This is a genomic window from Pseudoduganella sp. SL102 (assembly GCF_027856995.1).
Classification (GTDB): Bacteria; Pseudomonadota; Gammaproteobacteria; order Burkholderiales; family Burkholderiaceae_D; genus Rugamonas; species Rugamonas albidiflava.
On the sequence record NZ_CP115554.1, the window covers coordinates 798984 to 855479 of the forward strand.

The window sequence follows — 56496 nt, forward strand, 5'->3', positions numbered from 1 at the left end:
TGATCACGCTGGATGCCGACACGCAGCTGGCGCGCGACTCCGCGCGCCAGTTCATCGCCACCATGCGCCATCCGCTGAACCAGCCTGTCGTGAAGGAGATGGGCAGGGGAGCGGGCGGGCAGCGCTGCAACCGCGTGGTGTCCGGCTACGGCATCCTGCAGCCGCGCGTGGCTGTCAGCCTGCCCAGCCCGGACGCCTCGCTGTACGAGCGGCTGTGCGGCGGCGAACCGGGCATCGATCCCTACACGCGCACCGTGTCCGACGTGTACCAGGACGTGTTCGCGGAAGGGTCGTTCATCGGCAAGGGCATCTACGACGTGGACGTGTTCGAGAGGGTGCTGGGCGAACGCTTCCCGGACAACCGCATCCTGTCGCACGACCTGCTGGAAGGCTGCTACCTGCGCGCCGGCCTGCTGTCCGACGCCCAGCTGTACGAGCAGTATCCGCAGCGCTACCTCGACGACGTGAGCCGCCGCCACCGGTGGATCCGCGGCGACTGGCAACTGGCCGGCTGGCTGGCCGGCCGGGTGCCCACGGCAAGCGGCGCGCGCGGCAAGAACCCGCTGTCGGCGCTGTCGCGCTGGAAGCTGTTCGACAACCTGCGCCGCAGCCTGGTGGCGCCGGCGCTCACCTTGTCGCTGCTGTTCGCCTTCGCCGTGCTGCCGCATCCCTGGTTCTATACCAGCATGGTGCTGGCCATCATCTTCGTGCCCGCCATCGCCGCCGCGCTGTACGACCTGTCGCACAAGTCGCCGGACACGCTGTGGCGGCAGCACCTGCCGAACTCCCTGCGCCGCAGCGGCCTGCAGTTCGCCCATGGCGCGCTGTCGCTGGTGTTCCTGCCCTACGAGGCCTGCATCAGCCTCGACGCGATCGCCCGCACGGCCTGGCGCCTGCTGGTGTCGAAGCGGCACCTGCTGCAGTGGCGCCCCTCGGCACTGTCGCGCGCGAACGGCGGCCTGGTGGCCAGCTGGCGCACCATGTGGATGTCGCCGGTGCTGGCGCTGGCCGTGGGCATCGCGCTGGCCCTGTGGCGCATGAAGGCGTTCGAGGCGGCCGCCATCTTCCTCGTCGCCTGGCTGGTGGCGCCGGCGGTGGCGTGGTGGATCAGCCGCCCGGTCGAGCGCCTGCAGGCGCAGCTGGGCAACGGCCAGCGCCAGTTCCTGCACACGGTGGCGCGCAAGACATGGGCATGGTTCGACACCTTCGTCGGGCCGGACGACAACTGGCTGCCGCCCGATAACGTGCAGGAACACCCGGGCATGGTGATCGCGCACCGCACGTCGCCCACCAATATCGGCATGGCGCTGCTGGCCAACGTCAGCGCCTACGATTTCGGCTACCTGACCCTGGCGCAGCTGCTGCAACGCACGCGGCACACGCTCGACACGATGGGCGAACTGGAACGCTACCAGGGGCATTTCTACAACTGGTACGACACCCAGTCGAAAAAGCCGCTGCACCCGGTCTACGTGTCGACCGTGGACAGCGGCAACCTGGCCGGCCACCTGCTGGTGCTGCAGGCGGCGCTGCTGAACGCGGCGGACGAACCGGTCGTCGGGCCGCAGGTCGTCACCGGACTGGAAACCACGCTGGCCGTGCTGCAGGAAGCGCTCGCCGGCGCGGAAGGCACCGCCACTGCCGATCCGGGGGCGATCACGGCACTGCGCGAGGCGCTGGTGCCGCAGCAGCCGTCGTATCCTTCCAGCCTGCCTGAATTGCGGGCGTACCTGGAACGCGCCACCGCCGCCGCCGACGCGTTCGCGGCCCAGCCGGCGCTGGCCGATAACGCCACGGCGCGCACGTGGGCCGGCGCGCTGGCCGCGCAATGCCGCGCCGCCTTCGACGACCTGGTCCTGCTGGCGCCGTGGATCGGCGCAGGCACCGGTCCGGAAGCGGCCGGCGCGGGCGTGGTCGACACCGTCCTGCTGAAGATCCCGACCCTGCGCGAACTGGCGTCGTATCCGCCAGCCGGGGCGCCGCTGTCGGAACTGGCGCCGGGCGAGCGGGAGCGCCGCGAACAGCTGGGCGTGCTGGTGGAGCAGGGCGCCGCCGTGGCGCGCGAGCGCATGGCGCACCTGCACGAACTGGCCGGGCAAGCGTGCAGCTTCGCCCAGCTGGACTATGGTTTCCTGTACAACCGCACCACCAGGCTGCTGGCGATCGGCTACAACGTCACCGAGCGGCGGCTCGACGCCAGCTATTACGACCTGCTCGCCTCCGAGGTGCGGCTGGCCAGCTACGTGGCCGTGGCCCAGGGCCAGCTGCCGCAGGAGCACTGGTTCGCCCTGGGCCGGCAGCTCGCCATCGTCCATGGCCAGCCGGTGCTGATGTCGTGGAGCGGCTCGATGTTCGAGTACCTGATGCCGCTGCTGGTGATGCCGACCTATCCGAGCACCCTGCTGGACCAGACCTACCGCTCGGTGGTGGCGGCACAGATCGAATACGCGCGCCAGCGCAACGTTCCATGGGGTATCTCCGAATCCGGCTACACCACCGTGGACGCGGCGATGAACTACCAGTACCGCGCGTTCGGCGTGCCCGGCCTGGGCATGAAGCGCGGCCTGGCGGACGACCTGGTGATCGCGCCCTATGCGTCGATGATGGCGCTGATGGTGGATCCGGAAGCGGCCTGCCAGAACCTGGAAAAGATGGCCGGCCTCGGCTTCATGGGCCGCTACGGCTTCTACGAGGCGATCGACTACACGCCGGCGCGGCTGCCGCGCGGCCAGCCGTTCGCGGTGGTGAAATCGTTCATGGTGCACCACCAGGGCATGGGTTTCCTGGCGCTGTCGTACCTGCTGCACGACCGGCCGATGCAGCGCCGCTTCGAATCCGACCCGATGCTGCAATCGGCGCTGCTGATGCTGCAGGAGCGCAGCCCGCGCATCGGCGCGTTCTTCTCCACCAGTTCCGAGCAGGCCGCCGCCGTGCGCTCCACCTCGCACGACCAGGCCGCGCCGGTGCGCGTGCTGGCGCAGCCGAACACGCCGGTACCCGAAGTGCAGTTGCTGTCGAATGGCCGCTACCACGTGATGGTGACGGCGGCGGGCGGCAGCAGCAGCCGCTGGCGCGACCTGGCCGTGACACGCTGGCGCGAGGATACGACGCGCGACAACTGGGGCCAGTTCTGCTACGTGCGCGACGAGGATGGCCACTTCTGGTCGAACACCTACCAGCCCACGCTGGCCGAGCCGGAACACTACGAGGTGATCTTCTCCGAGGGCCGCGCCGAATACCGGCGCACCGACCGGGGCATCGACCTGCACACCGACATCGTCGTCTCCCCGGAGGACGATATCGAGATGCGCCGGCTGCGCGTGACGAACAATTCGAACCGGCCGCGCACGCTCGAACTGACCAGCTTTGCCGAAGTCGTGATGGCGCCGGCCGCGGCCGACATGGCGCACCCGGCCTTCTCGAAGCTGTTCGTGCAGACCGAGATCCTGGGCGAGGAGAGCGCCATCCTCTGCACGCGGCGCCCGCGCGGCAAGGGCGAACAGTCGCCGTGCATGCTGCACGTGATGACGGTGCACGATGCCGAGGTGCTGGAAGTCTCGTATGAGACCGACCGGGCCCACTTCATCGGGCGCGGCAACAGCGCGCGGGCACCCAGGGCGCTGGTCGAGCCGGGCCCGCTGGCCGGAGGCTACGGGTCGGTGCTGGACCCGGCGGTGGCGATCCGCTACCGCATCACGCTGCCGCCGGACAGCACGGCGACGATCGATATCGCCACCGGCATGACCGAGACCCGCGAGGCGGCCCGGCACCTGATCGACAAGTACCAGGACCGCCACATGGCCGACCGGGTCTTCGAGCTGGCCTGGACGCACAGCCAGGTGGTGCTGCGCCAGCTGAACGCCAGCGAAGCCGACGGCCAGCTGTACAGCCGCCTGGCGAACCACGTGATCTATCCGAACGCCGCGCTGCGCGCCGATCCGTCGGTGCTGATCAAGAATCACCGCGGCCAGTCGAACCTGTGGCCGTATGCGATCTCCGGCGACCTGCCGATCGTGCTGCTGCAGGTGAAGGATTCCGCCAACATCGAGGTGGCGCGGCAGATGGTGCAGGCGCACGCCTACTGGCGCCTCAAGGGCCTGACGGTGGACCTTGTGATCTGGTTCGAGGACACTTCCGGCTACCGCCAGGCGCTGTACGACCAGATCATCGGCATGATCGCTTCCGGCATCGATGCGCAGGCGATCGACCGGCCGGGCGGCATCTTCGTGCGGCCGCTCGAGCAGATCTCGAGCGAAGACAGGATCCTCTTGCAGACCGTGGCGCGGATGATCGTCAACGATGCCCGCGGCCCGCTGGCCGAGCAGGTCAAGCGCTCGGCCCCGCCGGTGCTGCGCGTGCCGCCGCTGCTGGCCGATCCGCGCGGCGAATATGACGACGCCGGCCCGGCCACGCACGTGCCGCACGACCTGATCCTGTGGAACGGCTTCGGCGGCTTCACGCCGGACGGGCGCGAATACGTGATCGTCACCGGCCATGGGCGCGTCACGCCGGCGCCGTGGTCGAACGTGCTGGCCAACGCGCAGTTCGGCAGCGTGATCTCGGAAAGCGGGCAAGCCTACACCTGGCATGAGAACGCCCATGAATTCCGCCTCACGCCCTGGCACAACGACCCAGTCACCGATGCCGGCGGCGAAGCGTTCTACCTGCGCGACGAAGCCAGCGGCCACTTCTGGTCGCCCACGCCGTTGCCGGCGCGCGGCAGCGGCGATTACGTTACGCGCCATGGCTTCGGCTACAGCACCTTCGAGCATACCGAGGCGGGCATCGGTTCGGTCATGACCACGTATGTATCGAACGACGCACCGGTGCGCTACACGGTGCTGAAGGTGCGCAACGGTTCACCGGTGGCGCGCAAGCTGTCGGTCACCGGCTATGTCGAATGGGTGCTGGGCGAGATGCGCTCGAAGTCCGCCATGCACGTCGTGACCGAGCTCGATGCGGTGAGCGGCGCGCTGTTCGCACGCAACCCGTACAACATGGAATTCTCGGGCCGCGTGGCGTTCTTCAGCGTCGACGCGGCGACGCGCACCGTGACCTCGGACCGTACCGAATTCCTCGGCCGCAACGGCACGCTGGCCAGCCCGGCCGCGTTGCGCCGCCAGCGGCTGTCCGGCAAGGTCGGCACCGGCCTCGATGCCTGCGCCGCGCTGCAGGTGCCGTTCGAGCTGCTGCCGGGCGAGGAGCGCGAGCTGGTCTTCGTGCTGGGCATGGGCGGACGCCGCAATGCCGACGCCAGCACGATGGCGCAGAAGCATGGCGGTGCCGCCGCCGCGCGCGATGCGCTGGCCGCCGTGCATGCGCACTGGCAGGCCACGCTGGGCGCGGTGCGCATCGCCACGCCCGAACCGGCGCTGGACGTGATCGCCAACGGCTGGCTGATGTACCAGACCATCGCCTGCCGGCTGTGGGCGCGCAGCGGCTATTACCAGTCCGGCGGCGCGTTCGGCTACCGCGACCAGCTGCAGGATGCGATGGCGATGGTGCATACCGAACCGCAGCTGCTGCGCGAGCACCTGGTGCTGTGCGCGGCGCACCAGTTCGCCGAGGGCGACGTGCAGCACTGGTGGCACCCGCCCTCCGACCGCGGCGTGCGCACCCACTGTTCGGACGATTACCTGTGGCTGCCGCTGGCCACCGCCCGCTATGTCAAGGTGACCGGCGACCTGTCGGTGCTCGACGAGGAAGCGCAGTACCTGGAAGGCCGGCCGGTGAAGGCCGACGAGGATTCCTACTACGACATGCCCGGCCGCTCGCCGCTGGCGGAAAACCTGTACCAGCACTGCGTGCGCGCGATCCGCCACGGCCTGCGTTTCGGCGTGCACGGCCTGCCGCTGATCGGCTCCTGCGACTGGAACGACGGCATGGACAAGGTGGGCGCGGAAGGCAGGGGCGAAAGCGTGTGGCTGGCGTGGTTCCTGGTCGACGTGCTGCGGCAGTTTGCCGAGGTGGCGGAGCGGCGCGGCGATACCGGTTTCGCCGCGGAGTGCCGGTCCGAGGCGGTCAGGCTGGCGGAAAATGTCGAGAAGAACGCGTGGGATGGCCAGTGGTACCGCCGCGCCTACTTCGACGACGGCACGCCGCTCGGCTCGCACGAAAGCGAAGAGTGCCAGATCGACTCGATCTCGCAGAGCTGGGGCGTGCTGTCCGGCGCGGCCGATCCCGAGCGGGCACGCGGCGCGATGGCGCAGGTCGACGCGCGGCTGGTGCGCCGCGACGCCGGCTTCATCCAGCTGCTCGACCCGCCGTTCGACAAGGCCGACCCGAACCCCGGCTATATCCAGGGCTATGTGCCGGGCGTGCGGGAAAACGGCGGCCAGTACACGCATGCCGCGGTCTGGACCGTGATGGCGTTCGCCGCGCTGGGCGATACTGCGAAGGCCTGGGAGCTGATGCGGCTGATCAACCCGGTGCAGCACGCGTCCAGCGCGGAAAACGTCGCCATCTACAAGGTCGAACCCTACGTGGTCACGGCCGACATCTACGCGGTCGAACCGCACGTGGGGCGCGGCGGCTGGAGCTGGTACACCGGCTCGTCCGGCTGGATGTACCGGCTGATCCTGGAGTCGCTGCTGGGCGTCACCCGCAACGGCGACCGGTTGTCGCTGGCGCCGAAGATGCCGGACGAGTGGGATGGCTTCGAGCTGTCGTATCGCTACGGTTCGTCGACCTATGCGATCCGCATTTCGCGCGGCGCGCCCGGCCTCACGGTCGATGGCGTGGCGGTGGCGGGCAACGAGATCGCGCTGGCCGACGACCGGCGCGAGCACGCCGTCGAACTGCGCGTGCCGCCAGCCTCGTCAACCCCAACGGCGTAACCCTGGGGTCAGACCCCCGCCAGCGTTGACGACAGGGTTCGCTGCCAACATCGACGGGGGTCTGACCCCTGCACCTGCCTCCGGGGCAAGCATGCGGACGTCAAAGCCCCACCGCGGTACCGGCGCCCATCAGCGTGGCCACGCCCAGCACCACGAAGATCACGGCGGCGATGCCGTGCACCACCTTCAGGTTGACGGCGGTGGCGGCGCGCTTGCCCAGGTACACGGCGGGCACGTTTGCCAGCATCATGCCCAGCGTAGTGCCGACGACGACGGGAATCAGCGCGTCGAAGCGGGCGGCCAGCGCCACGGTGGCGATCTGCGTCTTGTCGCCCATCTCGGCCAGGAAGAAGGCGACCAGCGTGGCGGTGAACACGCCGTAGCGACTGGCCGGCGCGTCGTCCTCGTCGATCTCGTCCGGCACCATGATCCACGCGGCCATGGCGATGAAGCCCAGGCCCAGGATCCAGCGCAGCGCACCGGGCCCCAGCAGCTCGGTCAGCCAGGTGCCGACGGCCGCGGCGCAGAAATGGTTGACGATGGTGGCGACGAAGATGCCGCCGACGATCGGCAGCGGGCGGCGGAACTGGGTGGCGAGCACGAAGGCGAGCAACTGGGTCTTGTCGCCGATTTCGGCGAGGGCGACGATGCCCGTGGAGACGAGGAAGGCTTCCATATAGGTGGCTGGGGGCCGGATGTTAACCAAGGATCCATGGGCGGTCCCGGCCCCGTGGTCAATGCGGCCGCCCGTGGATCATTGGTCTCGCCAGGCCGGGCGCTGCCGACATCGTGTCAACATCCGCCGGCCACCTGCGCCACGGCCTGCGGGCCGATCGTGTTGACGCAGGTTCTGCCGGCAAGGCCGGCAGGAGGCTACTCCCCAAAGAACGGGCGCCATGATAGCAGAACCGGCCAGGCAGGCGGTGGAAATGCCGTGCAAATAAAATGCAATGCAGTCAGAAAAGCCCATATGCTATTCTGCACCGCGCCCGCACCGGCGATCCCGGTGCCAGCCCGACTCTTTCAAAGGAAGCACATGCGAAAACCCTCTCTGCGCCTGGCGATATCCGCCGCGCTGGCACTGCTCGCAACGGCGGCCCATGCCCAGGATCCACTCAGCTACGCCCGCTACAACGAGGTCCGCACTACCGACCTGTACCTCGACCTCAAGGCCGATTTTTCCCGCAAGACGCTGGCCGGGTACGCCGAGCTGACCCTGAACTGGCTGGACAAGAACGTGCGCACGCTGGTGCTCGATACCCGCCAGCTGAAGATCGCCCGCGTGCAGGTGCAGAACGACGACGGCCGCTGGGTGCCCGTCTCGTACCTGCTGGACCGCCCCGATCCGAAGAAGGGCCAGGCGCTGCGCATCTCGCTGCGCAGCCAGCCGAAGAAGGTGCGCGTGTACTACAACACCGCGCCCACCGCCGGCGCGCTGCAATGGCTGACGCCGATGCAGACACTGTCCGGCAAGCGACCGTTCATGTTCAGCCAGTCGCAGGCGATCGAGGCCCGCTCGTGGGCGCCGGTGCAGGACACGCCGGCCGTGCGCTTCACCTACGGCGCCCGCATCGAGGCGCCGGCCGGCATGCGCGTGGTGATGAGCGCCGAGAACGACCCGCAGGCCACCGGCGCCGGCGGCTGGAAATTCCGCATGCCGCAGCCGGTGCCGTCGTACCTGCTGGCGATCGCGATCGGCGAGATCGATGTGCGCAATGTCGGCCCGCGCTCGGCCGTGTACGCGGAACCGGGGCGCATCGAGGCCGCCGCCTTCGAGCTGGCCGATACGGAAAAGATGATCGCCGCCGCCGAGTCGCTGTACGGCCCCTACCGGTGGGGGCGCTACGACATGATCGTGCTGCCGCCGTCGTTCCCGATCGGCGGCATGGAAAACCCGCGCATGACGTTCCTGACGCCGACCATGATCGCCGGCGACCGCAGCCTGAACGACCTGATCGCGCACGAGCTGGCGCATTCCTGGTCCGGCAACCTCGTCACCAACGCCTCGTGGAAGCACTGGTGGCTGAACGAAGGCTTCACCACCTACGTGACGACCCGCATCCTCGAGATCCTGTACGGCGTGGAAGTGGCCGACATGAACCTGCAGGTCGAACAGGAAGAAGCGCTGGCTTCGCTGAAGGAGATTCCGGCGGCGAAGCAGGCCTTGCTGACGCGCGACCCGGACGTCAACCCGGAGACCTACACGGATGAAGGCCTGGCCTACCCGAAGGGTGCCTGGTTCCTGCGCACGCTCGAGCAGCGCGCCGGCCGCGAAGTGTTCGACCCGTTCCTGCGCGGCTGGTTCGACCAGCACGCGTTCCAGTCGGCCACCACCGAACAGTTCCTCGTCTACCTGCGCGCCAACCTGCTGGACAAGCATCCCAACGTGATGAGCCAGGCGGAGCTCGACGAGTGGCTGTACGGCGCGGGCATTCCGGCCAGCGCGCAGCGCGTGGTCTCGCAGCGCTTCAAGGCCGTCGATGCCCAGCGCGACGCCTGGCTGAAGGGCGAACAGGCGACCGCCGACCTGACCGCGCGCAGCTGGAGCGCGCCCGAGTGGATGCACTTCCTGAACGACATCGACAACAAGGCCAGCGCGCAGCAATTGCGCGAGCTGGACCAGACCTTCGCGCTGAAGACCAGCAAGAACAACGAGATCGCCTACCGCTTCTACCTGGCGTCGGTGCATGCCGGTTATGACGTGCGCGAGCAGCTCGACGCCTTCCTGATGAGCGTGGGGCGCCAGAAGTTCGTGGTGCCCCTGTACACCGCGCTGCTGAAGAACCCCAGGGATGCGGCCTGGGCGAAGAGCGTGTTTGCCAAGGCGCGCCCCCGGTATCACCCGGAAACGCAGAAGTCGGTCGACCGGCTGCTGAAGAAGTAACCGAGCAAAGCAAGGAGCAAGGATGCTGCTGAAGAAAACCACTGCCGCGCTGGTGCTGTGCGCCTGCGCGTCGTTTGCCACCGTCAGCGCGCCGGCGCTGGCTTTCGATACCGCCGCCGCGCCTTCCGCGGCCGCGGCACCGGCCTTCGACCTGGCGCGCGACGTCAACCGCGCATTGAAGACCTTCGACGTGCCGGGCATCGCGATCGCCATCGTCAAGGACGGCAAGGTCATCGCCACCCAGGGCTTCGGCGTGCGCAGGCTGGGCGACCCGGCGCCGGTCACCTCGAAGACGCTGTTCGAGATCGCCTCGAACTCGAAGGCGTTCACCGCGGTGGCGCTGGCCCGGCTGGTCGACGAGGGCAAGCTCGATTGGGACGATCCGGTCATCCGGCACCTGCCGGACTTCCGCATGCACGACCCTTACGTAACGCAGGAAATGACGGTGCGCGACCTGCTGACGCATCGCAGCGGCCTGGGCCTGGGCGCCGGCGACCTGCTGTGGTGGCCGACGACGACGTTCTCCACCGACGAGATCATCCACAACCTGCGCCACGTGAAGCCGGCCACCAGCTTCCGCGCCAACTACGCGTACGACAACCTGCTGTACATCGTGGCCGGCCGCATCATCGCGCAGAAATCCGGCAAGAGCTGGGGCGATACGGTGAAGGCGCAGATCCTCGATCCGCTGGGCATGGCGGATACCACCACCAGCGTGGCGGCGATGCTGAAGGCGCCCGACTACTCGGCGCCGCACAGCAAGATCAATGGCCGGCAATCGGTCGTCAAGCCGATGCCGGTCGATAACGCGGTGGGCGCGGTGGGCGTCAACACCAGCGCCGAGGACATCGCGAAATGGATGAACGTGCTGCTGGCCGGCGGCGAAATGCCGGGCGGCCAGCGGTTGCTCTCCGCCGCGCAGTCGAAGGAAATCTGGACACCGGTGACGCCGATGAAGATCGCCGAACCGCAGGGAGCGCTGGCCGCCACGCGCGCCAACTTCAATGCCTATGGCCTGGGCTTCAACATCCGCGACTACCGCGGCAAGAAGCTGGTGCTGCACGGCGGCGCGCTGCAGGGCTTCTATTCGCGCGTGCTGATGGTGCCGGAAGAGCGGCTGGGCATCGCGATCTTCACGAACGCGGAAAACAGCGGTTCGATGACGTCGCTGCAGTGGCGCATCCTCGACCATTACCTGGGCGCCGCACCGACCGACTGGATCGGCGTCATCGCCGCAGAGGAACAGGAGCGCCTGCGCAAGGACCAGGAAAAGATCGGCAAGGCCACGGCCGCCCGCGCCGCCGGCTCGAAGCCTTCGCTGCCGCGCGCCTCGTACGATGGCGAGTACAGCGATCCGTGGTACGGCAAGGTCGTCATCCGCCACGAAGGGAAGAAGCAGCTGATGCAGTTCACGCGCACGCCGGACCTGGTCGGCGAGATGGAGCACTTCCAGCACGACACGTTCATCGTGCGCTGGAAGGAACGCAACTTCAACGCCGATGCCTACCTGACCTTCGCGCTGAACCCGGATGGCTCGATCGAACGCGCGAAGATGTCGGCCATCTCCGACGAAACCGACTTCAGCTACGACTTCCACGACCTGGCGCTGACACCGGTGAAGGGCGGCAAGCCGAAGTAACGGTCTGGCAATTTCATCCAGCAAAGTTGCCCAACACCGGGGCTGAGCCTCATGGCGCTTTGATAATCCTACCCCAAGTGCAAATTCCGGGGTCAGAAAGGAGTACTGGCCTTCAGGCCAGTACCGCTACGCCGGCAAGGAGCGATGCTCCTTGAAACCCCGGCTACGCCCCGACGGGGTGAAGCAGGGGTTTCGCGAAGCATGCTTCGCGCCTGCGGAACGGTGCTGGCATGCAGGCCAGCATTCCTTCCTGACCCCAGCCCTTCGCTGTTGGGGTGAAAGCAGGCGCTTTCAATGTGCTGGCAACACGTCCCCGGTCAGCCGGCCGCTTTGCTGCGCCGCCGCGCAAACGCGCTCACCACGACCAGTCCACCGAACAGCATCGCGTACGTCGACGGCTCCGGTACCGGCGCGGCCACGTAGCGCACGTTCGTGAAGAACATGCCATTGTTTTCCCACTCGCCCGATACCGTGATCGACGTCACCGGCTTGTCGAACAGGATGCCCGCGAAGACGGGCACGGAGATGTTGTAGTTGTGGACGTGGTTTTCAAAGAAGACATGCGAACCGTCGTCGAAGGTCACCATCATCGGCGTCGGCTGCAATGAACCGCCGGGCGAATACAGCCCGCCGCCGATGCCGTACACATCGACGCCGAAGGCGATGATGGGATCGGCGAAAGTGAAGGTAGCGCTATCTGGTGGCGCATAGTAAACGAAGTTGCCTTCAACAAAATTGAAGCGGTCGCTGTAGCCGCCGAATTCGAAGCTTTCGTTATTGCACCACTGGACCGCGTTGCATGTGAAGGTCACGTCGCCCCAGCTCCAGGAGTAACCGTCGCGCACATAGGGCCCGGAAAAGTCCTGGTGCTGGGCATTGCTGCCGATGAGCGTATCGAACGGGATGGCATCTTCGGTAAAGTAACCGCTGGCGTGCGAGGTGAGTGCTGTCGCCGCGAGCATCAGCCCGGTTAGTGCTTTGCGCATGTGGGACTCCTGGTAAGAGAGAGGATCATCGGTACCGCGATAGCGGTAACTGATGATAGCGCTAGCACCGTTGGGAATGGATGAGCGGGAAAAATTATTTTAAACTATATAAAAATTTACAACAGTTGCCATTGTCGCGCCCCCTGCCGCAAGGGTAAGCTAGCACACTGCCGGGTAATCATTCCGGAATTGCCACAAAAGAGAATTGCCATACGTTCAAACATTGTTGTTGTAACAGTGAGTTTCAGTGAGACTGTTTCATGTGCAAATGCAGCATAATCACGCGGTTGTCATAAAGTGAAAGTTTCCTCGCATGAATGAGCTGATGTTGTCGGTTGCCGCCGTGTGCGGTTCCATGGTGGTAGGCTTCGTGGTGTTTTGCAGCTTCATGAGCCGCCTCCAGCGCAGGTGAAATGCGGCAGCCGCCGGCCTGCGTCGCCTGGCGGCTGTGGGTGTCAGGCAGCGATCTGCCGACCCGCCAGCATCATTGCTTCACGAACTTCAGTGTCATCCGGTCGCTTTCGCCGATCGCCGCATACTTCTCGCGATCCGCATCCTTGTTCCCGTAAGTGGGCGGCAATGCCCACACGCCGCCCTTGTGGTCGGCCGTATCCTTCGGGTTCGCGTTCACATCGGATTTCGCCATCAGCTTGAAGCCGGCCGCCTCGGCGAGCCGGATAACGTACGCTTCGTGCACGTAGCCGCTCGACGCCGTCGCATCCTGCGGCTTCGATGCCGGCAGGCGGTGGTCGACGACACCGAACACGCCGCCCGGCTTCAGCGCGTCGTGAACGCTCTTGAACACTTCCTTCAGCCGCGCGTCGCCTTCGTTCGTCCAGTTATGCACATTGCGGAAGGTGAGCACCATGTCGGCGCTGCCTTTCGGCGCGTAGCTGAATACGCCGTTGCCCGGTTCGAACGCGCCCAGCTGCACCTTGCCGAAGGCGGCCGGATTGGCGTCGAGCTTTTGCTTGAAGCGCTCGCCGGCGCGCGCCACATTGGGCGCCTTCGAATCCGGCGTCGCGCCGGCAGCGACCAGCTTGCCCCGTTCGCGCAGGTAGGGCGCCAGGATTTCCGTGTACCAGCCGCCACCGGGCGACAGTTCCACCACCGTCATGTCCGGCCGGATGCCGAAGAACGTCAGCGTCTCGTAGGGGTGGCGGTAGGTATCCCGTTTCACGTTGTCCGGGCTGCGCTGGCTGCCGTTGATGGCAGCCTTCAGCGCATCGTCGGCCAGCGCCGGCGTGCTGCAGGTCGCTGCCAGGATGGCGGCGGCGAGGATTCGTTTCATGCGATCTCCTTATGAACATATGCGCGGCGCGAAATTGGCCGCGACCGGGCGATGATGTGCAATAAAGACAAGCCGGTCAAGCCAAATGAGGCGAGGCGCGACGGGAGATCGCCGAGAGGTGCCGCCTACTCCTGCCAGTGCCGCACGTAACAGGGCGCCGCGATGGTGCAGGCGGCATCGGGCACCGGTGCGCCGCGTACCTCGCGCAGCGGCAGCACGCCGGCCCAGGCGCGCACGTCCATGTCTTCCGGGTCGTCTTCCGGCGGTCCGCTGCGAACCTTGCATGCCGCCTCGGCCAGCGCGATGCGCAGCACCGTGGTGGCGGCGTATTCGTTGTCGTTGCCGGGCCGGATCTCGGCCTGCCGGCCAGGCGCCAGGTGTTCCATGAATGCCTCCAGCGCATCGCGCTTGTCCACTTCGCCGCTTTCATCGACCTTTTCGAAGCGGCCGTAGATCACGGCGCTGCGGTAGTTCATCGAGTGGTTGAACGCGGAGCGCGCCATCACGAGGCCATCGACATGCGTGATCGTCACGCAGCATTCGTCGTCCAGCAGGCGTTTCACCATGCGGCTGCCATTCGAGCCGTGGATGTACAGGTGCTCGCCGATGCGCCAGCATGCCGTGGGGATGCAGTGAACGCCATGGTCGTCGCGGAATGCCACGTGGCAGATCCAGGCGGCGTCGATGATCGCATGCAGCACCACCGGATCGTGGCTGGCGCGGTTGGCGGAACGCTTGACCTGCGTGCGGGCCGACGGGGCCGACGGGGCAGTGGGTTGGGCTGCAGGTTCTGCTGCAGATTCGGCGGCGGAAGGGGAAGTATTCATGGTCTCCATTCGGTGGGTTGAGGGCGCACTATAATGGCGCTGCTGGCTCCCGGAACAGGTCCAGGGGCGGCCAATCGAATGGAACCACGATGGACTACGCACTGCTGTTGTCGAATTTTGCGCGCGACCATGGGCACCACAGCTGGCCGCGCCAGCGGCTGCTGCATGAATGCCTGCGCCATGCGATCCGTGCCGGCACGCTGGCGGCCGGCACGCGGCTGGTGGCCACGCGTGCCCTGGCGGCCGAGCTGGGCGTGGCCCGCAACACCGTGCTGTACGCCTATGAACAGCTGGCCAGCGAAGGCTTCGTGGTGCCGGACCGCCGCGGCACCGTGGTGGCCCGCTTCGTGCCCGAACCGGCAGCCGATGCGGCAACGCAGGGGCGTGGCCGGCTGCCGGCGGCGCAGGCCGGCCTGTCGCGCCGCGCCTTGAACCTGCGCCCGCTGTCGAATGGCGCCAGCGACGCCCAGGCCTTCGTGCCGGGCGTGCCGGACCTGCAGGCGTTTCCGCTGGCGCTGTGGCGCCGGCTGCTCGACCGGGCCTGGCGCGGACTCGATCCGGCGCAGCTGAACTACGGCGACCCGGCCGGCGCATGGCCATTGCGGACCGCGATCGCGGATTACCTGCGGGCGTCGCGCGGCGTGGTGTGCGAGGCGGAGCAGGTATTCATCACCGATGGCAGCCAGAGCACGCTGGACCTGTGCGCCCGTGCCTGCGCCGACGAAGGCGACACGGTATGGCATGAAAACCCCGGCTACGGCGGCGCGCTGGCGGCATTCCGCCACGCCGGCCTGGCGGTGGAAGGCATCCCGGTGGACGAGGAGGGCATGGCGCCCTCGGCGCATGACTGGCAGGCGCGCCGGCCAAGGCTGGTCTACACCACGCCGTCGGACCAGTACCCGGTAGGCACCGTGCTGTCGCTGGCCCGGCGGCTGGCGCTGATCGACGGCGCCCGCCGGAGCGGCGCGCTGATCATCGAGGACGACTACGACAGCGAGTTCCGCCACGACGGCCCGCCGCTGGCGGCAATGCAGGGGCTGGCGCCGGATGCGCCGGTGCTGTACTGCGGCACGTTCAGCAAGACCATGTTCCCCGGCCTGCGCATCGGCTACCTGGTGGTGCCGCCCGGCCTGGCGCCGCAGCTGGCGCTGCTGCGCGCCCAGTCGTCGGCGGCGGGGCGGGTGGCCGAGCAGCTGGCGCTGGCGGAATTCGTCACCAGCGGGCAGTTCCTGCTGCATTTGCGGCGCATGCGGCGGCTGTACCGCGAACGGCGCGATGCGCTGGTCGCCGCCCTGGAAAAACACCTCGGCCGCATCGCCACCGTGCATGGCGCCTCGGCCGGCATGCACCTGTCGCTGCGCTTGCCGGACTGGCTGCCGGATGAAGCGATCCGCGCCAGGGCCCGCGACGAGGGCATCGTCGTGAATGCGCTGTCGGCCCACGCGGTGCGGGAAGCCGCGGCTGGCCAGGTCCCCTGGAATGGACTGATGCTGGGCTATGCCCAGGTACCCGCGGAAGCGATGGAAGGATTGGTGAAGCGGCTGGCGGCCGTGATCCACCTGGCCGCCTATGAGGCGGAGCGCTTCCGGCCGGCGCAGGGCCGGCCGGAAGTGCGCCCGAAATTACACCGGGACGCGCGTCAGAACGCGTAGTCGGCGCGCACGTACATGCTGCGGCCGTTGATGCCGAACGGGCAGGTTTCCCAGCAGTGCGTGAAGCCCAGTTGCGGGAACGGTGCGGCGCGCGTCTTGTCCCACTCGGTCGGGTAGGTGTCGAACACGTTGCTCACGCCCAGTTGCAGGCCGAGCTTCTTCGTGAAGTTGTAGCGCAGCGTCATGTCGGCGATCCACTTGCCTTCCCAGGTCTGGATGAAGCCCGGCGTGAAGCCCTGGCCCTGCACCTCGCCGTAGTAGTTGGCGCGCACGTTGCCGTTCCACTTGCCCATCGTGTAGTCGGCCGACAGAACGTGGTGCTTGCGCGGCTGGCCATGCTCGATCAGCGTGACCTGCGACGCGTCGAACAGCTGTTCGCCGGTCAGGATCGACGAGGTGGAGTGGCGGCCGGTGACTTCGGTCTTGTTGAAGCCCAGCTGGCCGGACAGCACCAGCGTGGAGCCCGGCCAGCGCGACGTATGTTCGGCCACGATGTCGATGCCGCGGGTCTTGGTGTCGACGGCATTGGTGAAGAACTGCGCCTGGCCCACCTTCAGCGGCACCAGCACGTTGGCGATCGGGCCGCCGCCCGCTTCCGGCGAGATCGTGCTGGAGAACACGATGCGGTCCTTGATCTTGATCTGGTACACGTCGGTCGTCAGCGAGAAGTTCGGCAGCGGACGCAGCACGATGCCCATGCTGGCGTTGCGCGAGGTTTCCTCCTTCAGCGGCGCAATCCCCAGTGCCCGCGTGACAGGGCTGTCCTGGCGCGCGGTCAGCGTCTCGGTCAGCACGCCGGCGGCGTTCAGGTTGGTCGACACGGAGCTGTAGAACGCTTGCTGCACGCCCGGGGCGCGGAAGCCGGACGAGAAGCTGCCGCGCACGCCCACCTGTTTCGAGGGATCCCAGCGCGCGGTGACCTTGCCGGTGGTCGTGCTGCCGAAGTCAGAGTATTTCTCGTAGCGCACCGCGCCCGTCAGCATCAGCGTGTCGAGCGCGCGCCATTCCACGTCGCCATACAGCGCGATGTTGTGGCGGCCTTCGTCCACCTCGGTCGACGGCGTGTAGCCCGGGAAGCCCTGGGTGCCCGATGCGGCCACGGTGCCGGCCGGCGTGAGGATCTGGATCGCCGGGTTGTTGGTGCGGCCATACTGGTACGACACCGGATCGCCGGCCACGATCTCGTAGCCGTCGCGCCGCCATTCGAAGCCGGTGGCGAAGAACACGCCCTTGGCGACCGGGCCTTTCAGGTCGGCGTTGAACGTGGTCTGGTTGAACTTCAGCTTGCCGGTATCGGCTTCCAGCGGCGATTCGCCATAGATGCCGCCGCCGTTGGGGCGCGGCTCGTACCAGTAGCTGACATTGATCGTGTTCTTTTCATGGAACGCCAGTTCGCTGCGGCCATGGTTGACGGAGACGTCGGCCTTCCATTCATTGGGCAGGTCGAGCCGGTAGCCGACGGCCAGCGAGGCATCCTTGACGGTGGTGCGGATGTTCGGCAGGTAGCCTTCCGGGTACACGGCCGCGACGGTGCGGTCGTCGCCCGCCGAGCGGAAGAAGCCGGACGAATCGCCCTTGCGCTTCGAGGCGCCGCCGAATGCATAGAACTCGCCGCCGCGGCCGGCCGGCAGGGCCGCGTTGGCCCACAGGTAAGCGTCCTTCGCGTCGCTGTCGCCGATGCGCTGCGTGACGCGGGGCGGATCGGTGCGCGCGGTATCGAGGCCGGCGCGGTTGGTTTCGTTGCGGCGGCGGCCTTCCACGGAAACGTTGATGTAGCCGCCATCGCTGCCCAGCGCCCAGCCGCGGTTCACGCTGCCGGAAATCATGTCGCCGTCGCCTTCGGACGTGGTGCCCACCTGGCCGGACACCTGGGTTTCGTTCACGTTCGACTTCAGCACGATGTTGATCACGCCGGCGATCGCGTCGGAACCGTATTGCGCGGCGGCGCCGTCGCGCAGCACTTCGATGTGGTGGATGGCCGACAGCGGGATCGCGTTGATGTCGGTACCGGCCGAGCCGCGGCCCACGGTCTGCTGCACGTTGACCAGCGCCTGCTGGTGGCGGCGCTTGCCGTTCACCAGCACCAGCAGCTGGTCCGGGCCCAGCGAGCGGAGCGTGGCGGGGCGGATGATGTCGGTGCCGTCGCTGATGAAGGTGGACGAGAAGTTGAACGACGGGTCGAGCGATTGCAGCAGCTTGCCCAGTTCCAGCGGGCCGGCGGTCTGCATGTCCTTCACGTTGATCAGGCCCACCGGCGCGGCGGTGTCGAGCGCGGTGCGGGCGGCGGAACGCGAACCCAGCACGACCACGGTTGCCTGTTCGGTCGGCTGTTCGGCTTGTTGCACCGCTGCGGTGCCGGATGGCTGGGCATCGGCGGCGGTCTGCGCGGAAGCGTGCGCGGCCAGCAACAGGGCGGCGCTGGCGAGCACGGTACGGCGGAAAGTGTTCTGCTTCATGTGTCTTTTATCGTCTCTTGGTTGGATGGGGGCGAAGCATGCGTGGGGGTGTCCCGCGCTGAGTCTACCCGGGCCGGTAATAAAGTAGTAACGCCCTGTTGCGCCGAATGAACGTGCTGAAAATATTGCGTGATTTATATGACGAAGTCGCTTACCCTGTTGCCCCTCCATCTGCCGGACCCGGCAATTTCCCGAGCGGGCGCGACATTTTTACGACAGTCCAGCGTGAGGGGGGCAAGCGTGAAGCGGTGAAGTGGCCGCCCCCGGTGGCCGTGCAGGGCACCGCCACGCCACTGTGGAATGGGAAGTACACGCGGGCCGCCGCGCTGACGATCACGCTGTCCGGCCCCGGCTGGAAGCCGCACCTGGCTGCCGGCGCCAGCACCGGATCGATCGGTTTCCGCGCTACCCGCCATGAAAGCGGGGCGGTGCCGGACCGGAGGGCTAGCCCTGGTCCAGCATCCATTCCTTCAGTCCATCGACCCACTTCCTGGCGGGCAAGTTGAAGGTCTTCCGGATGGCTGCCGCGCGTTCGTACAGCACGGAAAAGTCCAGCACCGGGGCGGTCTTGAACGCGATCGCGACGATGTTCGCATCGTGCACCTCGGGCAGCCACACCACGGCGTCGAAAGCCAGTTCCATGTGCTGCAGGTTGCGCTCGTAGTTGTCGAATTCACCGAACACGTTGGCCGTCATGATGCCGTGTTCCGTCAGGCAGTCGCTGCACGCCTGGTAGAACTCGGGCGAGTCCAGCACCGGGCCGCGCGCTTCCTCGTCGTACAGGTCGACCTGCAGCACGTCGATGGCGCCGCGGTTGGCCGGGTCGTGGACGAAATCGAGGGCATCCATCTGGCGTACGTTCAACCGGTCATCGTTGGGCGGCAGGCCGAACATTGCCTGGCACACCGCGATCACATTGGGATTGAGTTCGGCGACCGATACGCGGGCGCCGGGGAAGCGCCCGTGGCAGAACTTCGTCAGCGCGGCGCTGCCCAGGCCGAGCTGGGCTATGTGGCGGGGCTGCTGCAGGAACAGCATCCACATCATCATCATCTGCACGTACTCGAGCTCGATGGCGTCGGGCTTCGACAGCCGCATCGCGCCCTGCACCCACGAAGTGCCGAGGTGGAGCGAGCGTACGCCTTCGAATTCAGTGATGGTGGCAGGAGGGTGGCCGGGCTGGTCGAAACGGGTCTTTTGCATCCCGGAAGTTTACCAGCCATGAAAAAAAGGCGCCGAAGCGCCTTTTTGGGAGCTTACCGCTCGAGTTGATTACTGCTGCTTGCGACGACGTGCTGCGAAGGCCAGCACGCCCAGGCCGCCGGCCAGCATGCCGTAGGTTGCAGGTTCCGGAACTGCGGTCACGGTGAAGTTGCCGCCGTAGCTGGCCACGTCGCCGGTGACGGTGCCGTTCACGACCAGCGTCAGCGGGCCGGAGACATCCTGACCCAGGATGGCAGCGATCGACAGGGAGCCCAGGTCGGCCGTTGCAACGTCCACGCCGTTCAGCGTCACGTCGGTGAACGTCACGTCGCTCCAGGCGCTGGCGTTGTTGATCAGGCCAGCGAAGACCGTGCCCACACCGTCGAAGCCGGTGAAGGTGAACGTGTCGCTGAACGCGCCTTCGGTGTGGGTGTTGCCCACGAGTGCCGAGTAGACGTTCGGGCCGCCGATCAGGTCGATGCTGATGTCATCGGCGAATGCGGAGCCGAAGGCGGGCAGCAGTGCGGCTGCCAGTACGAGAGATTTCAATTTCATGCTTTACCTCGTCGAAGAGTTATTAACTATAAGGAGTCGACAAGTTAAGCCAGCTTTAAGGTGTTGTCAATAATTTATTGAAGCCGTTACAAATAGGTACAAAAAAAAGACGCCGCGGCGTCTTTTGGTAAATTAATGTAAGTTGCTGATTTAAAACAAGTTTTAAGTTAAAAAGATTTAAAGAAGAAATATATAATTCCTAAAAATAATATTAATTCTCGGAAAAACACTTGATGATTATCAAGTTTTGATATTGCATGGAAATAATATTTCAACAAGAATCTTATTAATAAGAAACTTTTAATTCTTGTTGGACATTTTAATGTCGACTGATGGTTTTCTTCGGCTCAGCCAGGCCAGCATCCCCAAGCCACCAAACAGCATTGCGTAGGTATCCGGTTCCGGAACCGGGCTGATATTGATCGTCCCCGCATAGCTGGCCGAAGCGCCCCCCATCGCGCCTTCCACGGTGCCGTACACGGTCAGCACCAGCGGGCCCATGATCGGCGTATTGATCAGCCAGCCATATTCGAAGACGCCGTCGTCCGTCAGCGTCATGTCATTGCCGTTGATCTCCGCCCTGTCGAAGTTGATGTTTGAAAACGGCTGGAAGCCGATCGTGACCACGCTCGAGTCGACGAACCAGCTGCCGTCCGAGGGCGAGAAGTTGAACGTGTCGACGAAGGCGCCGGTCTCATAGTGGATGGCGCCGAAATGTGCCGACCGCGTGGCACCGCCTTCGCCACCCAGGTTGATGTTGGTAACGGAATTGTCGGCCTGCGCCGCCCCCGCGAAGGCCAGCGCGGCTGCCAGCGCCGCGCCCGGTAAAAACGACGGTAAGAAAGATGAACATTTCATGATGGATCCCCGGTTGAAGTGCGGCCCGACGCGGGCCGCGTAGGGACACATTAGAACTGCCGGGTTCAGTTGCGAGGCCTTTCTTGTTGACTTTTGCGCAAGTTCAATGCGTCAAATTGCGCGACATCATGCCTGGCGGACACGATTCCCGGGTGACACCTTCGGTGTCCCCTCAGTGACTCCCTCAGTGACTCCCTCAGTGACTCCCTCAATGACTCCCGCAGTGACTCCCTCCGTGACCCTCAGCTACCGCCTGCCTCAGGCGGCGTCCGGGAGGCTGGCCGGCAACAGCAGTGTCACAGCCAGGCCGCCACCGTCGCGGTTCGCCAGCGTGATCCGGCCGCCATGTGCCTCGGCGATCTCGCGCGCCAGCGCCAGGCCCAGGCCGGTGCCGCTGCGCTTGGTGGAATAGAAGGGCACCAGTGCGTTCGCCAGCACCGTATCGCTCATGCCCGGGCCCCGATCCCGCACTTCGATGCGCACGGTGTCCTGCACGTGGCGGATGTCCAGTGCGATGGCCTCGGGCGGCGAGCCCGATTCATGGGCATTCTTCAGCAGGTTCAGCAGTGCCTGCTCCAGCTGGGCGGCATCGAAGGCCGCCGCTTCGGCCGGCAGCGTGCCCACCACGCGGAACGGTACCTGTTCGGCCAGGCGGGCCACGAAACCGGACCATGGATGCGGCTGGCGCCGCGGTGCCGGCAGCTTGGCGAAGCGTGCATAGCCGAGGATGAAGCCCTCCAGGTGGCGGGTGCGTTCCTCGATCGTGGCGAGGATCTGCGGCAGGCGTTCGGTCTGGCCACGGCGCACCAGCTCGGCGCCGGAATGGGCGAGCGACGCCAGCGGGGCCAGCGAATTGTTCAGCTCATGGCTGATCACGCGGATCACTTTCTTCCATGTCTGCACTTCCTGGCGCCGCAACTCCAGCGTGAGCTGGCGCAGCAGCAGCAACTCGTGGCGCCGGCCGTTCAGGTTGAAGCGGCGGCGCGCCAGGTGGAACACTTCCTCGCTGTCGCCCTCGCCGGTCGTGAACAGGCCATCGCCGCCACGGGCGACCGCTTCGCGCAGCGGCACGGCGGAACGTTCCAGCAGCGCGTCCAGCCGGTGTCCTTCGAGCTTGCGCCCGCCGTGCAGCATGTGCCGCGCCGCCACGTTGGCGTACACGATCGCGCCCGCATCGGCCACCAGCAGCATCGCCACCGGCGTGTTCTGCACCATGGTGTCCAGCAGCAGTTCGCGCTGCACGAGGTTGAGGCGCTGTTCGCGCAACACTTCGCCCAGCGCGTTATGGGCGTCCACCAGTTCGCGCAGCTCGTCGTCCTGGGGCCAGTGCAGGCTGAAGGAGAAGTCGCCGTCGCGGTAGCTCGTGACGGTGCCGGCCAGTGCCCGGTACAGCGAGATGATCGGCTTGAGCTGCGAGCGGATCGTGATCACCGACAGCGGCACCACGCACAGCAGGCACACCGCCAGGACGAGCCAGGGCCGGTCGGGAAAATAATGGTCGAGCGCCAGCGCGATCAGGATGCCGACGGTGAGCAGGGTGCCGACCAGCGCCGACCAGCGCGTGAGCAGCGAAAGCCGGATGGCTTTCGGGCGAGTTCCGGTATCGATGGCTTCGCGGCCATCCTTGCCGGCAGGGCTGCCGCCCGGCGGATGCGCCATCAGGGCCGCGCGATGCCGAGCCGCTCCATGCGGCGGTACAGCGCCTGGCGCGACAGGCCCAGTTCCGCGGCCGCCTGCGCCACGATGCCGTTGGCGCGCGCCAGCGCGGAACTGATCGCGTCGCGGTCCGGTTCCATGTCCGGTCCACCGGCGGGAGCGGCCGCCGCGGGCAGCCCCAGGTCGGCGGCGCCCACCTCCGGCCCGGCGGACAGCAGCCGGGCACGCGCCATCACGTTCTTCAGCTCGCGCACATTGCCGGGCCAGGCATGCGCCAGCAGCGCCGCTTCGGCATCCGGGCGCAGCGCCTTGCCGGTGCCGAGGAAGTGGCGCGCCAGCGGCAGGATGTCGCCCGGACGGGCGGCCAGCGCCGGCAGCCTCAGTTCGATCACATTCAGGCGGTAATACAGGTCTTCGCGAAAGGTGCCGGCGCGGATCATGGCCGGCAGGTCGGCATTCGTGGCGCTGACGACGCGCACCGCCACCTTCCGCTCGCGGTTCGAGCCCAGGCGCTCGAAGCGGCCCGTCTCCAGCACCCGCAGCAGTTTCATCTGGCCGGCCAGCGGCAGGTTGCCGATTTCGTCGAGGAACAGCGTGCCGCCGTCGGCGGCCTCGAACTTGCCTTCGCGGGCTTTCGACGCGCCGGTGTAGGCACCGGCATCGGCGCCGAACAGTTCCGCCTCGATCAGTTCCGCCGGCAGCGCGCCGCAATTGAGCACCACGAACGGGCCGTCCGCCACCGGCGAGTTGGCCTGGATGATTTCGGCGATGCGTTCCTTGCCGGTGCCGTTCGGACCGCTGACCAGCACCGGCACGTCGGCCCGCGCCACCTGGCAGGCCAGGTGCAGCACGCGTTCGGTGGCCGGGTCTTGCCAGACGATGCCGCGCAGGTCGTATTGCTCCAGTTCGCGCCGCTGGCGCAGTTCGCCCTGCAGCCGCTGGCGCAGCGCGCGGTTGGCCTGGCCCAGCTCCAGCAGGTTCTTGACGGTGGCCACCAGCCGCCCGTCGTTCCAGGGCTTGGCCAGATAATCGGCGGCGCCGGCCTTGATCAGGTCCACCGCCGCATCGAGGTGCGTCCATGCCGTGAGCAGGATGACCGGCAGGTCCGGGTGGCGCTTGCGGATCGCCCGGAACAGCGCCACGCCTTCCTCGCCGGACGTGGTGTCGGCGCTGAAGTTCATGTCCTGGATGACCAGGTCGACCGTGGCGGCGTTGCGCTCGAGCAGGGCCAGGCCCTCGTCGGGTGAAGCCGCGCGCAGGGCGGCGATATCGTGCAGTGAAAACAGCACTTCCAGCGCCATCGTGATGGCGGCATTGTCGTCGATGATCAGTACGGTCGGCATGGTGGCGTCAGCATAACATTGCTGTACTTCATTGCGGCACTTCCTCAAACCACCCCGCGGGTGGCGGTGGCCGGCGAAATGCTGGCCGCGCGCCAGGCCGGGCCATACACGGCGGCGATGCCCAGGGCCAGGAAGGCCGCCGCGCCGGCCAGCAGGTAGCTGGCCGGCAGCCGTGCCAGTTCCAGGTTCGTCACCAGCAGGTGGTTCAGGCCCAGCGCGCCGAGCAGCCCGGCGGCCACGCCGGCGCTGGTGATCATCACGTTCTCGGTGATGAAGTAGCGCAGGATGTCCACCCGGCGCGCCCCCAGCGCACGGCGCACGCCGATCTGCTTGCGCCGCTGCGTGACCCACAGGCTGGCCATGCCGACGATGCCGCTGGCGGTCACCAGCATCAGCAGCACGCTGACGGCGACCAGCATCCAGGCCAGGCCGCGGTCCGCGCGATAGCGGTTCCTGCGATCCTCATCGAACGTTTTCGGACGCACCACGATCTGGTTGTTGGCATCCTTGCGCAAGACCGCCTCCGTTTCCTTCATCACGCGATCGCGCTGGCCCGGTTCGGCGCGCACCGTGTACATGGCGCGCGGCGACGTGATGCGGCGAATCGGCTGGATGATCGACATCTCGCCCCGTTCGCCCACCTCGGCGCCGGTCGATTGCAGGCGCTCGACCACGCCGACGACGCGGGCCGCCGTGGCATCGCTGCCGGTGCCGAAGTACACCTGCTTGCCGACATAACTGGTCGAGTCGGGCCACACTTTTTTCGCCAGCGCCTGGGTGATGATGATCACGCTGGTTTCATAGGCGTCCTTCGTCATGTCCAGGTTCACCACCTCCGTGGGCTGGAAGTCGCGGCCTTCCACCAGTTTCAGGCCCCATGTCTTGACCACCGAATCGGGCGACACGTAATACGCGGTTCCCGTCGACACCTTCACCTGGTCGCGGCTCGCGGCCATGCCCGTATTGTTGCCCGAATTGGACAGCGGCACCTGGTTGGTCTGCGCCACCGACTCCACGCCCGGCACGGCGCGCAGGAGCGCGGCCTGGCGAACCTGTTGCGCCACCATGTCGTTGAAGGTGCTTGCGGAATTGAGTTCGCTGACCTGCAAGTGGAAGATGTCGGCCTCGCGCTCCACGCCGGACGGCCGGTCCATGACGGCCTGGCGCACATTGACGATATGCAGCGCGTTGGCCAGGATCGCGAGGCTCAGTGCGACCTGCACGGCCACGAGGACAGGGCCGGTCTTGTTGCGCATCAGCGCGGCCAGGATGGGACGAAATTCCGGGTTGAATGCCATCTCGGTCTCCTATTGGGATTTCAGTTGCAGGGCGGGGGTCACCTGGCAGGCCCGCCAGGTGGGCAGCAGGCCGGCCAGGATCGCCGCGGCCACGGCCATTGCGAACGTCACGCACAGCATTGCCCAGTCCATCCGGGCCACGAGCGCCAGCTCTTTCGACTGCAGCGAAATCAGGCCCAGTGCGCCCAGTGCCAGCAGCAGGCCCAGGACGCCACCGGCCAGGCCGATGACGGCCGTCTCGACCAGGAATTGATGGAAGATCTCCTTGCGCGAGGCGCCCAGGGCGCGGCGCACGCCAACTTCCGGCGCCCGCACGGAAAACTTCGCCAGCAACAGGCCCACGGTGTTCACCAGGCACAGCAGCAGGAAGCCGAATGCGAGCCAGGCCGACAGCTTGTTGTCGTTGCCCACCACCTTCAGGTGTTCCAGCCATTCGGTGAGGTTGTACAGGTGGTTCGGTGCATTGCGCGGCATGCGGCCCAGCTTGCGCTGCTCGGCCGCATAGCCGTCGATCCAGTCCTGCAATGCGGCGCGGTCTGCCGCGGAGTGGAGCTCGAACCAGAACTGGATCCAGGTGCACTCGGAGCGGATGAAGGCCTGGTAGCCGGCACCGGCGTTGCTGGTGCAATTGGTGCTGCCGCTGTTGTTCCATTCGTGCCGCACGGCCGTTGCCATGGGCAGGAAGAATTCATCCTCCTCGTCGAACGCGCCCATGCCCACGATGCGGTGGAAGCGCGGGATTGGATCCCACTTGTCGATAACGCCCGTGATCAGGAAATCGAAACCGTTGTAGCGCAGCCGCCGGCCCACCGGGTTGTCGTTTCCATACAGCTTTTCCGACAGCGCGCGGGTCAGGACCATCACGTCGGCGCCCGCCTTGTCGTCCGCCTCGGTCCACGCCTGGCCATGCAGGAAGGGAATCTCGAACATGGTGAAGAAATCGCGATAGGGGCCGCCGCCGGTGACGACGAACGGCGCGATATCCTTGCGATCCGGCTGGATCGTGCCGCCCAGCCCCATCATCGCCGTGCGCCGCGCACCCTGGCCGCTGGCCTGGAGATTCATCGCATCGGTGTAGCTGACCTGGTCGTCGTTGGGTTTGTCGCCCGGCGAATAGCCTTCCAGCGGGCCGTTGTTGAACACGACCGAGACCATCCGCTCGCTCTTGTGCGGCATCGGGTTGCCGGACATGACATGCAGGATCGTCAGCGTCGACACGCTGGCGGCCACGCCGATGGCCAGCGTGAGCACCATCAGCGCTGTCAGCGCCGGGTTGCGGCGCAGGTTGCGCAGGCCCAGCTTGAAGTAATAACCGAACATATGGGACGAGAACATGCCGTCTCCTTAGGCCGCCAGCGTGGGCGACTTGCGCACCAGGTCCGATACCTGGCCATCGATGATGTGCACGTTGCGCTGCGAGCGCGTGGCCAGCTCGGGGTCATGCGTGACCATCAGGATCGTGGTGCCCTGCGCATTGATCTCCTCCAGCAGTTCCATCACGCCGCGCGCCATCTGCGTGTCGAGGTTGCCGGTCGGTTCGTCCGCCAGCAGCAGCTTCGGGGTGCCGGCCAGCGCCCGGGCAATCGCCACGCGCTGCTGCTGGCCGCCCGACAGCTCGGCCGGGTAGTGCTTCATGCGCGATGCCAGGCCCACCTTGGCCAGCGCATCCTCGATGCGTTCCTTCCGTTCGGCCGCGTTGAAGCCGCGATAGCGCAGCGGCACGTCGACGTTATCGAACAGCGACAGGTCGGGAATCAGGTTGAAGCCCTGGAAGATGAAGCCCAGCTTTTCGTTGCGCAGCTTCGAGCGGGCGTTGTCGTCCATCCCTTTCACGTTGATGCCATCGAGGATGTATTCGCCGGCGGTGAATTCCTCCAGCAGGCCGGCGATGTTCAGGAAACTCGTCTTGCCCGAGCCGGACGGCCCGGTCACGGTGACGAATTCGCCCTGTTTCACATGGATCTCGAAGCCGCGCAGCGCGTGCGTTTCGATCATGTGGGTACGGTAGACTTTGCTCAGGTTTTGCATGCGCAGCATGGTGGCCTCTTGTCGGAAGTGAGTGATGACTGCTTACTTGACTGCTTACTTGTTGATGGCGACGCGCTTGGCGTTCTCGAATGTTTCGGTGCCGGCGACGACGACCCTGTCGCCCTGTTTCAGGCCGGACAGGATTTCCACCGCGTTGATGCTGGTGGCGCCCATGCGGATCGGCGTGCGCACGGCCACGCCGTCCTGAACGAGGTAGGCGTAGCGGCCGCCTTCGGATTCCACGAACGGCCCGCGCGGCAGCAGCAGCACGTTGGCTTTCTCGTCGATCAGCAGGCGTGCCTGCACGCGCTGGCTCTGGCGCAGGCCATCGGGCTGCCGTCCTTCGAAGCGCACGCGCGCCAGCACCTGGTTCTTCACTACCTCCGGGGACAGGGCCGACAGCTTGCCGGCCGTGGTGGCGCCGTTCACCGTGATCTCGGCGCGCATGCCCAGGCCCAGGTCGTTGACATAGGATTCCGGCACTTCGAGTTCGACTTCCAGCGCGGACAGGTCGACCAGCGTCATCAGCGGCGTGTTGGCCTGCACCACGCTGCGGTTGGCCACGCTCAAGGTCCCGATGAAGCCGTCCACGGGGGCGCGCACGGTCAGCTCGTCGACGCGGCGCCGGGCATTGGCCAGCACCAGCTTCTGGCGCTCCAGCTGCGCCGTTTTCGTGCGCAGCGCCAGGTCGACGTCGTCCTTCTCCAGCGTGGATGCCTGGATGGCATGGCGTGCCCGGATCTCGGCGGCGCGCAGCGCATCCCTGGCTTTCTGGTAATCGATCTTGGCGACCACGCCTTCGTTGGCCACGCCGTCGTAGCGCTCCAGCGTGCGCTGCGCGGACAGGCGTTCGATCTCGGCCGTGTCGGCATCGCGCTGCGCCAGCAGCTTCTGCTTGCGTGCCAGGATCTGCTGCCGCGCCACTTCGGCGGCCAGTTCCTGGTAGCTCGACTGCTCTTTCTTCAGCTCGTCGGTCAGGTCGGGCGATTCCAGCACGGCCAGCACGTCGCCCTGTTTCACGGTATCGCCGGCGCGCACCTTCAGCGTGACGGTGGAGGAGGGCGCCGTCGAGTACAGCGTGGGGCTGACGGCGGCCACGATGCGGCCATTGACGGCGGCGTCGCGGACCAGCGTGCCGCGCGTGACTTCGGCGACGCGCAGGCGCGCCGCGCTGACCGAATGCTCGCTGGCGGACCAGTTGCGCACTGCCAGGAAGGCGGCGGCGGCGAGCAGGGCCACGCCACCGGCCAGCAGCGCGCGGCGCTGCCATTGCCGGCCGGGGGGTGTGGCGAGGACGGTGTCCTGATGGGAGGTGTCGCGGATCATGATCGGGCCTGCAAGGTCAATGTTGCCTTGTACATTGCAGGAACCGTGCCAGATGCTAAGTGGTTGTTTTTAATGGACTCTGGCGTGGCGTGTCCGCCGTCCGGCCTTGTCCGGCGCTGTCCGGTAGCGTCCGGGCTCGGCAATTGCTACCGGCGCTTTTTCGGCTTTTTCGCGATGACTTCGCGGCAATCGCCCTTCAGCGTGGCGTTGTCGTAGTCCGTCCAGCCGTAGCTGTCCACCCAGCGGGTGTGGCGCTTGAAGGTAGGGGACAGGAAGCTCCATTCCAGGCGGTCGGCGGGGTAGCGGATGTCGGCCATGTCCAGCAGCGTGTGGAACATGTTTTCGGTGGCCAGTTTCGCCTTGCGGTGCCGGTGCAGCTGGCGCACCTTGTCCGGGTAGCGGTCGCCATATTGTTCCGAGTACCACATGAATGCCGGCACGCGGAATTCATATTGCGTGTTGTGGCCATGGAAGGCGATGCGGCAGGCGCCGTCGTACAGCGTCTGGCCATGGTCGGCCACGTACAGCAGGGCCGCCGGCTGCCTGGCCGATTCCAGGCGATCGAGCACCTGCGCCAGGAACCAGTCGGTATACAGGATGGTGTTGTCGTAGCTGTTGTTCAGCCGCGGCTTGATGGCGATGTCGGTATAGACCGGCTTGTCGATGCCGAACAGCGATGGCTGCCAGCGGTCGAACGACTGCGGGTGGCGCTGGCTGTAGTTCCAGTGGCTGCCCAGCGTGTGCAGCACGATCAGCTTTTTCGGTGTGCGGTCGGCCATCGCCACGCGCAGCGGTTCGAACAAGACCTCGTCGAGCGTGGACTTGTCCGAGAAGCCGCCCAGGTTGGTGAACTGCACCACGTCCGCTTCGCGGGCGAACACGGACACCGGCGTGTCGAACTTGCCGAACGAGATCTGGTTCGACAGCCACCAGGTACGGAAGCCCGCTTCCTTGTAGGCCGTGATGAAGGATTTTTCGCTGAAGCCATCTTTCAGGCTTTGCCGCGCCGGCTTGCGGGAAATGATCACGGGGACCGACAGCCGCGTGGCCGAGACCGCCGTGATCACGTCCGGCAGCGGCACCAGGTTGGCTTCGCGGGCCAGCAGCGGGTTGGTCTCGCGCCCGTAGCCGAACAGGCTCCAGCGGTCCTGGCGCGACGATTCGCCGATCACGAGCACGATCGTTTCCGGTACGTCGTCGGCCCCGGGCTGGTCGGCGCCGAACCTGAAATGGCGGCTGGTTTCGTTCAGCTGGGCGAGGTAGCGCCGCTCGCGGTAGAAATCGATGCCGCGCGCGGCCAGGCCGAACGGCCAGGAATCGATGAAGGACTTGAAGTGCACGGGCGGGCGGGCCCATTGCGGCAGCGGCGGCAAGGGCCAGCCGGTGGCGTGGGCGCCGCGGCTGCCGTCGCCGGCCTGCGCCGGGGCGGAGGCCGAAGCGGAGGAGGAGGGGATTTTGCCGGCACCGAATTCCCACGCATAGGCCGCCAGCAGCGCGAAGCCGCCCAGCAGCGCGAGGGCCACCCAGCGCGACGCACCCTGCCAGTCCAGGCCGCGGGTCTGGCGCGCGGCGCGGAACGTCATCACCCACCAGGCGGCGACGCCGGCCATCACGGCCAGCATCGTCCATACCGTGCCGCCGAGGAATTCGAGTGCCTCGACGGGGCTGGTTTCTGCCAGGATGCCGAGGTGGTGCGTGGAGATGCCCTGGCCATAGAACGCCAGCAGGTAGATTTCCGTGGGCAGCGCCATGAACGCGGGGATCAGCAGCCAGTGAAAATAGGCCGGGCGCTTGAACACCGCCCAGACGGCGGTCCAGGCGGCGATCTCGATGCCGAGGATCTGCCAGCCGTCGCGCACGGGATTGTCGAGCAGGATGCGGATCCACGGCACCAGCGACAGCGCCAGGTAACTGAGCAGGATGAACAGGTGGGCCGGGCGCGGCCAGCGCAAATTCTGGAGCAACGGTGGCATACGGCGATATCGGACGGGCAGGCCCCGGATGAGCAATGGCATGACGGATGAGCGCACTAGCGGCATGCGCACAGATGGGCGCGCAGGGGCCGGCGCGCCAGCCACGGCGCGCGACGGACGCGCATACGGGCATGGGGCGCTATTATCGGTGCTTTTCATGTCGCCGGGCAGCCGTTGCCGCGCTTAATTGCTTTGCAAATCAGTTGACTGGACTTTGCGCTCCGTCTATACTCGCGAGTTCTCAATTTAGTCTGCACCTCGTATACGCTTTTTCAGTGCCACCTTCAGAAGGGGTGGCTGTTTGCGTCTTTCGCGAGCGCGGCTCTGGAGACTGGTTTTAGCCCCCGGGAGCACGACTCAGCTGTGATTCAGCTGTGATTCGGCTGCCCGGGTTGTCAATAGCAGTAATTTTGTTGGATTTAGAACGATGCCAACCATCAATCAATTGATTCGCAACCCACGTACCGCCCTGGTCGTGAAGAGCAAATCGCCGGCACTTGAAAACTGCCCGCAAAAGCGTGGCGTGTGCACCCGCGTGTACACCACCACTCCGAAGAAGCCTAACTCGGCACTGCGTAAAGTCGCCAAGGTGCGCCTGACCAACGGTTTCGAAGTCATTTCGTACATCGGCGGCGAAGGCCACAACCTGCAGGAACACAGTGTCGTGCTGCTGCGCGGCGGCCGTGTGAAAGACTTGCCGGGTGTGCGTTACCACATGGTTCGCGGCTCGCTGGATACCCAGGGCGTCAAGGACCGCAAGCAGGCTCGCTCGAAGTACGGTGCCAAGCGCGCCAAGGCAGCCAAGAAGTAATTTTCTGCACTAAGTCGTACTTAGTCGCATACACAATGAGTTGAGGCGGTCGCGAGACCGAGTAAGTGTGAGGCCATGATGGCCCACGCGAGTGCCGAACGAGGCACTCAACTGAAGACAGGAAGGAATAGACATGCCACGTCGTCGTGAAGTACCCAAGCGCGAAATTCTGCCGGATCCAAAGTTCGGCAACACCGAAGTCGCCAAATTCGTCAATGTTCTGATGCTGTCCGGCAAGAAGTCGGTCGCAGAAAACATCATCTACGGTGCATTCGACCATATCCAGCAAAAATCCGGCAAGGATCCGCTGGAAGTGTTCACCGCAGCGATCAACAACGCCAAGCCAATGGTTGAAGTGAAGTCCCGCCGTGTCGGCGGCGCGAACTACCAGGTGCCGGTTGAAGTGCGCCCAGTGCGCCGCCTGGCCCTGTCCATGCGTTGGCTGCGCGAAGCTGCGAACAAGCGCAGCGAAAAGTCGATGCCGCAACGTCTGGGTGGTGAGCTGCTGGAAGCTGCGGAAGGCCGCGGCGGCGCAATGAAGCGCCGTGACGAAGTGCACCGCATGGCAGAAGCGAACAAGGCGTTCTCGCACTTCCGCTTCTAAACACTCCGGCCGGCAAGACCGGCCTTTGTTCAAGCCGGGCGCATTTTTGATTCAAAAGTGTCGCTCGGTTTTGTCCATTCAAAGATTTAGGATCTCATTATGGCCCGCAAGACCCCCATCGAGCGCTACCGCAACATCGGTATTTCTGCTCACATCGACGCTGGTAAGACGACCACCACCGAGCGCGTGCTGTTCTACACCGGCGTGAACCACAAGATTGGTGAAGTGCACGACGGCGCCGCCACCATGGACTGGATGGAGCAGGAACAAGAGCGCGGCATCACGATCACGTCCGCGGCCACGACCTGCTTCTGGAAAGGCATGGCCAACAACTTCCAGCCGCACCACATCAACATCATCGATACCCCGGGCCACGTCGACTTCACGATCGAAGTGGAACGTTCGATGCGCGTGCTGGACGGTGCCTGCATGGTCTACTGCGCAGTGGGCGGTGTGCAGCCACAGTCGGAAACCGTGTGGCGCCAGGCTAACAAGTACAAGGTGCCGCGTCTGGCCTTCGTCAACAAGATGGACCGTACCGGTGCCAACTTCTTCAAGGTCTACGAGCAGATGCGCGCTCGCCTGAAGGCCAACCCGGTGCCGATCCAGATCCCTATCGGCGCTGAAGATTCGTTCGCCGGCGTGGTCGACCTGGTCAAGATGAAGGCGATCATCTGGGATGACGCATCCCAGGGCATGAAGTTCGACTACGAAGACATCCCGGCACACCTGCAGGCGCAAGCCGCCGAGTGGCGCGAGAAGATGGTCGAAGCGGCCGCCGAATCCAGCGAAGAGCTGATGAACAAGTACCTGGAAGAAGGCGACCTGTCGGAAGCCGAGATCAAGCAGGCGCTGCGCGCCCGTACGATCGCTTCGGAAATCGTGCCGATGATGTGCGGCACCGCGTTCAAGAACAAGGGCGTGCAGGCCATGCTGGACGCCGTCATCGAATACCTGCCTTCGCCAGTGGACATCCCACCGGTCGGCGGCACCGACGACGACGAGCAGCCTGTCACCCGTACCGCTTCGGACGACGAGAAGTTCTCCGCGCTGGCATTCAAGATCATGACCGACCCGTTCGTCGGCCAGCTGGCGTTCTTCCGCGTGTACTCGGGTTCCGTGAACTCGGGCGACACCGTGCTGAACTCGGTGAAGAACCGCAAGGAACGCCTGGGCCGCATCCTGCAGATGCACGCCAACCAGCGTGAAGAAATCAAGGAAGTGCGCGCTGGCGACATCGCCGCCGCCGTGGGCCTGAAAGACGTGACGACCGGCGAAACGCTGTGCGATCCGACCGCGGTGATCATCCTGGAACGCATGGTCTTCCCTGAGCCGGTGATCCAGCAGGCCGTCGAGCCGAAGACCAAGTCCGACCAGGAAAAAATGGGCCTGGCGCTGAACCGCCTGGCACAGGAAGATCCGTCGTTCCGCGTGAAGACCGACGAAGAATCCGGCCAGACCATCATCGGCGGCATGGGCGAGCTGCACCTGGAAATTATCGTCGACCGCATGAAGCGCGAATTCGGCGTGGAAGCCACCGTCGGCAAGCCGCAGGTTGCCTACCGCGAGACGATCCGCAAGACCGTCACCGACGTGGAAGGCAAGTTCGTCAAGCAGTCCGGTGGTCGCGGCCAGTACGGCCACGCCGTGCTGACGATCGAACCGCAAGAGCCGGGCAAGGGCTTCGAGTTCGTCGACGCCATCAAGGGCGGTGTGATTCCTCGCGAATACATCCCTGCGGTGGAAAAAGGTGTGCGCGAAACGCTGAACACCGGTGTCCTGGCCGGCTACCCGGTGGTCGACGTGAAAGTGACCGTGACCTTCGGTTCCTACCACGACGTGGACTCGAACGAAAACGCGTTCCGCATGGCCGGTTCGATGGCATTCAAGGACGGCTGCCGCAAGGCATCCCCAGTCATCCTCGAGCCGATGATGGCCGTGGAAGTGGAAACGCCGGAAGACTACGCCGGTAACGTGATGGGCGACCTGTCGTCCCGTCGCGGCATGGTGCAGGGCATGGACGAAATCCCGGGCGGCGGCGGCAAGATCATCAAGGCCGAAGTTCCGCTGTCCGAAATGTTCGGTTACTCGACCTCGCTGCGTTCCGCAACGCAAGGCCGTGCAACCTACACGATGGAATTCAAGCACTACTCCGAAGCGCCGAAGCACGTTATCGACGCGATCGTGACCGCGAAAGCGAAATAAATCAGAATAGCGTTTATCGGCCGGGGCAAAACCCCGGCCGGACAACCTTAAATCATAGTTCTAAGGAAGAAATAAAATGGCAAAAGGTAAGTTTGAGCGGACTAAACCGCACGTCAACGTCGGCACCATCGGTCACGTCGACCACGGCAAGACCACGCTGACCGCGGCAATCGCAACGGTGCTGTCGAAGAAATTCGGCGGCGAAGCCAAGGCCTACGACCAGATCGACGCTGCTCCGGAAGAAAAAGCACGCGGCATCACGATCAACACCGCGCACGTCGAGTACGAAACCGCTGCCCGTCACTACGCGCACGTTGACTGCCCAGGCCACGCCGACTACATCAAGAACATGATCACCGGCGCAGCCCAGATGGACGGCGCGATCCTGGTGTGCTCCGCAGCTGACGGCCCGATGCCGCAGACCCGCGAACACATCCTGCTGGCCCGTCAGGTTGGCGTGCCTTACATCATCGTGTTCCTGAACAAGTGCGACCTGGTCGACGACGCGGAACTGCTGGAACTGGTGGAAATGGAAGTGCGCGAGCTGCTGTCCAAGTACGAGTTCCCTGGCGACGACCTGCCAATCATCAAAGGTTCGGCACGTATGGCCCTGGAAGGCCAGCCGGGCGAAATGGGCGAAGAGTGCATCATCCGCCTGGCGGACGCACTGGACACCTACATCCCGACGCCTGAGCGCGCTGTGGACGGCGCCTTCCTGATGCCTGTGGAAGACGTGTTCTCGATCTCCGGCCGCGGTACCGTGGTGACCGGCCGTGTCGAGCGTGGCGTGATCAAGGTCGGCGAAGAAATCGAAATCGTCGGCATCATCGACACCGTGAAGACCACCTGCACCGGCGTGGAAATGTTCCGCAAGCTGCTGGACCAGGGTCAAGCTGGCGACAACGTCGGCCTGCTGCTGCGCGGCACCAAGCGTGAAGACGTGCAGCGTGGCCAGGTTCTGGCCAAGCCGGGCTCGATCAAGCCGCACAACCACTTCACCGGCGAGATCTATGTTCTGTCGAAGGATGAAGGCGGCCGTCACACCCCGTTCTTCAACAACTACCGTCCTCAGTTCTACTTCCGTACGACGGACGTGACCGGCTCGATCGAGCTGCCAGCGGACAAAGAGATGGTCATGCCGGGCGACAACGTGTCGATCACCGTCAAGCTGATCTCCCCGATCGCCATGGAAGAAGGCCTGCGTTTCGCAATCCGTGAAGGCGGCCGTACCGTCGGCGCGGGTGTTGTAGCCAAGATCCTGGGCTAAGCTTAGCGTTGATGCGGCGGGACTGGGCGTGATATCATGCCGGTCCCGCTGCTTTTATGCTCAGTTGCATGAAAGCAGTAGTGTTGTAAAGCGTTGCATATTTCTACATTGCCGGAGCAGGTTTTTCGCCGCCCGGTTCGTTCTTTTTAAGGAATCAGCATGTCCACCCCGAATCAAAAGATCCGCATCCGCCTGAAGGCTTTCGACTACAAACTGATTGACCAGTCCGCACTGGAAATCGTTGACACCGCCAAGCGCACCGGCGCCGTGGTCAAAGGTCCGGTTCCCCTGCCGACCCGCATCCAGCGTTACGACGTGCTGCGTTCCCCGCACGTGAACAAGACCTCGCGCGACCAGTTCGAAATCCGTACCCACCAGCGCCTGATGGACATCGTGGATCCGACCGACAAGACCGTTGACGCACTGATGAAGCTGGACCTGCCGGCTGGCGTGGACGTCGAGATCAAGCTGCAGTAATTGATTCGCATGGATGGCACTGCCATCCAGGCATAAGGAAACCGGAGCCTCGAGCTCCGGTTTTTTTTTGCCGGTGCTTCGCAGCCCGGCTATGGCCGCGACCAGGGCCGCCCGCGCGATGTACCGCGGCCCAGGCTGACACCCAGGGTGACCAGCCCGGCCAGCAGCATCGCATACGTCGACGGTTCCGGAATGGCTGCCGCGATGGCGACGCTGGCCCCGTCCGTAAGATCCCAGCGGAGTATCTGGTGTTCCGAGCCGCTCTGGAATGACACCGACACGGTTTCGTCGAACATCAGTGGGTCCTGGCCCAACATCCCGATGTACTCGCCGCGGTCCACGACCAGGCCATCGACGGTAATGAACGAGTAAAGGGCCGAAAACCCCGACACCGTATAGCCCGGCAATGCACCGTCCAGCGCGCCAGACACGTGAGCGCTCAGCACTACGGCAGTATTCGGCAAGACGTCAAACAGCAGACCTGCCGTGGAATAGACGGTGGCCACGCTGTATCCGGGTTCGAGGTGTTCGGCATGAACGACATGCGAGGTCCCGAACGCGGCATCCATCTGCGCTGTCGCGTTGTTGCCATAAGCGCTCACGGATATCTGGTTGGGCAACAGGTCGATGGTGTAGAGGTCCTCGGTTCGCAAATCGCATATCCCATTGGTGTAGCACACGTGGGCAAACAGGCTGCCGTACGGTAGAAACGCGTTGAACGTGATGCCCGGCTCCGGGCCATTCGGATCCACCTTGGACACCGAGATCTCGACCGTTCTGCTGAAGCGGCCATCCCGTACCACCCCGGCGGCGGGCGCTGCGCTGGACAGCAGGACGGCGGCGAGCACCGCAGTGCAACCGACGTGAACTGTCTCACTCGGCAGGAAGGCGCGCAACGTGCCGCCTTGGGCGGCCGTCCAGATCCTGGCAAGCCTGCGGGCAAAAGCCCGGAAGATGCGTATACAGTGCGTGGCGCTGGAAAAGCAAGGCTTCATGATGGAGTCTCCATGGAAGTGTGCGTAGGCGGGGCGCGTGTACGCCAAGGCAGCAGGGAGTGCAGGTCTCGCACGCGCTTCTGCAGCCTAGTGCGTGCGCCAAGAAAGGCAAGCTGCAGGAGCACGGTCGTTTGCAGAGGGCTCGATGACTGACACGGCTGGCGCGAATTGAACGCACCTCCGCTGATCCGATGCATGCGCGCGGTGGCGCTCGCGGTTTCGCACGTGGCGCCGCAAACCGGCGAGTCCTACATCGGCTTGTTCAGCATCAGCCAGAAAATGACGACCAGGGCAGTGAAGGCCGGAATGCCGAGCAGGAACCACAGCCGCTGGTAGCGCCAGTACAGCGGGGGCAGGGCGCTGCCGGCGGCGTCGGCGACCCGCGCCAGGTCACGCATGCGGATCTGCAGCCATACGACCGGCAGCCAGCAGGCGCCGGCCAGCAGATACAGCGCGACCGACCACACGATCCAGGTGCTGAGCCACGGATAACCGGCCAGCCAGACCATGGCGAAGCCGGTGACGGGCTGCACGATGACGGCGGGGGTGGTGAACAGCCAGTCAGCCAGCACGGTGCGCTCAGTCACCACGCGGATCGCCCGCACGTCGCCGCTGCGATCGGTGATCCACTTGAAGAACGCAATGCCCATGCCGGTGCCGAACAGCACCGTCGAGCTGAGCACGTGCAGCAGTTTGAGTAGCATGTAGTGGTCCATGCGGCGATTATCGCATCGGCTGGGGCCGGGGCCGGCGGAAGCGATGATATCGGGCGCGCAGGGCGCCAATCCACCCCGGCGGGCCTCCTTACGACTGCCGCGCGGTTACCTCGCCCGGGCGCCCAGCTTCGCGGTTTGGCTGCAACGCTGCCATTCCGCGCGTTGCCGAGGGCGCAAACAGCGGCAACGCGAAAGCAAATAAAATTCGATCTTGCCTAAGAAATACGATATCTCCCACGGCCCGTTAGCGCCGATACAACACAATGGCGACTAGCATTCTGTAAAACCCCAAATATTTTTGTATGTTTCTCGACAGTTGTGAGAAATTGCTAAGAATCGTTACGGGATGTAACGGCGAATTCACACATAATATTCGGGAGAATTAACAATGCAGCTGACATTGAAACGCAGCGTGATGGCGGTGGCGGCCACGCTTGCCGTGCCTGCCGTACTGGCCCAGCAGGCGCCGGCGCCCCAGCCCAGCCAGACCGTGTACATCACCGGTTCCAACCTGAAGCGCGCCGACAAGGAAGGCACCTCGCCCGTCCAGGTCGTGACGGCCCAGGACATCAAGGATACCGGCGCCCAGACGGTGCAGGAACTGATGCGCTTCGTGCCGGCGATCGGCTCGGACAGCAACTACGACAGTACCGATGGCGGCTTCTCGCGCGGCGTTGCGACGGCGTCGCTGCGCGGCCTGTCGTCCACCTCGACCCTGATCCTGCTGAACGGCCGGCGCATGTCGCCCGCCGCGTACGCCGATCCGAACGACGGCAATTCCACGCTGTACGACCTGAACAGCATTCCGGTCAGCGCGCTCGACCGTGTCGAGATCCTGAAGGATGGCGCCTCCGCCGTGTATGGTTCGGATGCCATCGGCGGCGTGATCAACTTCATCACGAAGAGCAATTACCAGGGCTTTGAATTCGGCGCACGCGCCAGTGCCAATGACGATGGCGAATTCGCCCGCCGCGGCGTCAGCGCGGCATGGGGCAAGGGCGACCTCGATACCGATGGCTACAACGTGTTCTTCACCGCCGATGTCTCCAAGCGCGACCGCACCGCGCTGCGCGACGCGACGGATATCGCATTCAGCCAGTACCAGCAACTGAACGGCCGCTTCGCCACGCCGTACGGCAGCCAGATCTCGCAATACCCCACGTTTTATCGGGAAAGCGCGCCCGGCACGCGCAACTTCGGCGTGAACCGCGCCAATGCCGCCGACCGCCTGCGCACCACGCTGGGCTGCGACCCGTCCGAGCAACTGGTGGGTACCACGCAGATGGGCTTCCCGGCCACCAGCGTGTGGGTCGGCCGCACCTTCTGCAACTACGACGCGACCCGCTTCCTCGAAGCGCAAAGCGAAGGCAAGGATGCCGTGGTGATGAGCCGCGGCGTGCTGAAGCTGGGCGCCAATGCGCGTGCATTCGCCGAGGTGGCTTATGCCCGTTCCGAGCGCACGTACACCGGCACGCCGATCACGCTGGGCCAGTCGTCGACCAACAACTTCACGGCGACCGGCGTGGCCGAACCGTTCCAGGCCATCCTCGAGATCGGCCATCCGGACAATCCGTTCCCGAACGCGCGCGCCTCGGTCGGCTACCGTTTCGCCAACCTGCAGGGCGGTACGCAAAACCTCAACGAGAGCACCCGCCTGCTGGTGGGCGCCGAAGGCGAATTGCGCGGCTGGACGTGGGATACCGGCCTGCTGTGGAACCGTTCGGAACGCGAAGAGACCTACAACGACCGGCTCTACCTGCCGACGCTGCGCAAGCTGAACACGGGTACCACGCTGGCCCAGCTGGCCGCCGATCCCACCCTCGCGCAGGACGTGTCCAACCTCGGCCGCGCCTCCATCCTGCAGTGGGATGCCAAGGCCAGCACGCAGTTCGGCCAGTTGCAGGGCGGCGCAATGGGCCTGGCGCTGGGCGTCGAAGTGCGCCGCGAAAAGATCCAGCTCGACCCGACTCCGGTGCTGGCCACCGGCCAGATCTTCGGACTGGTCAACTCGATCATCGATGGCGAGCGCGACGTCAAGTCGGCATTCGTCGAGCTGCGCACGCCGCTGCTGAAGAACCTGGAGCTGGACTTTGCCGGCCGTGCCGACAAGTACCCGGGCATCAAGACCAACTACGTGCCGAAAGTGGGGGCGAAGTGGACCGCGTTCGACGGCCTGGCCTTCCGCGGCACCTATACGAAGGGCTTCCGCGCCCCGGCGCTGGTGCAGGTGACGCCGGGCGGCTCGCAGGTCTTCCTGCGCGACCTGTTCGACCGCCGCCGCTGCGAAGCCGACGAGCGCACGCCGAAGCCGGGTGCGACCGAAGTCGACTGCGCCAAGACCGCCGCCGGTACCGGTGGCGCCAACCCGGACCTGGTGCCGGAAAAATCGCGCAGCTACTCGCTGGGGCTGATCTATTCGCCGACCAGCAGCATGGACTTCCTGGTCGAGTACTTCCGCATCCGCAAGGAAGGCGAAGTGGTGCAGGGCTCCGCATTCGAGGCGATCAAGAACGAAGACCGCTTCCCGCAGAATGTGGTGCGCGACACGAATCCCGCCAACTTCGTGACCGACGCCAACGGTAACCCGGTGGAGAACACGGGGCCGCTGCTGATGGTCAAGCTGCCATGGGAAAACCAGGGCGCGACCGAAGTGCGCGGCATCGACTTCGAAGTGCGCCACCGCGCGCGGGTGGGCGACTGGGGGACCGTCAGCACCAAGCTGAACGGTACTTACATGACGCACTATTCGCTGTCGCAGCACGCCGGCGACATCGAGCACAACCTGGTGGGCGGCAACGCCGGCATCTACGACTGGAACCTGTCCAGCGGGAAGGAAATGCCGCGGCTGAAGTTCAACGTGGCCAGCACGTGGACCCGGGGCGACCATGCCGTGAACGCTTCGGTCAACTATGTGGGGACCGTTTCGCTGAAGCGCCACGTCAACGCCGGCACGGTCTACGACCAGCCGTTCTGCCACTACGGCACGGCAAAGCCGGGCGATGCCGAACCGAACCGCGACGCCACGGTGCCGCTGTACGAGGAGTACTACCCGGACTGCAAGATCGGCCGCTGGGTCACCTTCGGCCTGGGCTATACGTACACCGGCTTCAAGAACCTGACGCTGAACGTGAACGTGCAGAACCTGTTCGACAAGCGCGCGCCATACGATCCGGCCGAGGGCATTTCGAGCACCTTCCTGCCGGAAGCCGGCTACAACCAGGGCTTGCACAACAACTACGGGCGCTACTTCACCGTCAGCGCGAAGTACGCGTTCTGACCGTCCGCAGGGATGCCGCGCCCCGCGGCATCCCTTGCCCTGTCACCGGCAAGCCCGGCGGCGGGGCATGCCGGCACCGCGCTCCACCGCGCCGGTGCCGCTTCATCACCCGCTTTCCACGCCCCTGGAAAAGCCATTCCGTGCCCGCGTTGCGCGCTGTGCAAACTTTGTGCAACAGACATCGACATACCTCGTACTAACTTGTTGCGTCAAGAGGCAAATCAAAGTACACTAGCCGGCTTCGGTATGGGAATGTACTTTTTCGTCCTTACCATTTTTAGTAGTTCAACATAGCCCTGCCCAATCGTAGGTGGGAATGGAGAAAAAATGAGCCTTGGCCTCCTCGGTCGCAAGGTTGGCATGATGCGCATCTTCACGGACGAAGGGGATTCGATCCCTGTGACCGTGCTGGACGTGTCGAACAACCGTATCGCCCAAATCAAAACTCCTGAAACGGATGGTTACTCCGCTGTTCAGGTCGTATTCGGTCAACGTCGCGCTTCCCGCGTGACCAAAGCCGCTGCGGGTCACTACGCCAAAGCTGGTGTCGAAGCCGGTACTCTGCTGAAAGAGTTCCGTGTCGATGCAGCCAAAGCTGCCGAACTGAAAGCTGGCGAAGTCGTCGCCGTTTCGCTGTTCGAAGTCGGTCAAAAGATCGACGTGCAGGGCACCTCGATCGGTAAAGGCTACGCCGGTACCATCAAGCGTCACAACTTCGCTTCGGGTCGTCAGACTCACGGTAACTCGCGTTCGCACAACGTACCAGGCTCCATCGGTATGGCGCAGGACCCGGGCCGCGTGTTCCCAGGTAAGCGCATGACCGGTCACATGGGCGACGTCACCGTCACCACCCAGAACCTGGAAATCGCTCGTATCGACGCTGAACGCCAGCTGCTGCTGGTCAAAGGCGCTGTGCCAGGCGCGAAAAACGGTCAGGTGGTCGTCTCGCCAGCCGTTAAAGTCAAAGCTAAGAAGGGAGCTTAATTCATGGAACTCAAGCTCTTGAACGCTGAAGGTCAAGCCGCGTCGAACGTAGCTGCTGCAGACACCGTCTTCGGCCGCGATTACAACGAAGCCCTGATCCACCAGATCGTGGTTGCTTATGCAGCGAACGCCCGTAGCGGCAACCGCGCGCAGAAGGACCGTGAACAGGTTCACCACACGACCAAGAAGCCTTGGCGCCAGAAAGGCACCGGCCGCGCCCGTGCTGGTATGTCGTCGTCGCCACTGTGGCGTGGCGGTGGTCGCATCTTCCCGAACTCGCCTGACGAGAACTTCACCCACAAAGTGAACAAGAAGATGTACCGCGCAGGCCTGTGCTCGATCCTCTCCCAGCTGGCTCGCGAAGAGCGCCTGGTCGTGATCGAAGATCTGTCGATCGAAGCCCCGAAAACCAAGCTGCTGTCGCAAAAGCTGGCTGGCATGGGTCTGGATTCGGTCCTGATCATCACCGAGAACATCGAAGAAAACCTGCTGCTGGCTTCCCGCAACCTGCCGAACGTGCTGGTCGTGGAGCCGCGTCATGCAGATCCAATGTCGCTGGTCTTCTACAAGAAGATCCTGGTTACCAAAGCGGCACTGGCCAAGATTGAGGAGTTGCTGGCATGAGCGCCGTCAAATTTAGCGAAGAGCGCCTGTTGAAGGTGCTGGTGGCGCCGGTCATTTCCGAAAAGGCCACCATGGTCGCGGAAAAGAACGAGCAGATCGTGTTCCGTGTTGCTCCGGACGCGACCAAGCCAGAAATCAAGGCCGCCGTTGAACTGCTGTTCAAGGTCGAAGTGGAATCGGTGCAGACCGTCAACCGCGAAGGTAAAGTCAAGCGCTCGGGTCGTTTCATCGGCCGTCGCAATGCTACCAAGCGTGCTTTCGTGTGCCTGAAGCCTGGCCAGGAAATCAATTTCTCCGAGGAGGCTAAATAATGGCACTCGTTAAGATGAAGCCAACCTCCCCAGGCCGTCGCGGCATGGTGAAAGTTGTCAACGCCGACCTGTACAAGGGTCGTCCGCTGGCAGCGCTGGTTGAGAAAAAATCGAAGACCGCCGGCCGTAACAACAACGGCCACATCACCACCCGTCATATCGGTGGTGGTCACAAGCAGCACTACCGTATCGTCGACTTCAAGCGCAACAAGGATGGTATCCCGGCGAAAGTGGAACGTATCGAATACGATCCGAACCGCACGGCGCACATTGCCCTGCTGTGCTACGCCGACGGCGAGCGCAAGTATGTCATCGCGTCGAAAGGCCTGTCCGTCGGCGATACGCTGATGAACGGCTCGGAAGCGCCGATCAAGGCCGGCAACACCCTGCCGATCCGCAACATCCCGGTTGGTACCGTGATCCACTGCGTCGAAATGCTGCCAGGTAAAGGTGCCCAGATGGCACGTACCGCCGGTGCCGCAGTCGTGCTGATGGCCCGCGAAGGTACTTACGCCCAGGTGCGCCTGCGCTCCGGCGAAGTGCGCCGCGTGCATATCGAGTGCCGCGCAACCGTGGGCGAAGTCGGCAATGCCGAACACAGCCTGCGCAAGATCGGTAAAGCCGGTGCGATGCGTTGGCGCGGTGTCCGCCCGACCGTCCGTGGTGTGGTGATGAACCCGATCGACCACCCGCACGGTGGTGGTGAAGGCCGTACCGCCGCTGGTCGTCACCCAGTGTCGCCATGGGGCCAGCAGACCAAGGGCAAGAAGACGCGTTCGAACAAGCGCACTTCTTCGATGATCGTCTCGCGCCGCGGCAAGAAATAAGGATAAATCATGACCCGTTCATTGAAAAAAGGGCCGTTCTGCGACGCCCACCTGGTGAAGAAAGTCGAAGCCGCGCAAGCGACCAAAGACAAGAAGCCAATCAAAACCTGGTCCCGCCGTTCGACGATCATGCCTGACTTCATCGGCCTGACGATTGCCGTGCACAACGGCAAGGTGCACGTGCCTGTGTACGTGTCCGAGAACATGGTTGGTCACAAGCTCGGCGAGTTCGCGCTGACCCGTACGTTCAAGGGCCACGCTGCTGACAAAAAGGCGAAGAAATAATGGAAACCAAAGCAATCCTCAAAGGCGTGCGCCTGTCGGATCAAAAGGGTCGCCTGGTGGCTGACCTGATCCGCGGCAAGAAGGTTGACGCCGCGCTGAACATCCTGCAGTTCAGCCCGAAAAAAGGCGCCACCATCATCAAGAAGGTGCTGGAGTCCGCCATTGCGAACGCCGAGCACAACGATGGTGCCGATATCGACGAGCTGTACGTGAAAACGATCTACGTCGAAAAGGGCCCGATCCTGAAGCGCTTCACCGCGCGCGCAAAGGGCCGTGGCGACCGTATCTCGAAGCAGTCCTGCCACGTCTACCTGACGGTCGGAAACTAAGGAGCCAAGATGGGACAGAAAATTCATCCAACCGGCTTCCGTCTGGCCGTTACCCGTAACTGGGCTTCCCGCTGGTACGCGACCAACGGTAACTTCGCTTCGATGCTGAACGAAGACCTGAAGGCACGCGCCTACCTGAAGAAGAAGCTGAAGAACGCCTCCGTCGGCCGCATCGTCATCGAGCGTCCTGCGAAGAACGCCCGCTTCACCGTGTACAGCTCCCGTCCGGGCGTTGTGATCGGCAAGAAGGGCGAAGACATCGAAGTGCTGAAGTCGGAACTGACCAAGATCATGGGCGTGCCGGTGCACGTCAATATCGAGGAAATCCGCAAGCCGGAAATCGATTCGCAGCTGATCGCCGATTCGATCGCCCAGCAGCTGGAAAAGCGGATCATGTTCCGCCGCGCCATGAAGCGCGCAATGCAGAATGCAATGCGCCTGGGCGCCGTCGGCATCAAGATCATGTCGTCCGGCCGTCTGAACGGCATCGAGATCGCCCGTACCGAATGGTATCGCGAAGGCCGCGTGCCTCTGCATACCCTGAAGGCGGACATCGACTACGGCACGTCCGAAGCATCGACCACCTACGGCATCATCGGCGTCAAGGTGTGGGTGTACAAGGGTGACCGTTCCGCCACCGGCGAAGCACCAGTCATCGACACCCCGGCCGACGAGAAGAAGCCACGCGGTCCGCGTCGCGACGACGGTAAGCCGGGCCGTGGCCCACGTCCAGGTCCGGGCGCCAAACCAGGCGCCCCAGCCGCTCGCCGCGCTGCGAAGCCGGCTGCAGCTGAATAAGCAGGAGAAAAAGCATGCTGCAACCATCTCGCAGGAAGTATCGTAAAGAGCAGAAAGGCCGTAACACCGGTATTTCGCATACGCGCGGCACCGCCGTGTCGTTCGGCGAATTCGGTCTGAAAGCCGTCGCGCGTGGCCGTATCACGGCTCGCCAGATCGAAGCTGCCCGTCGTGCCATGACCCGTCACATCAAGCGTGGCGGCCGTATCTGGATCCGTATCTTCCCGGACAAGCCGATTTCGAACAAGCCGGCTGAAGTCCGTATGGGTAACGGTAAGGGTAACCCGGAGTACTACGTGGCTGAAATCCAGCCAGGTAAAGTGCTGTACGAAATGGACGGCGTTGGCGAAGAGCTGGCACGCGAAGCGTTCCGCCTGGCTGCTGCCAAACTGCCGCTGGCAACCACCTTCGTGGTGCGCCAGGTTGGCCAATAATTGGAGTGAAATATGAAAGCATCTGAACTCCGCGGCAAAGACCAGGCTGCTCTGCAGAAAGAACTGAACGACCTGCTGAAGGCACAGTTCGGCCTGCGTATGCAAAGCGCCACGCAACAGCTGAGCAACAACTCGCAGCTGAAGAAGGTCCGCCGCGACATCGCACGCGTCAAAACGGTAATGAACACGAAGGAAGCCAAATGAACGAACCAGTGAAACAGTCGCTCAAGCGCACGCTGATCGGTAAAGTGGTGTCCGACAAGATGGACAAGACCGTCACCGTGCTGATCGAGCGTCACGTCAAGCACCCTCTGTACGGCAAGATCATCGTGCGTTCGGCTAAATACCACGCACATGACGAAACCAACCAGGTCAAAGCCGGTGATACGGTGGAAATCTCGGAAGGTCGTCCGATCTCCAAGACGAAGGCGTGGACGGTGACCCGTGTAGTGCAAGCTGCACAAATCGTCTAAAAAGAAAGCCGGACGGGAACGTTGCGTTCCCGTCCGTTTTCCAATTAGTTCTTGCAGGCCCGCAGGTTGTATGTAATACTTGCGGGCTTCGTTCATGTATCGCCGCTAAGTGTCTATCCACAGACGCGGTTTCGCGGTCAGTACTGTATGAAGGTCAAGCACCCAAACAATGATGCAGCAGCGTCGTTGGCGGGACCAAGACTGACCGAGAGGTCCGCATTGTGTGGATTCTTCGGCTTAAGTTGGGAAAGAGAATACTATGATTCAAACTGAAAGCCGGCTCGAGGTAGCCGACAACACCGGTGCGAAAGAAGTTATGTGCATCAAGGTGTTGGGCGGTTCCAAGCGCCGTTACGCTGGCATCGGCGACGTGATCAAGGTCACGGTTAAACAGGCACAGCCACGCGGCCGTGTCAAAAAAGGTGAAATTTATAACGCCGTGGTTGTGCGCACCGCTAAGGGTGTGCGTCGCCAGGACGGTTCCCTGGTCAAGTTCGATGGCAACGCTGCCGTCCTGCTGAACTCCAAGCTGGAACCGATCGGTACCCGTATCTTTGGCCCGGTGACGCGCGAGCTGCGCACCGAGAAGTTCATGAAGATCGTGTCCCTGGCACCGGAAGTCCTGTAAGGAGTCACAATGGATAAGATTCGCAAAAACGACGAAGTCGTCGTCCTGACCGGCAAGGACAAGGGCAAGCGCGGCGTAGTGACCCAGCGTGTAGACGCTGAGCACGTCGTGGTGGAAGGCGTGAACGTGGCCAAGAAGGCCGTCAAGCCGAACCCGATGACGGGCGTAACTGGTGGCATCGTCGACAAGACCATGCCGATTCACGTGTCCAACGTTGCTCTGTTCAACGCTGCGACCGGCAAGGCCGATCGCGTGGGCTTCAAGGAAGTGGATGGTAAAAAAGTCCGCGTCTTCAAGTCCTCCGGCGAAGTAGTGAAGGGGTAATTGAAAATGGCCCGTCTGCAACAAGTATACAAAGAGAAGGTCGTTTCCGAGCTGACCGAGAAATTCGGCTACAAATCGGTAATGGAAGTGCCGCGCCTGACCAAGATCACCCTGAACATGGGTGTGGGCGAAGCAATCGCTGACAAGAAGGTCCTGGAGCACGCTGTTGGCGACCTGACCAAGATCGCCGGCCAGAAGCCTGTGACGACCAAGTCGCGTAAAGCTATCGCTGGTTTCAAGATCCGCGAAGGCTACCCGATCGGTACCATGGTGACCCTGCGTGGCGCCCGCATGTATGAATTCCTGGATCGCTTCATCACCGTGGCACTGCCGCGCGTGCGTGACTTCCGTGGTGTGTCCGGCCGCTCGTTCGATGGCCGCGGCAACTACAACATCGGCGTGAAAGAGCAGATCATCTTCCCGGAAATCGAGTACGACAAGATCGACGCGCTGCGTGGCATGAACATCTCGATCACCACGACCGCCAAGACCGACGACGAAGCGAAAGCTCTGCTCGCCGCATTCAAATTCCCGTTCAGGAACTAACCGATCATGGCAAAACTCGCACTGATTAACCGTGAACAGAAGCGTGCCGACCTGGTGGAGAAATTCGCCGCCAAGCGCGCCGCTCTGAAAGCCATCATCGACGACCAGTCGAAGTCGGAAGAAGAGCGTTACGAAGCCCGCCTGAAACTGCAGGCCCTGCCGCGTAACTCCGCTCCGACCCGCCAGCGTAACCGCTGCGCCATCACCGGCCGTCCACGTGGCACCTTCCGTAAATTCGGTCTGGCCCGCACCAAGCTCCGTGAATTCGCCATGCGTGGTGAAATCCCGGGTATGACCAAAGCCAGCTGGTAATAGGAGAATAAGCAATGAGTATGAGCGATCCTATCGCCGATATGCTGACCCGTATCCGCAATGCACAGGGTGTGAAGAAGACCACCGTTGCAATGCCGTCGTCGAAAGTCAAAGTGGCGATCGCCTCCGTCCTGAAGGACGAAGGCTACATCGAAGATTTCGCAGTGTCCTCCAACGAAGGCAAAGCGGAACTGCAAATCGGCCTGAAGTACTACACCGGCCGTCCTGTCATCGAGCGCCTGGAGCGCGTGTCCCGTCCGGGTCTGCGCGTCTACAAAGGCAAGGATGAAATCCCGACCGTGATGAACGGCCTGGGCGTGGCAATCGTGTCGACCCCGCAAGGCGTCATGACCGATCGCAAAGCGCGCGCTACCGGCGTCGGTGGCGAAGTCATCTGCTTCGTGGCTTAAGGAGTAACACATGTCTCGAGTAGCTAAAATGCCGATCGCCGTGCCGGCTGGCGCCGAAGTCGCCATCTCCGCACAAGCGATCACCGTCAAGGGCCCGCTGGGCACCCTGACCCAGAGCCTGAACGGCCTGGTTAAAGTTGAAAACAACAACGGCACGCTGTCGTTCGATGTGGCCAACGAATCCCGTGAAGCGAACGCCATGTCCGGCACGCTGCGCGCACTGGTCAACAACATGGTCACCGGCGTCACCAAGGGCTTCGAAAAGAAGCTGTCCCTGGTAGGCGTGGGTTACAAGGCACAGGCACAAGGCGACAAGCTGAACCTGTCGCTGGGCTTCTCCCACCCGGTCGTGCATGCAATGCCGGCTGGCGTGACCGTGGCCACCCCGACCCCGACCGAAGTCGTGATCAAGGGTATCGACCGTCAACAGGTCGGCCAGGTTGCCGCAGAAGTTCGTGCTTACCGCTCCCCTGAGCCTTATAAAGGCAAGGGCGTCCGCTATGTGGACGAAGTGGTTAAGATCAAAGAAACCAAGAAGAAGTAATTAGGGGCTGACGATGGATAAAAAGCAATCTCGTCTGCGCCGCGGACGTCAAACCCGCATCAAGATCGCGCAACTGAAAGTGAACCGCCTGTCGGTCCACCGCACTAACCTGCACATTTACGCGAACCTGATCAGCCCGGACGCTAAAGTTCTGGTTTCGGCGTCTACCGTGGAAGCAGAAGTTCGCGCCGAACTGGCCGGCAAGTCGGGCAAGGGTGGTAACGCCGCCGCTGCCGCACTGGTGGGCAAGCGCGTCGCCGAAAAGGCAATCAAGGCAGGTATCACCGAAGTAGCGTTCGACCGCTCCGGTTTCCGTTACCACGGCCGTGTGAAGGCGCTGGCTGATGCCGCGCGTGAAGCCGGTCTGAAGTTCTAAGGGTACGATCATGGCAAAAATGCAAGCAAAAATGCAAAGCGACAAGCCGGATGACGGCATGCGCGAAAAAATGATCGCGATCAACCGCGTGACCAAAGTGGTCAAGGGTGGTCGTATCATGGGCTTCGCGGCGCTGACCGTGGTTGGTGACGGCGATGGCCGCATCGGCATGGGCAAGGGTAAATCGAAGGAAGTTCCGGTCGGTGTGCAGAAGGCAATGGAAGAAGCCCGTCGCAACCTGATCAAGGTGCCTCTGAAGAACGGTACGCTGCAGCACACGGTCACCGGCCGCCATGGCGCCTCGCGCGTCATGATGAGCCCGGCCAAGCCTGGTACTGGCGTCATCGCTGGTGGCGCAATGCGCGCTATCTTCGACGTGATGGGCGTGACGGACGTGGTGGCGAAATCCACCGGTTCGAACAACCCGTACAACCTGGTGCGCGCCACCCTGGACGGCCTGTCGAAAATGAGCACTCCTGCCGAGATCGCTGCGAAACGCGGCAAGTCGGTAGAAGACATTCTGGCTTAAGGGGATGACCATGAGCACTATCAAAGTCAAACTGGTGAAGGGCCTGATCGGCACCCGCCAAGACCACCGCGCTACCGTGCGTGGTCTGGGCCTGCGCCGTGTCAACTCGGTTTCCGAGCTGCAGGACACGCCATCGGTACGCGGCATGATCAACAAGGTCGCTTACCTCGTTAAGGTTGTATCGTAAGCCCCGGCTTACGATCTGGAGAACACAATGGAATTGAATACCATTCAACCAGCCGAAGGCGCGAAACACGCCAAGCGCCGTGTTGGCCGCGGTATCGGCTCCGGCCTGGGCAAGACTGCCGGCCGTGGTCACAAGGGTCAGAAATCGCGTTCGGGCGGCTTCCACAAGGTCGGCTTCGAAGGCGGTCAGATGCCTCTGCAGCGCCGTCTGCCGAAGCGTGGCTTCAAATCGCTGAACGCAACCTTCAAGGCTGAAGTGCGCCTGTCCGACCTGAACAACCTGGCAGTCGGCGAAGTCGACCTGCTGGTGTTGAAGCAGGCTGGCGTGCTGTCCGTGCTGGCCCGCGACGTGCGCGTGATCGCATCTGGTGAAATCACTAAGGCAGTGTCCATCAAGGGCCTGAAAGTGACCGCCGGCGCGAAAGCAGCCATCGAAGCGGCTGGCGGCTCGGTAGCCTGAGACGCTTGAGCTTGAACGGAGCGAAAATTGGCGACTAATCCGCAGCTTGCTAAAAGTGCCGCAGCCGGTTTCCCCTGGAACCGTCTGTGGTTTTTGCTGGGCGCTCTGGTAGTCTACCGCATCGGGGCACACGTCCCGGTGCCGGGGATCGACCCGGTACAGCTGGCCGCACTGTTCAAGTCGCAAGAGGGTGGCCTGCTGGGCATGTTCAACATGTTCTCCGGCGGCGCCCTGTCGCGCTTCACGGTGTTTGCGCTGGGCATCATGCCCTACATCTCGGCCTCGATCATCATGCAGTTGCTGTCGATCGTGTCGCCGCAAATGGAAGCGCTGAAGAAGGAAGGGGAAGCTGGCCGTCGCAAGATCACCCAGTACACCCGTTACGCCACCGTGGGCCTGGCATTGTTCCAGGCATTCGGCATCTCCGTCGCGCTGGAAGCCCAGCCTGGCCTGGTGATCGATCCTGGCATGGCGTTCCGCTTCACCACCGTGGTGACGCTGCTGACCGGCACCATGTTCCTGATGTGGCTGGGGGAGCAGATTACCGAGCGTGGTCTCGGTAACGGCATCTCCATCATCATCTTTGCCGGTATCGCCGCCGGTCTGCCGAGCGCAATGGGTAGCTTGTTCACCCAGGTGTCGACCGGTGCGATCAGCGCGATCTCCGCCATCATCATCGTGATCCTGGTCGCAGCCGTGACCTATGTCGTGGTGTTCGTGGAACGTGGCCAGCGCAAGATCCTGGTGAACTATGCCAAACGTCAGGTCGGCAACAAGATCTACGGTGGGCAAACCAGCCACCTGCCGCTGAAGCTGAACATGGCAGGCGTGATTCCGCCGATCTTCGCATCGTCGATCATCTTGTTCCCGGCCACTATCGTGGACTGGTTCGCACGTGGCGCGGACAACAGCAACCCTGTTGTGCGCTTCCTGAAAGATCTGGCTGCTTCGTTGAGCCCAGGCGAGCCCATCCATGCACTGCTGTATGCTGTGGCGATCGTGTTTTTCTGCTTCTTCTACACCGCACTGGTGTTCAACAGCAAGGAAACAGCGGACAACTTGAAGAAGAGCGGGGCCTTTGTGCCAGGGATTCGTCCCGGTGAGCAGACTGCCCGTTACATCGACAAGATCCTGACCCGATTGACCCTGGCAGGCGCCGTCTACATTACCCTGGTGTGCCTGTTGCCGGAGTTTATGCAAGCCCAGTGGAAAGTGTCCTTTGTATTCGGCGGCACCTCCCTGTTGATCATCGTGGTCGTGACCATGGACTTCATGGCCCAGGTCCAGAACTACGTGATGTCGCAGCAATATGATTCACTGCTGCGCAAGGCGAACTTCAAGGGCGGCATTCCGACCCGCTAATTGGCAATGGCACGATAAGGTCACCATGGCAAAAGACGACGTCATACAGATGCAGGGCGAGATTCTGGAGAATCTCCCGAATGCAACGTTTCGAGTAAAGCTGGAAAACGGCCACGTGGTGCTCGGCCACATTTCGGGTAAAATGCGGATGAACTACATCCGCATTCTCCCCGGTGACAAGGTAACGGTGGAGTTGACGCCGTACGACCTCTCCCGGGCCCGTATTGTGTTCCGGACCAAGTAATTTTAAGTATCGAATCCAAGAAGAGAGTGCAAAATGAAAGTTAACGCTTCAGTCAAGCGGATCTGCCGCAACTGCAAGATCATCAAGCGCAAAGGCGTCGTTCGTGTTATCTGCGTCGAACCGCGTCACAAGCAGCGTCAAGGTTAATCGAGGAAGAACGAATGGCACGTATTGCAGGGGTTAACATCCCAAATCACCAGCACACCGTGATCGGCCTGACGGCAATTTACGGTATCGGCCGTCCGCGCGCGCAGTTCATCTGCGCACAGACGGGTGTTGCGACCAACAAGAAGATCAAGGACCTGGACGACAGCGAGCTGGAAAAGCTGCGTGATGAGATCGGCAAGTTCGTTGTTGAAGGCGACCTGCGCCGCGAACTGTCCATGAACATCAAGCGTCTGATGGACCTGGGTTGCTACCGCGGCATGCGTCACCGCAAGGGCCTGCCGGTCCGCGGCCAGCGTACCCGCACCAATGCTCGTACCCGCAAAGGTCCGCGCAAAGCCGCTCAATCGCTGAAGAAATAATCTAGGAAACCACTATGGCCAAGCAACAAAGTAGCGCAGCAGCAGCGCGCGTTCGCAAGAAAGTCAAAAAGAACGTCGCTGAAGGCATCGCTCACGTTCACGCTTCGTTCAACAACACGATCATCACGATCACCGACCGCCAGGGCAACGCCCTGTCGTGGGCAACTTCGGGCGGCGCCGGCTTCAAGGGCTCCCGTAAGTCGACCCCGTTCGCAGCGCAGGTTGCTGCCGAAGCGGCTGGTAAAGTTGCACAGGAATGCGGCGTCAAGAACCTGGAAGTGCGTATCAAGGGCCCAGGTCCTGGTCGCGAATCCGCTGTTCGCGCGCTGAACAACCTGGGCATCAAGATCACCGAGATCCAGGACGTGACGCCAGTGCCGCACAACGGCTGCCGTCCGCCGAAGCGTCGCCGCATCTAAGCACCATCGGATGCATTGACCATGGCCGGTTCTTCGCGAACCGGCCACCGTCACCCTGATGTAAAAATCGCTGGAACAGTTGATCGGAAACGGTTACACTGTCCGGCTATTTTTGCCTGTCGATTTTTCGTCGGCGGGCTTGTTGAGCCACCGTCTGACGGATTAGAGGGTCAGACTAGCGCCTGTTCGCATCCACCGATGTGATCCGGGGCGTCATTTATATTTAAGGAAAATACCGTGGCACGTTATATCGGACCAAAAGCAAAACTCTCCCGCCGTGAAGGCACTGACCTGTTCCTGAAGAGCGCCCGCCGCTCGCTGGATTCCAAGTGCAAGCTGGACATCAAGCCAGGCCAGCACGGCGTCAAGTCGGGTGCCCGCACCTCCGACTACGGCAACCAGCTGCGCGAAAAGCAGAAGGTCAAGCGTATGTACGGCGTGCTGGAACGCCAGTTCCGCCGCTACTTCGCCGAAGCCGACCGCCGCAAGGGCAACACCGGCGAAACGCTGCTGTCCCTGCTGGAAACCCGCCTGGACAACGTTGCTTACCGCATGGGCTTCGGCTCGACCCGCGCTGAAGCACGCCAGCTGGTCTCGCACAAGGCTTTCACCGTGAACGGCAATGTCGTGAACATCGCTTCGTACAACGTGAAAGTGGGCGACGTGATCGCCGTGCGCGAAAAGGCCAAGAAGCAGACCCGTATCCTGGAAGCGCTGTCGCTGGCTGAACAAGTCGGCATGCCGGCATGGGTGTCGGTCGATTCCAAGAAGATGGAAGGCACCTTCAAGTCGTTCCCGGAACGTAGCGAAATCGCTGCCGACGTCAACGAATCGCTGATCGTCGAACTGTATTCGCGTTAATCGCGGTTCGTAGCAAGCACAGAATCACCTGCCCACTCACCGAGTGGGCTTTTTCACTAATGCCATCAGCCTTATCGGTGTAACGAGCCGAGGGTAATGAAAAGGACATTTCAATGCAAAACAGTTTGTTGAAGCCACGTATCATCGACGTCGAAGCGCTGGGCGCCGGTCACGCAAAAGTCGTGATGGAGCCATTCGAGCGCGGCTACGGCCACACGCTGGGCAACGCCCTGCGTCGCGTGCTGCTGTCGTCGATGATCGGCTACGCGCCGACCGAAGTCACCATCGCCGGCGTCGTGCACGAGTACTCGTCGCTGGATGGCGTGCAGGAAGACGTGGTCGACCTGCTGCTGAACCTGAAGGGCGTGGTCTTCAAGGTCCACAACCGCGATTCCGTCACGCTGACCCTGAAGAAGGAAGGCGAAGGCGCCGTGCTGGCCTCGGATATCGACCTGCCGCACGACGTGGAACTGATCAACCCGGATCACGTGATCGCCCACCTGACTGCCGGTGGCAAGCTGGACATGCAGATCAAGGTCGAAAAAGGCCGTGGCTATGTGCCGGGTAACGTGCGCCGCCTGTCGGAAGACACCAACAAGACGATCGGCCGCATCATCCTGGACGCTTCGTTCTCGCCGGTGCGCCGCGTGTCGTATGCCGTGGAATCGGCCCGTGTCGAGCAGCGTACCGACCTGGACAAGCTGATCATCAACATCGAAACCAACGGCGTGATCACGCCGGAAGAAGCGATCCGCCAGTCGGCACGCGTGCTGGTCGACCAGCTGAACGTGTTCGCCGCGCTGGAAGGCACGGAAGCCACCGCCGAAGCACCGTCGCGTGCTCCGCTGGTCGATCCGATCCTGCTGCGCCCGGTCGACGACCTGGAACTGACGGTCCGTTCGGCGAACTGCCTGAAGGCCGAGAACATCTACTACATCGGCGACCTGATCCAGCGTTCGGAAAACGAACTGCTGAAGACGCCGAACCTGGGCCGCAAGTCGCTGAACGAGATCAAGGAAGTGCTGGCATCGCGCGGCCTGACCCTCGGCATGAAGCTGGAAAACTGGCCGCCAGCAGGCCTGGAAAAGTAATTTGCACCACCCGCGCGGCGCATGGTGCGCCGCGCGTAATCACTCTAGTAACCGACCCGCGCCTGCCGTTCAATCGTCTGGCGATCGAAGAGTCCGGAATTAAACACCTCGAAAGGAAGTACCATGCGTCACCGTCACGGCCTCCGTAAACTGAACCGTACCTCGTCCCACCGTCTGGCAATGCTGCGCAACATGACCGTTTCGCTGCTGCGTCACGAAGCGATCAAGACCACCGTGCCGAAAGCCAAGGAACTGCGTCGCGTCGTCGAGCCGATCCTGACCCTGGGCAAGACCGACACGCTGGCCAACAAGCGCCTGGCATTCGCCCGCCTGCGCGACCGCGAAATCGTCCAGAAGCTGTTCGCTGAACTGGGCCCGCGCTACGCTACCCGCAACGGCGGCTACCTGCGCATCCTGAAGATGGGCTTCCGCGTCGGCGACAACGCACCGATGGCTTACGTCGAACTGCTGGACCGTCCGGAACCAAGCGACATCGAAGCAGCACCGACCGCTGAAGAGTAATCTCAGCCGTCACCTGAAAAAGCCGGGCTTGCCCGGCTTTTTCTTTTCCGCAACGCCTCATTCGCGCGTTTCGATATACCATCGCATGGTTCCCCCGCCCGAGTCGCCGCATGTCTTTCCTTTCCCGCCTCCTGATCCTGTTCGCCGCCTTCCTGTCGCTGCTGGCGCCCGCCCGCGCCGAGGAAGAGTTCCTGCCGCCGCACGTCGCCTTCCAGTTCTCCGCCCGCATGGCCGATGCGCAGACGATCGAAGTCACCTGGCGCATCGCCGACGGCTACTACATGTACCGCGAGCAGTTCAAGTTCAGGGCGGCTGGCGCACAGCTCGGCACGCCGCGGATCCCGCCCGGCAAGGTCAAGTTCGATGAAACCTTCAACAAGGACGTGGAAACCTACCGCCAGCGTGTGACGATCCGCGTGCCGGTCGAGGCAGCCGGGCCGTTCACGCTGACCGCCACCGGCCAGGGCTGTTCCGACAAGGGCCTGTGCTATTCGCCGCAGGATGCCACGGCGCGGTTGTCGCCGGCAGGCGGTCCCGCCCCCGCTGCCGTGGCTTTCGGCCTGCCGGCGATGAGCCGCCCGGGCGACGCGATGATGGATGCACCTGGCGGGACACCGTCGGCAGCCGCCGCCGCGCAGGGCGAACCAGGCGCCGTTCCAGAGGGTGCGTCGCCCCCTCAAAGCGAGCTGGGCCGCATCGAACGCGCCTTGCAGGGCGGCCGCATGACGGTCATCGTGCCGCTGTTCCTGCTGCTCGGGCTGGGCCTGGCGTTCACCCCTTGCGTGCTGCCGATGGTGCCGATCCTGTCGTCGATCGTCATCGGCGAAGGCAAAGGGGCCGGCCGTGCGCGCGGGCTGGCGTTGTCGCTGAGTTATTCGCTGGGCATGGCGATCGTCTACACCGCGCTGGGCGTCGCCGCCGGGCTGG

At 63.7% G+C, this 56496-nt stretch carries 56 protein-coding genes and 1 riboswitch (2 of these 57 running past the window's edge); of the genes, 39 read left to right on the top strand and 17 right to left on the bottom strand.

Translation table 11 applies throughout. From position 1 onward, the window contains the following. Positions 1-6836: the 3' portion of a GH36-type glycosyl hydrolase domain-containing protein gene (locus tag OU994_RS03495; protein WP_373922541.1), read on the top strand. 1903 nt of this gene lie to the left of the window's left edge; the window shows 6836 of its 8739 coding nt (coding positions 1904-8739); its start codon lies beyond the left edge, outside the window; the stop codon is at positions 6834-6836. A 100-nt stretch (positions 6837-6936) separates the two neighbouring features. Here OU994_RS03495 and OU994_RS03500 read toward each other — a convergent pair whose 3' ends face one another. Beyond that, positions 6937-7512 carry a TMEM165/GDT1 family protein gene (locus tag OU994_RS03500; RefSeq protein WP_281609651.1) on the bottom strand — a complete coding sequence of 192 codons (576 nt, stop codon included), beginning with the start codon at positions 7510-7512 and terminating at the stop codon, positions 6937-6939. A 93-nt stretch (positions 7513-7605) separates the two neighbouring features. Next, positions 7606-7730: riboswitch (yybP-ykoY riboswitch) on the bottom strand. Between the two features lie 142 nt (positions 7731-7872). Here OU994_RS03500 and OU994_RS03505 point away from each other — a divergent pair. Both OU994_RS03505 and OU994_RS03510 read left to right on the top strand, forming a co-directional pair. Next, positions 7873-9720 (top strand): M1 family metallopeptidase, encoded by a 1848-nt coding sequence (locus OU994_RS03505; protein WP_281609652.1) that lies wholly within the window; start codon positions 7873-7875, stop codon positions 9718-9720. Between the two features lie 22 nt (positions 9721-9742). Next, positions 9743-11359, top strand: a complete 1617-nt coding sequence (locus OU994_RS03510; RefSeq protein ID WP_281609653.1) for a serine hydrolase — start codon at positions 9743-9745, stop codon at positions 11357-11359. 317 nt (positions 11360-11676) lie between these two features. Here the strand turns inward: OU994_RS03510 and OU994_RS03515 are convergent, their stop codons facing one another. The 3 genes from OU994_RS03515 to OU994_RS03525 form a co-directional block, all read right to left on the bottom strand. Beyond that, entirely contained in the window at positions 11677-12345 is a 669-nt protein-coding gene (locus OU994_RS03515; protein ID WP_281609654.1) for a PEP-CTERM sorting domain-containing protein, read from the bottom strand. 484 nt (positions 12346-12829) lie between these two features. After that, positions 12830-13636: a class I SAM-dependent methyltransferase gene (locus OU994_RS03520; protein WP_281609655.1), complete on the bottom strand. Its 807-nt coding sequence runs from the start codon at positions 13634-13636 to the stop codon at positions 12830-12832. Between the two features lie 125 nt (positions 13637-13761). Next, on the bottom strand, positions 13762-14463 hold the full coding sequence (locus tag OU994_RS03525) for a pyridoxamine 5'-phosphate oxidase family protein (RefSeq protein ID WP_281609656.1): 702 nt from the start codon (positions 14461-14463) through the stop codon (positions 13762-13764). Between the two features lie 89 nt (positions 14464-14552). On the opposite strand from OU994_RS03525, the gene OU994_RS03530 reads away from it, so the two are divergent. After that, entirely contained in the window at positions 14553-16115 is a 1563-nt protein-coding gene (locus OU994_RS03530) for a PLP-dependent aminotransferase family protein (RefSeq protein WP_281609657.1), read from the top strand. Here the strand turns inward: OU994_RS03530 and OU994_RS03535 are convergent. The 11 genes from OU994_RS03535 to OU994_RS03585 form a co-directional block, all read right to left on the bottom strand. Then, complete coding sequence (locus tag OU994_RS03535; RefSeq protein WP_281609658.1) at positions 16103-18571, bottom strand: TonB-dependent siderophore receptor; 2469 nt, start codon at positions 18569-18571, stop codon at positions 16103-16105. The genes OU994_RS03530 and OU994_RS03535 overlap by 13 nt on opposite strands. A 444-nt stretch (positions 18572-19015) precedes the next feature. Next, complete coding sequence (locus OU994_RS03540) at positions 19016-19774, bottom strand: spermidine synthase (protein WP_281609659.1); 759 nt, start codon at positions 19772-19774, stop codon at positions 19016-19018. Positions 19775-19843: 69 nt separating this feature from the next. Further along, positions 19844-20329, bottom strand: a complete 486-nt coding sequence (locus OU994_RS03545; RefSeq protein ID WP_281609660.1) for an FxDxF family PEP-CTERM protein — start codon at positions 20327-20329, stop codon at positions 19844-19846. A gap of 300 nt (positions 20330-20629) precedes the next feature. Beyond that, positions 20630-21238 carry an FxDxF family PEP-CTERM protein gene (locus OU994_RS03550; RefSeq protein ID WP_281609661.1) on the bottom strand — a complete coding sequence of 203 codons (609 nt, stop codon included), beginning with the start codon at positions 21236-21238 and terminating at the stop codon, positions 20630-20632. Between the two features lie 207 nt (positions 21239-21445). After that, on the bottom strand, positions 21446-22846 hold the full coding sequence (locus OU994_RS03555; RefSeq protein ID WP_281609662.1) for a PAS domain-containing sensor histidine kinase: 1401 nt from the start codon (positions 22844-22846) through the stop codon (positions 21446-21448). Beyond that, positions 22846-24186: a sigma-54 dependent transcriptional regulator gene (locus OU994_RS03560; protein ID WP_281609663.1), complete on the bottom strand. Its 1341-nt coding sequence runs from the start codon at positions 24184-24186 to the stop codon at positions 22846-22848. The genes OU994_RS03555 and OU994_RS03560 overlap by 1 nt, the downstream gene beginning before the upstream one ends. A gap of 44 nt (positions 24187-24230) precedes the next feature. Continuing rightward, positions 24231-25484, bottom strand: coding sequence for an ABC transporter permease (locus tag OU994_RS03565; RefSeq protein ID WP_281609664.1), 1254 nt, complete (start codon positions 25482-25484; stop codon positions 24231-24233). A gap of 9 nt (positions 25485-25493) precedes the next feature. Beyond that, a complete protein-coding gene (locus OU994_RS03570) occupies positions 25494-26819 on the bottom strand; it encodes an ABC transporter permease (RefSeq protein WP_307731790.1) in 1326 nt (441 codons plus the stop codon). A gap of 9 nt (positions 26820-26828) precedes the next feature. Next, positions 26829-27521: an ABC transporter ATP-binding protein gene (locus OU994_RS03575; protein WP_131148108.1), complete on the bottom strand. Its 693-nt coding sequence runs from the start codon at positions 27519-27521 to the stop codon at positions 26829-26831. 45 nt (positions 27522-27566) lie between these two features. Further along, positions 27567-28838: an efflux RND transporter periplasmic adaptor subunit gene (locus OU994_RS03580; protein WP_281609665.1), complete on the bottom strand. Its 1272-nt coding sequence runs from the start codon at positions 28836-28838 to the stop codon at positions 27567-27569. A 146-nt stretch (positions 28839-28984) separates the two neighbouring features. Further along, the gene (locus tag OU994_RS03585) at positions 28985-30811 is read right to left on the bottom strand and encodes a phosphoethanolamine transferase (RefSeq protein WP_281609666.1); all 1827 of its coding nucleotides are present in this window, start codon (positions 30809-30811) and stop codon (positions 28985-28987) included. A gap of 427 nt (positions 30812-31238) precedes the next feature. Between OU994_RS03585 and rpsL the strand changes: the two genes are divergently transcribed. From rpsL to rpsJ, 5 genes are all read left to right on the top strand, one after another. Further along, positions 31239-31622, top strand: a complete 384-nt coding sequence (rpsL, locus tag OU994_RS03590; RefSeq protein ID WP_130186567.1) for a 30S ribosomal protein S12 — start codon at positions 31239-31241, stop codon at positions 31620-31622. Positions 31623-31755: 133 nt separating this feature from the next. Then, positions 31756-32226 (top strand): 30S ribosomal protein S7, encoded by a 471-nt coding sequence (rpsG, locus tag OU994_RS03595; protein ID WP_130186566.1) that lies wholly within the window; start codon positions 31756-31758, stop codon positions 32224-32226. A gap of 99 nt (positions 32227-32325) precedes the next feature. After that, positions 32326-34431, top strand: coding sequence for an elongation factor G (gene fusA / locus OU994_RS03600; RefSeq protein WP_131148105.1), 2106 nt, complete (start codon positions 32326-32328; stop codon positions 34429-34431). 76 nt (positions 34432-34507) lie between these two features. Beyond that, positions 34508-35698, top strand: coding sequence for an elongation factor Tu (gene tuf, locus OU994_RS03605; protein WP_130186564.1), 1191 nt, complete (start codon positions 34508-34510; stop codon positions 35696-35698). Between the two features lie 159 nt (positions 35699-35857). Beyond that, the gene (rpsJ, locus tag OU994_RS03610) at positions 35858-36175 is read left to right on the top strand and encodes a 30S ribosomal protein S10 (protein ID WP_050409777.1); all 318 of its coding nucleotides are present in this window, start codon (positions 35858-35860) and stop codon (positions 36173-36175) included. Positions 36176-36264: 89 nt separating this feature from the next. On the opposite strand, the gene OU994_RS03615 is transcribed toward rpsJ, so the two are convergent. Both OU994_RS03615 and OU994_RS03620 read right to left on the bottom strand, forming a co-directional pair. Next, the gene (locus OU994_RS03615; RefSeq protein WP_281609667.1) at positions 36265-37170 is read right to left on the bottom strand and encodes a PEP-CTERM sorting domain-containing protein; all 906 of its coding nucleotides are present in this window, start codon (positions 37168-37170) and stop codon (positions 36265-36267) included. 248 nt (positions 37171-37418) lie between these two features. After that, positions 37419-37874, bottom strand: coding sequence for a DUF2269 domain-containing protein (locus OU994_RS03620; RefSeq protein WP_281609668.1), 456 nt, complete (start codon positions 37872-37874; stop codon positions 37419-37421). A gap of 400 nt (positions 37875-38274) precedes the next feature. Here OU994_RS03620 and OU994_RS03625 point away from each other — a divergent pair, with 400 nt between their 5' ends. From OU994_RS03625 to dsbD, 30 genes are all read left to right on the top strand, one after another. Further along, the gene (locus tag OU994_RS03625; protein ID WP_281609669.1) at positions 38275-41163 is read left to right on the top strand and encodes a TonB-dependent siderophore receptor; all 2889 of its coding nucleotides are present in this window, start codon (positions 38275-38277) and stop codon (positions 41161-41163) included. Positions 41164-41490: 327 nt separating this feature from the next. Beyond that, positions 41491-42147, top strand: coding sequence for a 50S ribosomal protein L3 (rplC, locus tag OU994_RS03630; RefSeq protein ID WP_281609670.1), 657 nt, complete (start codon positions 41491-41493; stop codon positions 42145-42147). A gap of 3 nt (positions 42148-42150) precedes the next feature. After that, the gene (rplD, locus tag OU994_RS03635) at positions 42151-42771 is read left to right on the top strand and encodes a 50S ribosomal protein L4 (RefSeq protein WP_130186556.1); all 621 of its coding nucleotides are present in this window, start codon (positions 42151-42153) and stop codon (positions 42769-42771) included. After that, positions 42768-43082, top strand: a complete 315-nt coding sequence (rplW, locus tag OU994_RS03640; protein WP_131148099.1) for a 50S ribosomal protein L23 — start codon at positions 42768-42770, stop codon at positions 43080-43082. Before rplD ends, rplW begins: the two co-directional genes overlap by 4 nt. Next, positions 43082-43909 carry a 50S ribosomal protein L2 gene (gene rplB / locus OU994_RS03645; protein WP_131148098.1) on the top strand — a complete coding sequence of 276 codons (828 nt, stop codon included), beginning with the start codon at positions 43082-43084 and terminating at the stop codon, positions 43907-43909. Before rplW ends, rplB begins: the two co-directional genes overlap by 1 nt. Positions 43910-43918: 9 nt before the next feature. Next, positions 43919-44194, top strand: a complete 276-nt coding sequence (gene rpsS, locus OU994_RS03650) for a 30S ribosomal protein S19 (protein WP_093556914.1) — start codon at positions 43919-43921, stop codon at positions 44192-44194. Then, complete coding sequence (rplV, locus tag OU994_RS03655; protein WP_174800461.1) at positions 44191-44523, top strand: 50S ribosomal protein L22; 333 nt, start codon at positions 44191-44193, stop codon at positions 44521-44523. The genes rpsS and rplV overlap by 4 nt, the downstream gene beginning before the upstream one ends. A 9-nt stretch (positions 44524-44532) precedes the next feature. Further along, a complete protein-coding gene (gene rpsC / locus OU994_RS03660) occupies positions 44533-45321 on the top strand; it encodes a 30S ribosomal protein S3 (RefSeq protein WP_131148097.1) in 789 nt (262 codons plus the stop codon). Positions 45322-45335: 14 nt separating this feature from the next. Continuing rightward, complete coding sequence (gene rplP, locus OU994_RS03665; RefSeq protein WP_056337588.1) at positions 45336-45755, top strand: 50S ribosomal protein L16; 420 nt, start codon at positions 45336-45338, stop codon at positions 45753-45755. A 12-nt stretch (positions 45756-45767) separates the two neighbouring features. Beyond that, complete coding sequence (gene rpmC / locus OU994_RS03670) at positions 45768-45959, top strand: 50S ribosomal protein L29 (protein WP_130186550.1); 192 nt, start codon at positions 45768-45770, stop codon at positions 45957-45959. Further along, the gene (gene rpsQ, locus OU994_RS03675; protein ID WP_131148096.1) at positions 45956-46228 is read left to right on the top strand and encodes a 30S ribosomal protein S17; all 273 of its coding nucleotides are present in this window, start codon (positions 45956-45958) and stop codon (positions 46226-46228) included. The genes rpmC and rpsQ overlap by 4 nt, the downstream gene beginning before the upstream one ends. Before the next feature lie 259 nt (positions 46229-46487). Then, a complete protein-coding gene (rplN, locus tag OU994_RS03680) occupies positions 46488-46856 on the top strand; it encodes a 50S ribosomal protein L14 (RefSeq protein ID WP_130186548.1) in 369 nt (122 codons plus the stop codon). A 9-nt stretch (positions 46857-46865) separates the two neighbouring features. Continuing rightward, positions 46866-47180, top strand: a complete 315-nt coding sequence (gene rplX, locus OU994_RS03685; RefSeq protein ID WP_131148095.1) for a 50S ribosomal protein L24 — start codon at positions 46866-46868, stop codon at positions 47178-47180. 6 nt (positions 47181-47186) lie between these two features. After that, the gene (rplE, locus tag OU994_RS03690) at positions 47187-47726 is read left to right on the top strand and encodes a 50S ribosomal protein L5 (protein WP_130186546.1); all 540 of its coding nucleotides are present in this window, start codon (positions 47187-47189) and stop codon (positions 47724-47726) included. Positions 47727-47732: 6 nt separating this feature from the next. After that, on the top strand, positions 47733-48038 hold the full coding sequence (gene rpsN, locus OU994_RS03695; RefSeq protein WP_130186545.1) for a 30S ribosomal protein S14: 306 nt from the start codon (positions 47733-47735) through the stop codon (positions 48036-48038). 14 nt (positions 48039-48052) lie between these two features. Beyond that, positions 48053-48448, top strand: coding sequence for a 30S ribosomal protein S8 (gene rpsH, locus OU994_RS03700; protein ID WP_131148093.1), 396 nt, complete (start codon positions 48053-48055; stop codon positions 48446-48448). A 10-nt stretch (positions 48449-48458) separates the two neighbouring features. Then, complete coding sequence (rplF, locus tag OU994_RS03705; RefSeq protein WP_131148092.1) at positions 48459-48992, top strand: 50S ribosomal protein L6; 534 nt, start codon at positions 48459-48461, stop codon at positions 48990-48992. Between the two features lie 13 nt (positions 48993-49005). After that, positions 49006-49368: a 50S ribosomal protein L18 gene (gene rplR, locus OU994_RS03710; RefSeq protein ID WP_130186542.1), complete on the top strand. Its 363-nt coding sequence runs from the start codon at positions 49006-49008 to the stop codon at positions 49366-49368. Between the two features lie 10 nt (positions 49369-49378). Beyond that, positions 49379-49897 (top strand): 30S ribosomal protein S5, encoded by a 519-nt coding sequence (rpsE, locus tag OU994_RS03715; protein ID WP_050409755.1) that lies wholly within the window; start codon positions 49379-49381, stop codon positions 49895-49897. 4 nt (positions 49898-49901) lie between these two features. Further along, positions 49902-50084 (top strand): 50S ribosomal protein L30, encoded by a 183-nt coding sequence (gene rpmD / locus OU994_RS03720; protein WP_130186541.1) that lies wholly within the window; start codon positions 49902-49904, stop codon positions 50082-50084. A 27-nt stretch (positions 50085-50111) separates the two neighbouring features. Further along, a complete protein-coding gene (gene rplO / locus OU994_RS03725; protein ID WP_130186540.1) occupies positions 50112-50543 on the top strand; it encodes a 50S ribosomal protein L15 in 432 nt (143 codons plus the stop codon). 27 nt (positions 50544-50570) lie between these two features. Continuing rightward, a complete protein-coding gene (gene secY / locus OU994_RS03730) occupies positions 50571-51905 on the top strand; it encodes a preprotein translocase subunit SecY (RefSeq protein ID WP_130186539.1) in 1335 nt (444 codons plus the stop codon). Between the two features lie 25 nt (positions 51906-51930). Further along, complete coding sequence (gene infA, locus OU994_RS03735) at positions 51931-52149, top strand: translation initiation factor IF-1 (RefSeq protein WP_005663428.1); 219 nt, start codon at positions 51931-51933, stop codon at positions 52147-52149. Positions 52150-52182: 33 nt separating this feature from the next. Next, positions 52183-52296 carry a 50S ribosomal protein L36 gene (gene rpmJ, locus OU994_RS03740; RefSeq protein ID WP_005663407.1) on the top strand — a complete coding sequence of 38 codons (114 nt, stop codon included), beginning with the start codon at positions 52183-52185 and terminating at the stop codon, positions 52294-52296. Between the two features lie 14 nt (positions 52297-52310). Continuing rightward, complete coding sequence (gene rpsM / locus OU994_RS03745; protein WP_130186538.1) at positions 52311-52676, top strand: 30S ribosomal protein S13; 366 nt, start codon at positions 52311-52313, stop codon at positions 52674-52676. Positions 52677-52690: 14 nt separating this feature from the next. Continuing rightward, positions 52691-53095, top strand: a complete 405-nt coding sequence (gene rpsK, locus OU994_RS03750) for a 30S ribosomal protein S11 (RefSeq protein ID WP_028101645.1) — start codon at positions 52691-52693, stop codon at positions 53093-53095. Between the two features lie 237 nt (positions 53096-53332). After that, positions 53333-53956 carry a 30S ribosomal protein S4 gene (rpsD, locus tag OU994_RS03755; RefSeq protein ID WP_131148091.1) on the top strand — a complete coding sequence of 208 codons (624 nt, stop codon included), beginning with the start codon at positions 53333-53335 and terminating at the stop codon, positions 53954-53956. Positions 53957-54069: 113 nt separating this feature from the next. Beyond that, positions 54070-55047, top strand: a complete 978-nt coding sequence (locus OU994_RS03760; protein WP_130186536.1) for a DNA-directed RNA polymerase subunit alpha — start codon at positions 54070-54072, stop codon at positions 55045-55047. A 123-nt stretch (positions 55048-55170) separates the two neighbouring features. Then, positions 55171-55569 carry a 50S ribosomal protein L17 gene (rplQ, locus tag OU994_RS03765; protein ID WP_130186535.1) on the top strand — a complete coding sequence of 133 codons (399 nt, stop codon included), beginning with the start codon at positions 55171-55173 and terminating at the stop codon, positions 55567-55569. Between the two features lie 110 nt (positions 55570-55679). Next, positions 55680-56496: the 5' portion of a protein-disulfide reductase DsbD gene (dsbD, locus tag OU994_RS03770; protein WP_281609671.1), read on the top strand. Its footprint extends 1010 nt past the window's final position; the window shows 817 of its 1827 coding nt (coding positions 1-817); its start codon is at positions 55680-55682; its stop codon lies beyond the right edge, outside the window.

Coding starts and splice junctions, on each gene's coding strand:
- OU994_RS03500 (WP_281609651.1), bottom strand. CDS start 7,512: ATGGAAGCCTTCCTCGTCTCCACGGGCATCGTCGCCCTCGCCGAAATC.
- OU994_RS03505 (WP_281609652.1), top strand. CDS start 7,873: ATGCGAAAACCCTCTCTGCGCCTGGCGATATCCGCCGCGCTGGCACTG.
- OU994_RS03510 (WP_281609653.1), top strand. CDS start 9,743: ATGCTGCTGAAGAAAACCACTGCCGCGCTGGTGCTGTGCGCCTGCGCG.
- OU994_RS03515 (WP_281609654.1), bottom strand. CDS start 12,345: ATGCGCAAAGCACTAACCGGGCTGATGCTCGCGGCGACAGCACTCACC.
- OU994_RS03520 (WP_281609655.1), bottom strand. CDS start 13,636: ATGAAACGAATCCTCGCCGCCGCCATCCTGGCAGCGACCTGCAGCACG.
- OU994_RS03525 (WP_281609656.1), bottom strand. CDS start 14,463: ATGAATACTTCCCCTTCCGCCGCCGAATCTGCAGCAGAACCTGCAGCC.
- OU994_RS03530 (WP_281609657.1), top strand. CDS start 14,553: ATGGACTACGCACTGCTGTTGTCGAATTTTGCGCGCGACCATGGGCAC.
- OU994_RS03535 (WP_281609658.1), bottom strand. CDS start 18,571: ATGAAGCAGAACACTTTCCGCCGTACCGTGCTCGCCAGCGCCGCCCTG.
- OU994_RS03540 (WP_281609659.1), bottom strand. CDS start 19,774: ATGCAAAAGACCCGTTTCGACCAGCCCGGCCACCCTCCTGCCACCATC.
- OU994_RS03545 (WP_281609660.1), bottom strand. CDS start 20,329: ATGAAATTGAAATCTCTCGTACTGGCAGCCGCACTGCTGCCCGCCTTC.
- OU994_RS03550 (WP_281609661.1), bottom strand. CDS start 21,238: ATGTGTCCCTACGCGGCCCGCGTCGGGCCGCACTTCAACCGGGGATCC.
- OU994_RS03555 (WP_281609662.1), bottom strand. CDS start 22,846: ATGGCGCATCCGCCGGGCGGCAGCCCTGCCGGCAAGGATGGCCGCGAA.
- OU994_RS03560 (WP_281609663.1), bottom strand. CDS start 24,186: ATGCCGACCGTACTGATCATCGACGACAATGCCGCCATCACGATGGCG.
- OU994_RS03565 (WP_281609664.1), bottom strand. CDS start 25,484: ATGGCATTCAACCCGGAATTTCGTCCCATCCTGGCCGCGCTGATGCGC.
- OU994_RS03570 (WP_307731790.1), bottom strand. CDS start 26,819: ATGTTCTCGTCCCATATGTTCGGTTATTACTTCAAGCTGGGCCTGCGC.
- OU994_RS03575 (WP_131148108.1), bottom strand. CDS start 27,521: ATGCTGCGCATGCAAAACCTGAGCAAAGTCTACCGTACCCACATGATC.
- OU994_RS03580 (WP_281609665.1), bottom strand. CDS start 28,838: ATGATCCGCGACACCTCCCATCAGGACACCGTCCTCGCCACACCCCCC.
- OU994_RS03585 (WP_281609666.1), bottom strand. CDS start 30,811: ATGCCACCGTTGCTCCAGAATTTGCGCTGGCCGCGCCCGGCCCACCTG.
- rpsL (WP_130186567.1), top strand. CDS start 31,239: ATGCCAACCATCAATCAATTGATTCGCAACCCACGTACCGCCCTGGTC.
- rpsG (WP_130186566.1), top strand. CDS start 31,756: ATGCCACGTCGTCGTGAAGTACCCAAGCGCGAAATTCTGCCGGATCCA.
- fusA (WP_131148105.1), top strand. CDS start 32,326: ATGGCCCGCAAGACCCCCATCGAGCGCTACCGCAACATCGGTATTTCT.
- tuf (WP_130186564.1), top strand. CDS start 34,508: ATGGCAAAAGGTAAGTTTGAGCGGACTAAACCGCACGTCAACGTCGGC.
- rpsJ (WP_050409777.1), top strand. CDS start 35,858: ATGTCCACCCCGAATCAAAAGATCCGCATCCGCCTGAAGGCTTTCGAC.
- OU994_RS03615 (WP_281609667.1), bottom strand. CDS start 37,170: ATGAAGCCTTGCTTTTCCAGCGCCACGCACTGTATACGCATCTTCCGG.
- OU994_RS03620 (WP_281609668.1), bottom strand. CDS start 37,874: ATGCTACTCAAACTGCTGCACGTGCTCAGCTCGACGGTGCTGTTCGGC.
- OU994_RS03625 (WP_281609669.1), top strand. CDS start 38,275: ATGCAGCTGACATTGAAACGCAGCGTGATGGCGGTGGCGGCCACGCTT.
- rplC (WP_281609670.1), top strand. CDS start 41,491: ATGAGCCTTGGCCTCCTCGGTCGCAAGGTTGGCATGATGCGCATCTTC.
- rplD (WP_130186556.1), top strand. CDS start 42,151: ATGGAACTCAAGCTCTTGAACGCTGAAGGTCAAGCCGCGTCGAACGTA.
- rplW (WP_131148099.1), top strand. CDS start 42,768: ATGAGCGCCGTCAAATTTAGCGAAGAGCGCCTGTTGAAGGTGCTGGTG.
- rplB (WP_131148098.1), top strand. CDS start 43,082: ATGGCACTCGTTAAGATGAAGCCAACCTCCCCAGGCCGTCGCGGCATG.
- rpsS (WP_093556914.1), top strand. CDS start 43,919: ATGACCCGTTCATTGAAAAAAGGGCCGTTCTGCGACGCCCACCTGGTG.
- rpsC (WP_131148097.1), top strand. CDS start 44,533: ATGGGACAGAAAATTCATCCAACCGGCTTCCGTCTGGCCGTTACCCGT.
- rplP (WP_056337588.1), top strand. CDS start 45,336: ATGCTGCAACCATCTCGCAGGAAGTATCGTAAAGAGCAGAAAGGCCGT.
- rpmC (WP_130186550.1), top strand. CDS start 45,768: ATGAAAGCATCTGAACTCCGCGGCAAAGACCAGGCTGCTCTGCAGAAA.
- rpsQ (WP_131148096.1), top strand. CDS start 45,956: ATGAACGAACCAGTGAAACAGTCGCTCAAGCGCACGCTGATCGGTAAA.
- rplN (WP_130186548.1), top strand. CDS start 46,488: ATGATTCAAACTGAAAGCCGGCTCGAGGTAGCCGACAACACCGGTGCG.
- rplX (WP_131148095.1), top strand. CDS start 46,866: ATGGATAAGATTCGCAAAAACGACGAAGTCGTCGTCCTGACCGGCAAG.
- rplE (WP_130186546.1), top strand. CDS start 47,187: ATGGCCCGTCTGCAACAAGTATACAAAGAGAAGGTCGTTTCCGAGCTG.
- rpsN (WP_130186545.1), top strand. CDS start 47,733: ATGGCAAAACTCGCACTGATTAACCGTGAACAGAAGCGTGCCGACCTG.
- rpsH (WP_131148093.1), top strand. CDS start 48,053: ATGAGTATGAGCGATCCTATCGCCGATATGCTGACCCGTATCCGCAAT.
- rplF (WP_131148092.1), top strand. CDS start 48,459: ATGTCTCGAGTAGCTAAAATGCCGATCGCCGTGCCGGCTGGCGCCGAA.
- rplR (WP_130186542.1), top strand. CDS start 49,006: ATGGATAAAAAGCAATCTCGTCTGCGCCGCGGACGTCAAACCCGCATC.
- rpsE (WP_050409755.1), top strand. CDS start 49,379: ATGGCAAAAATGCAAGCAAAAATGCAAAGCGACAAGCCGGATGACGGC.
- rpmD (WP_130186541.1), top strand. CDS start 49,902: ATGACCATGAGCACTATCAAAGTCAAACTGGTGAAGGGCCTGATCGGC.
- rplO (WP_130186540.1), top strand. CDS start 50,112: ATGGAATTGAATACCATTCAACCAGCCGAAGGCGCGAAACACGCCAAG.
- infA (WP_005663428.1), top strand. CDS start 51,931: ATGGCAAAAGACGACGTCATACAGATGCAGGGCGAGATTCTGGAGAAT.
- rpmJ (WP_005663407.1), top strand. CDS start 52,183: ATGAAAGTTAACGCTTCAGTCAAGCGGATCTGCCGCAACTGCAAGATC.
- rpsM (WP_130186538.1), top strand. CDS start 52,311: ATGGCACGTATTGCAGGGGTTAACATCCCAAATCACCAGCACACCGTG.
- rpsK (WP_028101645.1), top strand. CDS start 52,691: ATGGCCAAGCAACAAAGTAGCGCAGCAGCAGCGCGCGTTCGCAAGAAA.
- OU994_RS03760 (WP_130186536.1), top strand. CDS start 54,070: ATGCAAAACAGTTTGTTGAAGCCACGTATCATCGACGTCGAAGCGCTG.
- rplQ (WP_130186535.1), top strand. CDS start 55,171: ATGCGTCACCGTCACGGCCTCCGTAAACTGAACCGTACCTCGTCCCAC.